The sequence below is a fragment of the Prevotella communis genome, assembly GCF_022024175.1.
Taxonomy (GTDB): domain Bacteria; phylum Bacteroidota; class Bacteroidia; order Bacteroidales; family Bacteroidaceae; genus Prevotella; species Prevotella communis.
The window spans coordinates 2,998,920-3,056,590 of sequence record NZ_CP091794.1; the positions used below are offsets into that span (position 1 = coordinate 2,998,920).

Consider the following 57,671-nt stretch of genomic DNA (forward strand, 5'->3'; position numbering starts at 1 on the left):
CTCATCCATTCCTCATCCCATCCACCTCTTGCCTTATCATGATGTAGGAAAAGACAAGCATCGCAGGATGGGAAGCATTTTTAATCCGAAAGGATATCCCATGGCAGCTCCTTCTGAAGAAACCTTAGAACGCTGTAAGCAGCAATTGGAGGCACAAGGGCTGCAGGTCATCATCGGAGGCTGAGGCCCCAGATTTCCGAGATAACGCAATAACAAGATAACGAAACAACAAGAAAAAAAATGACAATATCACAACGACTAGCAGCCCTTCGCGAAATCATGAGTCGTGAACATTTGGCTGCATTCATTTTTCCCAGTACCGATCCACACCAAGGCGAGTATATCCCTGATCACTGGAAAGGTCGTGAATTTATCAGTGGATTCAACGGTTCGGCAGGTACCGCAGTAGTCACCATGAAGAGTGCCGCCCTTTGGACTGACTCCCGCTATTTCATTGCAGCAGAGGAACAACTGAAAGGCTCAGAGTTTCAACTGATGAAGTTGAAGATTGAAGGGACACCGACTATTGCCGAATGGCTGGGCAAAGAATGTGAAGCAGGCGCAGAAGTAGGACTAGACGGCACGTGTTCTTCTGCCAATGCCGTAAAGGAACTGATTGCCGAGCTGCGTCATCAGGGAGGCATCACCCTTCGTACGAATCTGGATCCACTGAAACAGATATGGACAGACCGTCCTGTTATTCCTCAGAATCCCGTGGAGATATTCCCCATGGAATATGCAGGAGAGACCACGCACGACAAACTCGCCCGTATCCGAAGAGCCTTGCGCCAGCAACATGCTGACGGCATGCTGATGTCGGCCCTCGATGATATTGCCTGGACGCTCAACCTTCGTGGTACGGATGTTCATTGCAACCCCGTCTTTGTAAGTTACCTGCTCATCTCATCCAACACAACAACACTCTTTGTCAACAAGGAAAAACTGACAGCTGAGGTTTCGGCCTATCTGCAAGCTGAGGGCATCGGCGTTGATGATTACGAGAACGTGGGTAAAGGTCTAAAGGACTACTTTGAGTACAATATTCTGCTCGACCCCGATGAGGTGAATCACACGCTATACAAAATGGTAAGTCGGGAAATCATTGAAGCCGAGTCACCCGTCAAGCGGATGAAGACAGTGAAGAATGAGACGGAAATCGCAGGTTTCCGTCGGGCGATGCTGAAGGATGGTATTGCTCTGGTAAAATTCCTGAAATGGCTTAAACCTGCGGTTGAGGCTGGTGGACAGACTGAGATAAGTATCGACCAAAAGTTGACTGCCCTCAGAGCCGAACAGCCACTGTATCGTGACATATCCTTCGATACCATAGCCGGTTACCAGGCACATGGCGCCATTGTTCATTACGAGGCCACACCAGAGACTGATATCCCATTGAAACCGGAAGGACTGCTCCTGCTCGATAGTGGGGCACAATATCTGGACGGCACAACAGACATTACCCGTACCATCGCCCTTGGCCCTGTGACTGATGAGCAGAAGAAGATATATACGCTGGTGCTTAAAGGACATATCCAGATAGAGTTATGTAAATTTCCCAGTGGCAGCAGTGGCACACAGATAGATATCCTGGCCCGCAAGGATATGTGGCGCGAGGGATTGAACTACCTGCATGGCACAGGCCATGGTGTGGGCACTTACCTGAATGTACACGAAGGCCCTCATCAGTTCCGCATGGAATGGAAGCCTGCTCCACTTGTTGCGGGCATGACCATTACCGACGAGCCCGGCATCTACCTGCCTGGAAAGTTTGGCGCACGTACGGAGAATACACTTCTCATCGTGCCTTACATGGAAACTGAGTTCGGAAAATTCTTACAATTCGAGTCACTTACGCTCTGTCCTATTGACAAGGCTCCTATCAACATTGAGATGCTGACATCAGAAGAAATACAATGGCTAAACGACTATCACCAGATGGTTTTCGACCGTTTATCTCCTCATTTATCGGCCGAAGAAGTTGCATGGCTGAAAGAGGCTACGGAACCACTCAAAAAATAACGGAAAACTACGCAACGCTTTGCGTTTAGAATTTATTCTATACGTATTGGTTATCAATGCAAAAACCATATCTTTGCATTGTCAAAACCAACGCAAAAGACAACATAGCTTAGTTATTTTAAGTAAGAAGCCATCAGCCATTGAGGCAGGTGGCTTCTATTTTGGGGCATTACGCAATGCGTTGCGCAACATTTAATCAGTTTGTTGCGCATCAATTCTTCTGAAAAACTATAACTTTGTACGGCAATAGGAACTAACATGAAACGTATTTCACAGCGGGATATAGCACGGCAGTTGGGAATTAATGTCTCTACTGTGTCCCGGGCACTCAGAGGACTCGACGGCGTCAGTCCAGAGCTAAAGAAAAAGATTGAGCAAATGGCAGAAGACGGTGGCTACCGCCCAAATCCTTTTGCCGCGAGTCTCCGTTATGACACAACACATACAATAGGCATTGTTGTACCCGACATATCGTTCAATCACTATGCACAGATAGTGAAACGTATTGAAGCAGAGGCACGCAAATATGGATATATGAGCATCATTACCGATACAGAAGACTCTTACGAGAACGAATTAAACTGTATAGAGTTGCTGACCGATATGCATGTTGAAGGTATCATTATCTGTGCGTCGCAGGATACAACAGATTTCTCACATTTGCAACGACTGCGCCAGTCGAATATCCCTGTCGTACTTTTCGACCGTGTGGCAGATATAGACATTTCATCTGTCATGATTAACGATGTAACGTCTGCCTGCTACGCAACAAATTGCTTAATAGAAAGCGGCGCAAGAAACATTGCCTTCTTAGGTGGATTAAACCAGGTAAAACAGACTGCCGACCGTAAACACGGTTACCTAAAAGCACTACGTGAGCACAATATTCCCATACGTCCAGAACTGGTAAAGTGTCATCATATCAGTTTCAACTCAGGTCTTACAGACACCATGGAATTATTGAGTCTGCCAGAGCCACCTGATGCAATACTGGCCTCACACGGATTACTGGCTATCTCAGCACTACAAGCCATCACCAGTCGTGGCCTGAAGATTCCAAAAGAAATTGCCCTTATCGGCTATTTAAGCGACTGGGTGTCAGAGATGTCACACCCACGTATTTCTTTCGTTAAGCAAAACCTCCGGGAGATAGGCAATAAAGCATTTCGCCTACTCCTTGACCAGATTAATGGCGACGACAGTGTACAACATGTTGTTGTCACAGCCCGCCTAGAATTAAGAGACAGCACAAAACAACACAAGACTAAACAATGAGATACTATTTAATTTTACTGACACTTTGGGCTTTTTCCGCCCTCAACGCTTTTTCACAATCGCCAGAAGACAGAGGTCTGACTATCAGTGGTACTATTCAGGATGCCGAATTAAAAGAACCGATGATGCAAGCCACTGTGCAGCTTTTCCGCCAACGAGACTCTACCTTTGTTGGCGGCACCGTATCCGACATTCGAGGTCATTTCTCTATCCAGGCGCCGACAAACGGTATCTATAGACTGAAGATTTCATCGATAGGCTACCAGCCCATACAACGCGAGGTGACACTACGACGTAATCAAAGCATCGAGTTAGGCGACCTCCTTTTATCCTCAGATGCCGTATTACTGAAAGAGGCCGTTGTCACAGGTCGTGCAGCACAGGTCGTGGTAAGGAAAGACACACTGGTATATAACCCCGATGCCTACCGAACGCCGGAAGGTTCCCCCATTGAGGAGCTCATTAAGCGCATGCCCGGTGCAGAGGTTGATGAAGACGGAAACATCACCGTCAACGGCAAAAAGATTGAGAAAATCCTGGTCGACGGCAAAGAGTTCATGCTCGGCGATGTGGAGACAGCATTAAAAAACCTACCTGTCTCAATTATACAGAGTGTGAAGTTCTATGATCAGCAAAGCGACCAGGCACGCATCACTGGTATTGAGGATGGCAATAAAGAGACCGTGCTCGACTTCACTATCAAGAAAGGCATGAACCGTGGTTATATGACCAACCTCGACCTGGCAGGCGGAACGCACCATCGCTATGCCTCACGCGGTATGGGAAGCAGTTTTACGGATAAGACCCGAATCATGGTGATGGGCAATTTCAACAACAAGGAAGAGAATGCCGGATGGTGGAACCGTCGCGGACTGAATGCCCGTAAGACACTAGGTGCCAACTTCAATTATGACGACGGAGAGAAGCTGAAGATGGATGGCTCCGTACGCTGGAACCATCGTGACGGCGATAATATGAACGAGAATGCCAGTGAGAATTTCTATAGCGACTCCTATCGTACATTCAGCAACAGCTACTCGAAGCAATTGTCACGTAGCGACAACTGGAACGGAAATTTCCGCGTGGAGTGGAAGCCCGACTCGCTGACCAACCTGCTGCTGCGCGCCAACGGCAGCATGGGAACCAGTGATGGTACTTCAACCTCATCCAATGCCACTTTCAGCGACGATCCTTACCTATATGCTAACGATCCATTAGATGATATCCATGACCTTACCTCCCCACTCTATCCTTATCTTGTAAACCATAATCATGGTGCCAGCCTCAGCTATGGGGAGAACAAGAATGCCTGGGCAATGTTACAGTTTTACAGACGTCTTAACCCACGCGGCCGTAATATCACATTACGTGTAGAAGGCTCTATAGGCGATAACGAGAATCGCAACGCATCCAATAATGAGGTTTTCCTGCATCGTGTCAAGAATCAAGCCGGACAGGACTCGACATATTTCACAGCCCGCTATAACACCACACCCAGCGACAACAAAGGTTACGTGCTCAGCGCCCTCTATAGTGAGCCACTCTGGGAGGGCGCTCATCTGCAGGCCAACTATGAACTGCGCTATAGTCAGAATAAGAGCGATCGTCAAACATACGATTTCTCACGCCTTACCCAGAATCCCTTCACTGGTATCGTGCCGGAGTATCGCGACTGGAATCCATGGATTGGCAGTTTTGACCAAGAGATGATGGATGCTCAGCTCGACAAGAACCTCAGTCGCTACTCTGAATACAAGAACTACACGCATAATATCCGCCTGACCCTGCGTCACTGGCAGAAGGAGTACGACTACAACATCGGTTTCCTGATACAGCCTCAACACTCAAATTTCGTTCAGGACTACCGCGGCATTTATGTTGACACCATCCGTAACGTTATCAACTTCACGCCGACACTGGATTTCCACTATAACTTCAGCGACCAGGAGTCTATCCGTCTGACCTATCGCGGCGATACCCGACAGCCAGACATCACGCAATTGCTCGACATTACCGACGACTCCAACCCACTTTACATCACGCAAGGTAATCCTGGATTGAAACCACAATTCACGAACTCGCTGAATGCCTATTATAGCAATTATATCCAGAAATACAAACGCAGTTTCGTACTCTTCGGCAACTACCGCCATATCCGCAACTCTATCTCAAACCTTGTACGCTATAATGCAGAGACAGGTGGTAGCACCTCACGTCCAGAGAATATCAATGGTAACTGGAACGCTGACGGTGGTTTCAACTTCAGCACAGCTATCGACAGCGCTGCCCATTGGAATATGGGTAGTGACACGCGTCTGAGATATAACAACTACGTGAGCTATGTGGCACAGAACCAAGCCGACGCAGCAAAGAACACCACAAAGACCACCAATGTGAACCAACGTCTGAATGTCAGTTTCCGCAATGACTGGTTAGAGGTAACACTCGATGGTAACGTGAACTATCAGCACTCCCGCAACGAGCTGCAGCCCTCAGCCAATCTCGACACCTGGCGTTTCAGTTATGGAGGACAGATGATGGTTCGTCTGCCCAGCGGTTTTGAAATCTCCACCAATCTCCACGAGAATAGTCGCAGAGGTTTTAACGACCCGTCATCAAATACGAACGAACTGATCTGGAACGGTCAGGTATCAAAGTCCTTCCTCAAGACTAAGACACTTGTGGTAGCCCTCAACTTCTACGACCTGTTAGGACAGCAGTCCAACTATGAGCGCTGGGTTAATGCCAATGGACGTAGTGACACTCGCTATAACAGCATCAACTCGTATGCAATGCTCCACGTGCGCTACCGTCTGAACATGTTTGGAGGGAAGGTTGATACAGAAGGCCGCTATGACAAGAAATGGGGCAACAACGACCGTCGTGGCAGATAAACACCACTCACACAAAAATAAAACCAGATTATTAACGTTATTACATTGAAAGAAACCAAGAAACAATGAAAAGATTACTGACTCTACTCATCGCTACATCTGCCTGCACAATGATGTCGGCAGAAGTGGCAGACTCATTATCATTAAAAGAAGTTGTCGTCACTGGCACAAGGAGTGCCACAGATATCCGTCATCTGCCTATGACGGTGACTGTTATCGGGCGTGACCAACTGACGGCAGAGCACCAGCCGAGCATCCTGCCAACGGTGATGCGAGAAGTGCCAGGACTGTTCGTAACCAGTCGCAGTATGATGGGTTACGGCGTTTCGACGGGAGCTGCAGGCGGTATTAACTTGCGTGGCATCTCAGGTGGTGCAGGACAACTGTTGGTGCTCATTGACGGTCATCCGCAGTATCAGGGCATCTACGGCCATCCCATCTCCGACAGCTATCAGACGTTGATGGCCGAACGTGTGGAGGTGCTTCGCGGCCCGGCGAGTGTGCTCTATGGTAGCAATGCCATGGGGGGCGTGATGAACATCGTCACTCGTCAGGCCAGGCAGAATGGTGTGAACACCAATATCCAACTGGGCGCAGGCAGTTACGGCACCATTCAGGCTGAAGCCTCTAACCAAGTGCGCAGCGGGAAGTTCAGCAGCACCGTATCGGCACAATACAACCGCACGGACAATCACCGTCCTCGCATGGGTTTCGAACAGTACGGTGGCTACCTAAAACTGGGCTACGACCTCAGTGACCACTGGAATGCCTACGTTGATGGCAACGTGACACACTTCAATGCCAGTTATCCGGGTGCAACCGACAAGCCCATGTATGATGCCGACCAGTGGATTACACGTGGTGTTGTTTCGGCGGCTTTGGAAAACCATTACGGCAATACCAGTGGCGCCCTTTCTGTCTATTCGAATTTCGGACGTCATAAGATTGACGATGGTACCACAGACCCAGCCACTCGTACGCAGCGTTATTTCCGTTCGAAGGATGCGCTTACGGGGGTGTCGCTCTATCAGAGTATCCAGTTGTTTGAGGGCAACCGCGTGACAGCAGGAGTAGATTATATGCATATCTACGGCAATGCCTACTACACATCGAAAGCCACTGGCGAAACCCTCGACACGCCCAATAAGCAGAGTGGAAAATCGTATCGCAACGAGATTGCGGGTTATGTCGATTTCCGTCAGGATCTGCTCTCATGGCTCACCATCGACGCTGGTATCCGTCTTGACCATCACTCCATTACGGGTTCTGAATGGGTGCCACAGGCAGGTGTCGTTATTCGACCTGTTGAGGCTGGCGAGATCAAGGCGATGGCTAGTAAGGGCTTCCGCAATCCGACAATGCGCGAGATGTATCTCTATCCCCCTTCGAACACAGACTTGGAACCAGAGCGTTTATGGAACTATGAACTGTCGTGGAAACATCGTCTGAGTAGCCTTACATACGGTGCAAACCTCTATTATATTAAGGGCGACAACATGATTCAGACACAACCGGTCAACGGTAAACCCCGCAATGTGAATACGGGTGAGATAGAGAACTGGGGCTTCGAATTGGAGGCCGCCTATCATGTGAACAGCCACTGGAGTTTGAACGCCAACGGTGCCTATCTGCACATGAAGAGCAAGGTGCTTGCTGCGCCTGAACTGACAGCTTATGCTGGTACAAACTATCGCTGCGGCAAATGGCTTGCCACCCTCGGTCTGCAGTATATCAACAATCTCTATACCGCCGTGGGCAATAATGAGAAAAAAGAAAGTTTCGCCCTGCTCGATGCCAGCATCACCTACGCTGCCACGCGCAACATCAGCCTCTGGGCACGCGGAGAGAACCTGCTGGCACAGAAGTATGAAATCAACGCAGGCTATCCCATGCCTCGCGCCACTTTCATGGGAGGCGTCAGCGTGAACTTTTAATATTTAATGTTTAATCTTTAATGTTAGAAATATGGAAGCTACAACAGTAAGACTTTACACACTAAATTATGACGAGACAAAGACCTATATGTGGGCGGCCATCTTCGTAGTCTGCAACCTGGTTTTGCCTCAAGTATTCCATCTCATCCCCCAGGGCGGCATCATCTTCTCGCCCCTCTCGCTGGTAATTCTGGCAGGGGCGTATAAATTCGGATGGAAAACGGGGCTCCTGGCTGCTCTGCTTTCGCCGACAGTCAACCACCTCATCACCGGTATGCCCGCTATGGAGATCCTGCCTGTGATGACCATGAAACTTGCAGTCCTCGCTCTCGTAGCAGGATTGGCCGCACAGCGTTTTAAGACCGTCAACCTGCCTCTGCTCATTGGCGTAGTACTTGTAACGAAAGCCATCGAGTGCGTAGGTGAACTTGCTCTCACTGGTGGCATCACAGCCACCATTGCCGATTTCACTATCGGATGGCCAGGACTACTTCTTCAAGTTTTTGGCACCTTGCTTATCTTGAAGTATATCCGCAAATAGAACGAGTCCGAATGCGTCGGACTGCCAGTACGTCGGCGTCGGACTGTGAATACGACAACGTCGGACTGCATGAAACTCGTATCGTACACTTTTCAAAAAGTCTCATAAAAGAGTTTGCAAACACTTTGCAAACTCTTTTCTATTGCGTAATCACGTTTTTTTCTTTATCTTTGTACGCAAAATACTAAAACGTTTCAACCCTAAACATGAAGCAATTATTTTTGATGATGATAACAGTGCTGTTGATATCAGGTTGCAGTTCACGCTGTGACGAGCAACAGGCATTCTCTCTCCAAGGCGCTTGGATGCTGCAACAGGTTTGTACGCCCGAAGGACACATCATTCATTATATGCCAAACGACCAGACACGACTGCGAATATACCAAGGCGACAGCGCAATGTTTGAATGCAAGCTGATACAGACCGAACAGGCACTGGTAGTAGAACCACAAAACAAAAGCAGCGTGACACTTTTTGACAAAGGCAGCGACGAATATCTCTATATGGAAGGCGATGACCAGAGACCCATAACAGTGGTCAACGACTCCGTTATCACCATCCAACAAATAGGCAGGATATTCACCTGGCAACGTGCCGATAGCATTGGTGAGGAATGGGGCGAAGAGATACGTGCCATCATCGACCGGCATATGGAATACGAAAGACCCTTCGATGCTCCCCACAGTTATGTGCTATCCGCCAAAGAGCGAGAACAGGCAAATGTTATCCATCTATTAGAATACGCTACAATAGGTTGTCTCATCGTGCTATTATCTATAGCCCATATCGCACAAGTAAATCGTAAGGCAAAGAAACGGCTGCAACAGCAACTCCAACAGATTCAGGAGATACATGAAGAACTGCCTCAGCCCGTCAAGCAGGCTATCGAGAATATTGAATCTGCATATTTCTCTTCAGACGAATACTATACGCTGCAACATCGTATCACTTCTGGTCAGCGACTGAAAGAAGAGGAATGGTATGAGATAGAGGCTCAACTCAAGAAAATCTACCCAGGCTTCAGCAGTCAGCTGAGGAACCTCCACGTCATGTCTGAACTGGAGTATCAGACATGTCTGCTTATTAAACTGCGTATTGCTCCAACAGACATTGCAACGATATTAAGCCGTGACACAAGTACCATCAGTACCGTACGCAGCCGACTCTACAAAAAGGTGTTTGACAAGAAAGGCGGAGCCCGCGAATGGGATGAATTCATCATGAGTATTGGTGCATAAGGAGTTTGCAAACTGTTTGCATGTGAAATGCAAAATAGATGCAAACTCAAAAACTTGGAACGACAAGAAAAACGCCTTACCTTTGCAGCGTGGATTCACATAAGTCTAACCAATAGAACAAAACGTATGAAGAAAATTATCTTTTTGATGGCAGTAGTACTTATGAGTACGCTGCAAGCCAATGCCCAAAAACCTAAAATCGCCGACAAGGAACTCCATGGCACATGGACACTAGAATGGATGCAGTATGATGGAGAGAAGAAGATAACGTGCGGAAAAGGCACCAGCTACACCTCCTTTAAATACTATGGAGCCGACGGGGAATATGCCTGCGCAGAAATTGCGCTGTCAAATGACGGTAAGATCAAGGTCTTACCCCATGAGTACGGAACCTATTCCTATAAGGACGGCTGGTATATTGAAATGGGGCGTAAGCCTGCCCGCAATGATATTCTCGTGATGAAGGACAACACCCACTTTCACGGTCGTTGGATGAACCGTACAGAGGCTTGGAAGAAAACGCCCCTGTCACAAAAAGTAGTGAAGTATATCCTAGACTGCTGTAAAAGTCTGAACACTCCCACTGATGTCCAGCAGGAAATCAAGAAACAACTATTTTAATCATCATCATAAGTAAAGAGAGTTATTATTAACTCACAAACCAAGTAGTATTTTCATCTGGGTTCGCAGCGATGCGAGCCCAGATGTTTTTTCTGCTTATTTCCATGGAAACATGTTGGTGGTTTGCAAATAATATTGTATCTTTGCAAACGATTATTCTCAACCCGTTTACTAAAACAAAATCTATGAATAGGAAGCAACTACTTAGCACTCTGCTAACAATCTTTCTGACACTACCGCTATCGGCTCAGTCCCAGTCACTCCCCTATCAGAACCCACAACTGAAGGCAGAACAGCGTGCCGATGACCTGCTAAAACGACTCTCATTAGAAGAGAAAGTACAACTGATGATGGATGTATCACCAGCCATCGACCGTCTGCAGATTCCGCAGTTTCAATGGTGGAACGAGGCATTGCATGGCGTAGGACGCAATGGTTACGCCACCGTCTTTCCCATTACAATGGCGATGGCTGCTTCATGGGACGATGCCTTGCTTCATCGTGTCTTCACAGCCGTAAGCGACGAGGCTCGCGTCAAAGCGCGCCAGGCAAAAGAATCAGGGCATATCCGCCGCTATCAGAGTCTGTCTTTCTGGACGCCCAACATCAATATCTTCCGCGATCCACGCTGGGGCCGTGGCCAGGAGACCTATGGCGAAGATCCCTTCCTCACATCAAAGATGGGATTGGCCGTAGTACGTGGCCTGCAGGGCATGACCTATGATGGAAAATGGATTGGACAATATAAGAAGCTGCTGGCCTGCGCCAAGCACTTCGCCGTGCATAGCGGTCCGGAGTGGAACCGTCATACCTTCAATATAGAAGACCTACCAGAGCGTGACCTTTGGGAGACCTATCTGCCAGCCTTTAAGGCATTGGTTCAAGAAGGTGAGGTAGCAGAGGTGATGTGTGCCTACCAACGTATCGACGGCCAACCCTGTTGCAGTCAGACACGCTATGAGCAACAAATCCTGCGCGACGAATGGGGATTCAAAGGACTGATTACCAGCGATTGTGGGGCCATACGCGACTTCCTGCCCCGCTGGCATAATACAGCCAAGGATAGCGAGGAAGCCTCAGCCCAGGCCGTACTTGCCGGTACGGATGTTGAGTGCGGCTCAGAATACAAGAACCTGCCTGAAGCCGTACGTCGTGGTGACATCAAGGAGTCCGACCTTGACCGCTCATTGCGCCGTCTGCTCATCGCCCGTTTTGAGGTAGGCGATTTCGATGATGACAAACTGGTAGAGTGGACAAAGATACCATCTTCCTCGGTTGCATCTAAAGAGCACAAGCAACTCGCCCTTGACATGGCCAGGAAAAGTATCGTACTGCTGAAGAACAATGGCGTCTTACCATTATCCAAGACATCCGGCATTCTCGTCATGGGACCTAATGCCAACGACTCCGTGATGCAATGGGGCAACTATTCCGGATACCCCACCAAGACCATCACCGCCCTTGAAGGTATTCGTCAGCAGCTTGGCAGCATACCCTATATCCCAGGCTGCGACCTGACCCGCAACGAGAGCGTTGAAAGCCGCTTTGCAGAAATCAAAGCGCCCCTGGGCAATCAGGGCATGCAGGTGACATATTATAATAATACCGACATGAGTGGTAGGCCCGTCACCACCGTCACCCTGACAGAACCCATCAAACTAAGCAATGGTGGTAACACCGTCTTTGCGCCCGGTGTCAACCTGGAGAATTTCTCAGCCCGTCTTGACGGTACTTTTATTCCTACTCGCGACGAGACTCTTATCTTCAATATCAGCGGTGACGACAAGATTCGCCTGCTGGTCAACGGTGACACCATTGTCGATATATGGAAGGTTCGTCACCGAATTCAGAACGGCCAGAAAGAAATGGCCGTTAAAGCTGGTCAGCACTACCGCATACAAATAGACTATGTACAGGAATCAGGCTATGGTGCATTGAACTTCGACATTCAACACAAATCCACACCTACGCCGCAGGAGCTCCTGGCACAGGTGGGCGATGCCGAAACTATTATCTTCATTGGTGGCATTTCACCCCGTTTGGAAGGCGAGGAGATGCGTGTCAGCGAACCAGGTTTCCGTGGTGGCGACCGTACCAGTATCGAACTGCCACAGGCGCAACGCGACGTGCTTCGCTGGCTACACGAGGCAGGAAAGAAAGTTATCTTCGTGAACTGCTCTGGCGGTGCTGTCGCCATGGTCCCAGAATTGGAGACCTGCGATGCCATCCTGCAGTGGTGGTATGCCGGCGAACAAGGAGGAACGGCACTGGCTGATGTCCTGACTGGACGCTACAACCCAAGCGGCAAACTGCCCGTCACATTCTATAAGAGTACCGACGATTTGCCCGATTTCCTGGACTACACAATGAAGAATCGCACTTACCGTTACTTCACCGGCGAACCTTTGTTCCCCTTTGGTCATGGGCTGAGCTATACCACATTTGCTTTTTCAAAGCCCGGCGTCAAGGTGAACGACAAATCTGTAACTGTCACCACCAAAGTGAAGAACACAGGCAAACTGGATGGTACAGAGACAGTACAAATCTATTTCCGTCGTACTGCCGATACCGAAGGACCACAGAAGACTCTCTGCGGCTATCAGCAAGTAAACCTGAAGGCTGGTGAAACCCGTACTGTCACCATCACCCTACCCCGTAAAAACCTTGAATCATGGGATGCGAAGAGCAATACCATGCACTTCATACCCGGTCAGTATCAGCTGATGATAGGTTCATCAAGTGCCGACACCAACTTGTTAAAGATTAACACAAAACTATAAAAACAAAACATCTACAAGATGGCAAGAGGCTAACAAGGCATTAACTAAGGCACGAGAATAGACTCTGCGTGTTTTACTTGTTCAGCAGTAGGGGCAGAAACTTCGGTAAGCGTATATGGAATACCAAGTTTCTGCCATTTAAATATACCTAAAGTATGATACGGCAGCACCTCAACACGCTTAACATTTTGTAGTGTGTTAATAAACTGACGCAGGCGCACCAACTGCTCTTCGTCGGTAGTGATGCCAGGCACCAATACATGACGTATCCATACGGGTTTAGCAATGTCCGACAGATAGCGGGCACAATCCAGGATATTCTCGTTGTCGTGACCTGTGAGCCAACGGTGCTTCTCACCGTCAATGTGTTTGATGTCGAGCAGCACCAGGTCGGTACTTTGCATCAGTCGCTCGAACTTACCGAAGAAAGGTTCTTCGCGGGTAAAAGGTTGGGCTGCAGTATCCAGGCAGGTATTGATGCCACGACGATGAGCCTCCTCGAACAGTTCAATCAGGAAATCTATCTGCAGCAAAGCCTCACCACCGCTCACGGTAATACCGCCATCGGGGCCCCAGTAGCTGCGATAGCGCTCTGCCTTGTTCAGCAGCTCATCAACGGTAGCTGTTGTGCCGCAGGCATCTGAACCAAGTTTCCATGTGTCAGGGTTGTGACAGTAGCGACAGCGCATCCGACACCCCTGCAGGAAAATCAGAAACCGAATCCCTGGCCCATCAACAGAGCCAAAGGATTCGGTAGAGTGTATATAGCCTGTACTACTCATTACAGACTCTCGTGAGATTGACGTGCAATAACATCCTCCTGCTGCTCGCGAGTCAGGTCGATGAACTTCACAGCGTAACCAGATACACGGATGGTGAAGTTAGCGTACTCGGGCTTCTCAGGATGCTCCATGGCATCGCGCAGCTTATCTACACCAAACACGTTCACATTCAGGTGGTGAGCACCACGGCTGAAGTAACCGTCCATCACGCGAACCAGCGTGTTAGCGCGCTCCTCGTCGTTCTGGCCCAGGGTATTGGGGCTGATGGTCTGAGTATTAGAGATACCGTCGAGGGCATACTCGTAAGGCAGCTTTGCTACTGAGTTCAGCGAAGCCAGCAGACCGTTCTTCTCGGCACCATAGCTTGGGTTAGCACCAGGTGACAGAGGAGTACCGGCACGACGACCATCGGGCAGGTTACCTGTGTACTTACCATATACCACGTTAGAGGTGATGGTAAGGATAGAGCAGGTTGGAGTAGCGTTACGATAGGTAGCGTGCTTGCGGATCTTCTTCACGAAGGTCTTGAGCAGCCATACAGCAATCTCATCGGCGCGGTCGTCATCGTTACCATAGCGTGGGAAGTCACCCTCGGCTACATAGTCAACGTTGAAGCCCTCTTCGTCGCGGATCATCTTAACCTTTGCATATTTAACGGCAGAGATAGAGTCAACTACGTGTGAGAAACCTGCGATACCGGTAGCGAATGTACGACGTACGTTGGTGTCGATGAGGGCCATCTCGGCAGCCTCATAGAAGTACTTGTCGTGCATGTAGTGAATCAGGTTCAGGGTGTTCACATAGACACCTGCCAACCAGTCCATAGCCTGATCGAAGCGGGGCGCCAGTTCCTCCCATGTGAGATACTCATCCTTAATGGGACGGAAGCCGGGAGCTACCTGTTCGCGGGTCTTGGCGTCAACACCACCGTTACATGCATACAGGAAACACTTAGCCAGGTTGGCGCGTGCTCCGAAGAACTGCATCTCCTTACCGGTCTGTGTAGCACTTACACAGCAGCAGATGCTATAATCGTCGCCCCATACAGGACGCATCACCTCGTCGTTCTCGTACTGGATAGAACTGGTCTTAACCGAGATCATCGCAGCATACTTCTTGAAGTTCTCGGTCAAACGTGGAGAATAAAGTACGGTGAGGTTTGGCTCGGGTGAAGGACCCATGTTCTCCAGGGTGTGCAGGAAACGGTAGTCGTTCTTGGTCACCATGTGGCGTCCGTCCATACCCATACCACCTACCTCGAGAGTAGCCCATACAGGGTCGCCAGAGAAAAGTTCATTATATGAAGGGATACGTGCGAACTTCACCATGCGGAACTTCATCACCAGGTGGTCGATGAGCTCCTGTGCCTCGCTCTCGGTCAGTGTACCCTCTTCCATATCACGCTGGATATAGATGTCGAGGAAGGTTGACACACGTCCTACAGACATGGCAGCACCGTTCTGAGTCTTGATAGCAGCCAGGTAGCCGAAGTACAGCCACTGAACAGCCTCGCGTGCGTTATTAGCAGGCTGAGAGATATCGAAACCGTAAATCTGAGCCATAGCCTTCATCTCCTTCAGGGCTTTAATCTGCATAGAAATCTCCTCACGCTGACGGATGACATCATCACTCATCACACCGGCTCCGCAGTTACGCTTATCGGCCTCCTTCTCAGCGATGATGAAGTCGATACCATACAGAGCTACGCGACGGTAGTCACCGACGATACGGCCACGGCCATAAGTGTCGGGCAGACCAGTAAGAATATGGTTATGACGTACGTGCTTCATCTCCTCGGTGTAAGCATCAAACACGCCATCATTATGAGTCTTGCAATACTTGGTGAAAATCTCGTGCAGCTTTTCTGATGGTTTGTAGCCGTAGTTTGTACAAGCCTGCTCAGCCATCTTAATGCCACCAAAAGGCATGAAGGCACGCTTCAGGGGTTTATCGGTCTGCAGACCAACTACCTTCTCCAGGTCTTTCTTACTCTCATCAATGTAGCCAGGGCCATAGGCCGTCATGCTTGAGACGATCTCGGTCTCCATGTCGAGCACACCACCCTTGGCACGCTCTTCCTTCTGCAGTTCCTGCAAACGTCCCCACAACAAGTTGGTGGCATCTGTAGGCTCAGCCAGAAATGACTCATCGCCTTCGTAAGCTGTGTAGTTGTTCTGAATAAAATCTCTAAGATTAACTTCTTCTGTCCATTTGGTTCCTTTAAAACCACGCCATTCGTTACGCATATAAAAAGGGATATAAATATATAAAAATTAGAAATTGGGTGCAAAGGTAACACTTTTTATTGGATTATCATGGTAAAATATCAGAAAAAATGACACACGACCTATTTGATTGATTTATTTAAAGAGTACATAGGAATCTATACTGTTAAAAAACGCTATTCCTTATATAAATCATACAAACAAACAATAAGATATTACAGAATATTTGTAAATTTGCAAACTAAACTATAAAGATTGGCTTAACAACAATGAAAAAAATCGTTTTACTAACTGTCCTCGCGGTTCTCATAATACTACCGGCAAAGACACGGGGGCAGATACGTTATAACCAGGTGGGCTGCTATCCGCAGCAAGAAAAATTCATTGTTGTAGAGGATACAGCCTCCATACACAAATTAAAAATCAAAACACCTAAGGGGAAAACGCTGAAACCTGCAAGTATTCGGAAAGCTGTATCACCCCTTTCGGGGAAGACCCGCTATGTTGTCAATCTTGGTGAACTGACAGCCATTGGTAATTATCAGATTAGCATCGGCAAAGAAAGATGCAGCATCCGGGTATCGGACCATCCTTATCATGATATTGCCAAATCATCCTTACGCCTGTTCTATCTTATACGTTCTGGGATACCCATCGAACAGGGCGGCATTTACAAACGTCCCCTAGGACACCCCGACACATTGGTACTTATTCACCCATCAGCTGCCACCGACAAACGTCCTGCCGGCACCGTAATCAGTTCTCCCTATGGTTGGTATGATGCGGGTGATTACAACAAATATGTTGTCAACTCCGCTTTCAGCATCGGACTGATGTTTGCTGCATACGAACAACAGTCAACCTACTTCACCAATTTAAATACGGAGATTCCTGAGAGTCATAATCAAACACCCGACCTGCTTAACGAAATGATGTTCAACCTGCGTTGGTTGCAGACCATGCAGGACCCAGACGATGGCGGTGTATATCACAAGCTGACGACCCCCAATTTCGAAGGTTTCATTATGCCCACAGCATGTAGGCAACCACGCTACGTGGTGGCCAAGAGCATAACTGCCACCCTCGACTTTGCCGCAGTAATGGCGGACGCCGCGCGTCTTTTTGACCCTTACCAACAAGATTATCCGGGTTTCACAGAGCAAGCCACCATCATGGCAGAACGAGCCTATCAATGGGCGAAGCAACACCCTACAGCACTATATCGTCAGGACCAGTTACACCATCCGGAAATCACCACAGGGACTTATGCCGATTTCAATTCACGTGATGAGCTGTTCTGGGCAGCGTCTGCCCTCTATCGACTAACCCACAAGCAGATGTATTTTGAAGATGCACAGCAAAACCAGCCTCAACGGTTCAACACACCATCATGGGGAAATGTTTCCGCACTCGGTGCATTCGAATGGCTTTCAGCAAAAGCATCACCTCTATACGACGATATGCTTCATCAACTCATGGACTATTGCAAGAATGCCATCAGAGATGTTGAGAAATCTTCGTTTCAGTCGCCTTTTGGTAACAACGCCCGTGACTTTGGATGGGGCTGTCTGGCAGAACGCTGTTGCTGTCAGGCCATGGCATTGCTCTATGCCGACAAGATACAAGGTACTTCTAAATATCGCACCTTCGCACTTCAGAATGCCGACTACCTATTGGGACGCAACGCAACTGGTTACTGTTACGTCACCGGCTTTGGTGACAAAAGTCCGATGCACCCCCATCACCGTATCAGTTCGGCCGACGGCATAGAAATGCCCTTCCCAGGCATGCTGGTTGGTGGTCCGAACCCTGGACAACAGGACAAAAAAGACATGCACAATACCGTCTATCTGTCAAATATCCCTGATGAATCGTATATCGACAACGAGGAATCGTATGCCTCTAACGAGATTGCCATCAACTGGAACGCCTCCCTCGCAGCTTTCCTCTGTTGGCTTGATGCCTTATCGGAGATGTCTGCCACACCGCATGATAATGGCATACAACTGGATAAGAATCACTTGTTGCTCGACGCCTCGCTCAGTGATAGTGAGGTAGCCAACCGTCCATTCATGTTCAATAACTTCCATAAGATGTTAAAGAGTCTCTCGGATACCACTACACTATATATTAAGCATGGTGTCTATTGGATAGACAATCCCGATATTCCAGAAGTAGTGCATGGCGAGAATGGACGCGAACCATTTGGCTGTGTTATCAGGGGTAAGATACTGCATCTCATCGGGCTCGATACCGATGCACGAAATATTGTGCTAGCTTCTGCTCGCGGACAGACACAGGGAGCTGTAGGCAATTTCACCATGTTTGATATTCATTGCGACTCGCTTTGGGTAGAAAACCTCACAATGGGTAATTTCTGTAATGTTGACCTTGATTACCCTTTGAACCCCACGCTCGCACGTAAAAAACGCAGCGATGCCATCACACAGGCACATGTTGGCTATGTACATGGCAAGTGGCTCATGGCTCGCAACGTGCGCTTCATCAGTCGACTGAACCTGAACCCGCTGAACGGTGCTGAGCACTCTTACTACGAGAACTGTCATTTCGAATGTACCGACGACGCCATGAACGGTACCGCCGTGTATCGTCACTGCAGCATTGACCTCTACGGACAGAAGCCCTTCTGGAGCACTTTCAACAAGGGAGCAATGTTTGTAGATTGCGACTTCAACGTGAAAACAAACAATCGCGAGATGTATTTCTGCAAACAGGGCGGGCCTTTGACACTTATTGACTGCAGATACCATGCTCCTTCAGACAGCATCTATATCGGTTGGACAGCCTACCCACAACCCTGGCTTCGCTGCTACCAGCATCATTTCACGCTTAATGGGAAGCCTTACATCATCGGCAACCGTCAAAGAAAGAATACGCTATCACCTTCTTTTCTCAATAACACACTGAGAGAAGCCCCCTATTTAGCTATCAACAAACATGAAAGCACGCTTCAAACCGGTCACGACACGCTGCGGTTATCCTGCAACGAAATAGTTTCCTGGCGGATAGAGGAAGGTTTTGAAAAATACGTCGTAATGAAACACATTGATGCAGAAACAATCGAGTTAATCCCTATCAATAGCACTGACGAGACTATCAGTTGTTGCGTTATCGCCACCTCAACCGATGGACGGGAAGCCGCTTGTTATCTGACTATCAAACCCTCTCAACTGCCACCACCAACAGTACGAAACCCACGCCTCACTATGACTCAAGACAGAGCTGTGCTAACCTATTTTCTGAATACGAAAGAAGCGGCTGACGACTCCCGCATCATCTGGTATAGAGATAGCATTCCCGTGGCAACAACCAATACCGGTTCAAATGGCATCTACCTACTTCAAGAGGCCGATAAAGGACACACGTTGAGAGCTGTACTATTTCCAAAACAGAAACGAAGCGACTATGGCGCACCTATTGAGTGTCAAGTCAAAGTGCGACATACGTCCAGACAAGACAGCCTTGACACAGATTTCAGTCAGCTGTATTGCGACTGGCAACCAGTTATAGCCGAAGGACTATGGACCGTTGACGGCCACAAACCTATCGACACATCTGACTATGACTGGTCCTTTAATTCCATGAAACCGATGTGGGAATATGGCGAGGGATTCAACGGTGCCATAGGAAAAGGTCTTTTGCAAGCACAACGAGGTGCTCGCCTGATGTACACAGCAGCAAACAGACGCTATGATAACATGTCACTGACACTAACCGTTGACCCAACCAAGACTGCCGGTCAGGGGTTCGGTTCTGCCACTGGACAGTATATGGATGTCTGCCTGAAATTTGACACGAAGACATTGACTGGCTATGGTCTGCGCATCATCCGCACCGTGAAACACGCCAAGGCAGTGGACTTCCTCCTGGTTGAATACAAAGACGGACAGGTTACTCCTCTGACCGAGGCCATCAGCTCCACTTGTTACCGCACAGGATGTACCATTAGCCTCAACTACTCCTACGGGTTATTAAGAGCCCATGTAGAAACAAAGACACCCAAACCTGCCGACTCCTCCCTACCCCATCAGGTTGACCTGCAGTCACACGTGACAAGCAATCCCTTTGGGGGCATCCACATCCAGCATACCGGTTCCTGCGGTGAAAGTACCACTATGCTGCATCACCTCCACGCTACATGGAAACGTTTATAACCAAACAAAAACATATATGAAACGAACAACAGTATTAATCATCAGCTGTCTCATGATAATGAGCAGCATGGCACAACAACAATTAGGCCGTCGGCCTAACGTGAAATCGCCCGTCATCCACCAAGACGGCTCGGTGACTTTCAACTTCTTTGATCCTACTGCCACAAAGGTCAGCGTCACCGGTGATTTCGATGAACTCACCAGCAAGCGACTCGACATGACGAAACAAGAAAATGGTGTATGGACTGTGACAACGGATCCGCTGACACCCGAGCTATACTCCTACAGTTTCACCGTTGACGGTCAACGTATTGTAGATCCTGCCAACAGCTACGTGAACCGCGACATCAACACACTGAGCAATATCTTTATTGTATCCAAGAGCAACGAGGACAAAGGACATACCTATGCCGTAAATAACGTGCCTCACGGCACCCTGTCTCGCGTATGGTACGACAGTCCCACACTTGGTCAGCAGCGACGCATGACAGTCTACCTGCCAGCTGCCTACGACGGAAAGAAGCGTTTCCCCGTAATGTACCTGCTTCACGGATGGGGTGGCGACGAGACAGCATGGGGCGACCTGGGGCGTGCCTCGCAGATTATGGATAACCTCATTGCCGAAGGAAAATGTGTGCCGATGATTGTTGTGATGCCTAATGGCAACCCCACCTGTGATGCGGCTCCTGGCTGGTGGCACGAGGGAATGTACGTGCCCGATGGCAACGCCTTCCAAAATCGTCCTGCCAAAGCATCAATGGAAGAGAGTTTTATGGATATCGTCCGTGCTATTGACAGTCGTTATAAGACCATTGCCAAACGCTCTGGCCGTGCCGTTACAGGTTTGTCAATGGGGGGCGGCCACACCTTTGGAATCTCACGTCTTTATCCAGAAGAATTCGATTACTACGGTTTACAGTCAGCTGCTACAATGATGGCTCTTGGTGGATGGCTGAACAGTCAGGCTCCAAAACCCAATGCCGAATATGACGCACAGATGGCACGTCTTTTCAACTCAAAACCCAAGCTATACTGGATTGGCATTGGCAAAGACGACTTTCTGATGCAACAGAATACCGACCTGCGCAAATATCTCGACTCTAAGGGTTACCCTTATGAATACTACGAGAACGACGGTGGTCACATTTGGCGCAACTGGCGCATCTACCTAACGATATTCGCACAAAAGATTTTCAAATAAACAAGAAATATGAGAAAAGAAATATTATTGACAGCCTTTGCTGCATTGCTGATGCAACCACTCGTTGCACAAGAGAAGAAATCACCATCATTTGATGAAGTATTAACCACCCGTCGCAGCATTCGTAGTTATGATGCCACAAAGAAAATCTCCGAACAGGAGGTGCGCACGCTGATGGAGGCCGTACAAGAGGCTCCTTCGTGGGCCAATCAGCAGCCTTCTAAATACTACGTGGCGATGACACCCGAAAAACTCGCTGCTGTGCAGGAGCTCATCGGTGGCAACAAACGTAATGTGCAGGGAGCACCCGTACTCATCGTATCCACCTTCGAACGTGGCAAGAGTGGTTTTTTCCAGGGCAATCCTGCCAATGAGGTAGGCGACGGCTGGGGTGCCTACGACAACGGTCTCTCTAACTGTTATCTCATCATGCAGGCTCGCGCCATGGGTTTCGACACGCTCATCATGGGTATGCGCGATGCCAACAAGCTCCGCTCTCTTTTTAACATCCCGGAAAACGAGGCTATCATGGCCGTCATCGCCCTTGGTTATCGCAAGAATCAACCCGTACTGCCCCGTCATAAGCAGTTGGACGATGTCGTGAAATTCTATTAAATAAGCTATTATGAGAAGAACTCTCTTTATCAGCCTGTTTGCAACCATTTGTCTTCTGGCGGTATCTGCACAGCGCAACATTCGCATTCGAAAAAATATCCCACTGGATTCGATACGTCTGAGCGACCCGGCTATCTTGGCCGACCAGAAAACAAAGATGTACTATATGACGGGTACGGGTGGCATGATGTGGCGCTCCAGCGATCTGAAGCTATGGGAAGGACCATTCCGTGTGACGGAATTTGAGGCCAACTCATGGATGGGACCGCGCCCAATGATATGGGCAGCCGAGTTGCATCAGACGGGCGATGGCTGGTATTACTACTTTGCTACATTTACAAACCAAGAAGTAAAAATTGATACGGTGCGCGGTAATGTCATTGAACGACGTGCCTCGCAGGTACTCCGTGCAGATAATCCCATGGGACCCTATCGTACCTTTGGTGATGCTACCTATCTGCCAGCCAATCGTCCTACGCTCGACGGCACCTACTGGAAGGATAGCGACGGCAAGCCCTATATGATATTCTGTGGTGAGTGGCTGCAGAACTGGAACGGCACGATGGAAAAGATAGAACTGAAGTCCGACCTCAGTGGTACCATAGGCGAGCCGAAGGTGCTCTTCCGTGCCAGCGATTCCCCCTGGAGCAGGGAGAAGAACGACAAAGGCGAAATAACATGGAACAAAGTGACCGATGGACCTTATCTCTTCCGTACCGCCACAGGCCGACTCGGCATGGTTTGGACCTCATGGGTCTATGATGTCTATACACAGGGAGTAGCCTACAGCGAAAGCGGTACCCTCGACGGTCCTTGGATTCAGGAGCCCAATCCCATCACGCCTCCAGGCTTTGGGCATTCCATGCTCTTCCAGCGCTTCGACGGTCAGTGGATGATGTCAGTACACCACCATTCCAAGGACGACCGCGGTCGCACCGTGCGCATTCCCCATCTCTTCAATGTAGATCTAAGCGGTGACAAACTCATAATAAAACCATAAGACATAGAATATGAAACGAATTCTCTTTTTAGTATTTGCATCATTATTCCTTGCAGGACATACATCGGCTGCTAAGCCAAAGAAGGTGCTTACAGAAAAGGATATGGGCGCCTATCTCTTCACCTACTTTAGTGACCCCACCCATGGTCTGTTCATGGCTATCAGCTACGATGGCTATACGTTTACCGCAGTAAATAATGCCGAACCAATTATCTCTGGCGACTCGATTGCCCAGCAACATGGCATCCGCGATCCACATATCTATCGCGCACCAAACGGTAAATTCTATATCGCCATGACCGACTTGCATATCTTTGGCAAACAGAAAGGTATCCGCACCACACAATGGGAGCGTCCCGAGGCATACGGCTGGGGCAACAATCGTGGACTGGTACTGATGGCCAGCGATGATTTGATACATTGGACTCACCATGTAGCTCGTATAGATAAACTATTCCCTGAGAGATTCGGCGAGATAGCCTGTGCCTGGGCACCGCAGACTATTTGGGACGCTGCCGTGGGTAAACCGATGGTCTATTTCACCATCCGTCAGAAGGCTGGCGGTCGCACAAAACTCTATTACAGTTATGCTAACGAGGACTTTACGACCCTCGAGACCGAGCCTCAGTTGCTCTTTGAATACCCCGACACAACGATTCAGGTGCTCGATGCCGATATCTGTCCAATGCCCGACGGTCGCTACTTCATGACCTACGTATCACAGGAGAATCCTGGTGGCATCAAATATATGATATCCGACAAGATTAATCATTTCGACGACTACCATGCTGAGCAGATTGATACAGAGCGCACGGGTTGTGAGGCACCTAACGTATGGAAACGAATCGGTGAGAACAAATGGGTTGTGATGTATGATATCTATTCCATCCGTCCTAACAACTTTGGATTTGTAGAGACCTCCGACTTCAAGACATTTACGCCGTTGGGCCACTTTGGCGATGGAAAGATGAAGATGACCAACTTCGTGTCGCCCAAGCACGGCTCTGTCATTCATATCACCAAGGCCGAGGCCAAGCGTCTGGAACAGTATTGGAACAACCAACAGGTACGCAAGCAACAAAAGACGATCCGTCCTGGTGAGCTGTGGCGCGACGATACGGGACGCCACATCAACGCCCATGGCGGTGGTGTGATGAAGTATGGCGACACCTACTATTGGTTTGGCGAGCATAAGAGCGAACGTACCAGCGATGCACTGGTAGGTGTGATGTGCTATGCTTCGAAGGACCTGGTGAACTGGCGCAACTGCGGTGTGGCTCTCAGCGTGAGCGATGAACGTGGCCACGATATTGAGCGCGGTTGTATCCTGGAGCGTCCCAAGGTCATCTATAACTCTGTGACGAAGAAGTTCTGCATGTGGTTTCACCTCGAGCTGAAGGGTCGTGGCTATGATGCGGCCCGCTATGGTGTGGCCGTGGCCGACCGCCCCGAAGGTCCCTATAAGTTCCTGTATTCACAGCGTGCCGATGCCGGTACCTGGCCTGTGGAGTTCAAAGCACAGGATATCACTACTGCCGACACTCTGAACGAAGACAACTTCAAGGAATGGTGGACGCCCATCTGGCGCAAGGCCGTTAATCAGGGGCTCATCCTGAAGCGCGACTTCGCCACTGGCCAGATGTCACGCGACATGACTCTTTATATCGACGATGATGGTAAGGCATACCATATCTTCTCATCGGAGGAGAACCTCACACTCCATATAGCCGAGTTGACCGACGACTATCTGCACCACACCGGCCGCTATACCCGCGTAGCTCCTGGCGGACAGAACGAGGCACCTGCCATCTTTAAGCACAATGGCACCTACTGGATGATTACCTCAGGCTGTACCGGATGGGCACCTAACGAGGCTCGCATGTTCTCGGCTCCCAGCATCTGGGGCCCATGGACACAGCATCCAAACCCCTGTCGCGGTCCGAAGGCCGATAAGACTTTCGAAGGACAGAGTACCTATGTGCTCACGCTCGATAATGGCCGTCATATCTTCATGGCCGACATCTGGCGTCCTCGCCATCCCATTGATGCCCGTTACATCTGGCTGCCCATTGAGTTTGAGAACGGCAAGCCCGTTGTCCGCTGGCAGAATGAGTGGAAACTCTAAGCATTTACGATAAAAAAGAAATCCCGAAAAGCAGATTGCCTTTCGGGATTTTCTGATTTATCGTGCATCCAGCCATTTACCAAGAGTGGCTAGCATCTCGTCGTGATATTTGAACCAGTTGCCGAAACCGTAGCCATGGCCACCGTTGGGATAGATCATCATGGCGCACTCATTGCCAGCTTCCTTCATGGCCTTATAGTACTCAAGTCCGTTGGTCACCGGTGGCACCAGGTTGTCGTCGGTCGACATGATGATAATGGCGGGAGGTGTCTCACCCTTCTTCACAGCATTCTGTGTTGAGAAATCGCGCACCAGAGCAGAGTCTTTTTGTCCCTCTTCTCCTAAGAAATTCTTGCACGACCACTTATGACTCACATTCTCGTCCATCGAGATAACGGGATAAAACAGGATGGTGAAGTTAGGACGTACCTCCTTGGGGGAGTGTGTCGAGATGACCGATGACAAATGGCCGCCGGCAGAGAATCCCATGATGCCCACTTTCTCTGGATTGATACCCCAAACCTGTGCAGAGTCTCTCACAATGCGGAAACCTTTTTCCACATCTCCCACAGGAATGGTACGGTCGCCATTAGGCAATCGATAATTTACTACGAAATAGGCAATACCTTGCTCGTTGAGCCATTCATGAGCCAGGGTGCCCTCGTGTGTATTCGACAACATAGAATAACCGCCACCAGGAATACCTACGATAGCTTTTCCATTAGATTTCTCTGGCAGGAAACATACCATCTGTGCCTTCCCATCGTCCGTTAGGTTGAGTGTAAACTGGCGGGCTGTTTTGCCATGTGCTGTTGATACCGTCAGGAGTGTCAACGTCAAAAGTAAGAATGCTTTTTTCATCATAATATGCGTTAATTATTTAATAGTTAATGGTTCGCGACTGCAAAAATAAAAAATATTTTTCAATTATCAATTGTAAATTATCAATTATTTCATACCTTTGCGGCGTATAACTAAAAAAGACCATAAAAGATGAAACAAATTCTATTAACTATTTTATGCGTATGCACAGTCTTCACGGCATCGGCTCAGGAGAACAACGACAAAGTATTCACCCTTAAGAATGGTGATGTCACAATGACTGTCAACATCACAAAAGGCGGCAAGATTCTTTCTCTGAAGTATAAGGACCAGGAAGTTATCTCACAGTCGCGTTTTCCCGAATCCTTCGGCAGTACATTCTGGACTTCACCACAAAAGGAATGGAACTGGCCACCAGTACCCGAATTCGATAAACAGACCTATTCCGTCAACACAGAAGAAGAGAATCATCTCTTTATCACAAGTCCTGTGTCTCAGCGCCTGGGCCTCAGCGTGGGCAAAGACTTTCAGGTGGATAAAAAAGACGGCGCCATAGTTATCACATATTCCATTAAGAACGAAGGCACGGAGCCCCGTCGTGTAGCCCCTTGGGAGATTACACGCGTATCCAATGGCGACGGACAGATTGGCTTTGAAGCCCCCATTGACAGTATCTGGCCTGCAGGTCTCATGACCTTTGAGCAGAAAAACGGTGTAGCATGGTACAAAACTGATGAGGCACCTCAGAACAGGAAAGTAAATGCCAATGGCACTGGTTTGCTGTCATACACCGCTAACGGGCTGACACTGACCAAGAAATTCCAAGACCTGAAACCTGGCGAGGCAGCACCCGGTGAGGCTGAAATCCAGATCTACGTAAACCGCGGAAAGACCTATATCGAGTTGGAGAGTCAGGGTGCCTATACACTGCTTCAGCCTGGTGAACAACTCCACTGGCCTGTACGTTGGTATCTCACACAAGTGAAATAAAAAAAATAAGCAGATATAAAGAAAGAAGTCTGGATGCCTCCAGACTTCTTTCTTTATGATGTAAATGACTTATTTCGCATGGAAAGTCTTCCCCCAGACAAGAACAGCATTGGATGGAGCATCAAAGAGACCCACTTTACCAACAAGAACTGTTGCATCAACGGCCAACACATCTGACTCATGAGCTTGGGCAATACTGTCACAAATATGAGTAATAGCCCTTGTATTAGCCTGTGTATCAGGAAGGTGTCTCGTGATATACCCTCCAAGTGCCGTCTCAAACGGAGATTTAAGAGATTTGCTACCAATCAGCTTAGCAAGTGTTTGGAACCTTTCTTTATACACTTCATTGCCAAGAGAGTCCTTCATCGCTGCCAAAGCCGCAAAAGCCTCATCCTTGTTAGAAGTATAGTAATAGGTAACATATGCCGTTGTAAGCGCTTTTCCCAACTCATAGGTAGCAATCGTATCTTTTTCATCTACCTTTCCAGGTTCAGCAGTAGCTGTAGTACGGACGAGTCCAAGTTTCAGATAGGGGAACTGAACAGTATTCTCATACTGTTTTCTTACAGTCTCACATTCAGCTTTCATCTCTGCGTCTTTAGGATTCTTGAGCATTTCATAATAGGAAGCATCTGCACCGATAGCATGTTTGAATGCAGCCTCGACAGTTTTAACCTCACTGTATTGTTCTGAATTAAAAAACGCTTCAGCTACTACTACATCGTACTTGTAGGTAGCAGGATAACTGGTGTCATCATCACCACATGCGGTAAACACTGTTGCTGTCATTACGCAGCAGAGGACGGCTGCAAACGTCATCAGAATCTTTTTCATAAAAGGGAAAAAATTAAATGATTAATGGTTTTATGAACTATTATTTGTTATCGACTGCAAAGTTACAAAAAAATAGTGAAACGAAGTCTCACTTACAGAAAAAACAATCAAAAAAAAGAAAAAACATACTATAACGGGTCTACATCATAGTAAATCTGAAGGGAACCATAGCGTTTATCTTGCAACATCTGTTGTTGTGCCAACAGAAGGTATTGACGCACACGTGGCATATCAATACCGTTTTCGAGTTTTATCACCAATTTACGAATACTCAAGGTTTTTACGCGAGCCACGGCAGGCTTGTCAGGACCAAGTACACGGTCGCCAAACCATTGGCGCAAGCGGGAACCTAATTCAATGCCGGCAGTATTCACCACATCATCCTTACTATGCTTCAGATAAACATAGATAAGACGATAATACGGGGGATAATGAAACAGTTGTCGTTCTTCCAACAGCTCGCGCGAGAACTGCTCGAAATCATTACGTACGACCTGTTGGATGACAGGCAATTCGGGATTCTTTGTCTGCAGGATAACAAGTCCCTGCCGCCCCTTACGACCTGCACGTCCACTGACCTGAGCCATCATCATAAAAGCATGTTCAAAGGCACGGAAATCGGGCTGATTGAGCATTCTGTCGGCATCCAATATACCAACAACACTGACCTTATCAAAATCCAGTCCTTTACTAATCATCTGGGTGCCAATAAGCAAATTGGTACGACCTGCGGAGAAGTCTGTAATCAGACGTTCGTAGGCATTACGGGTACGAGTAGTGTCAAGGTCCATACGGGCCACACGCGCCTCAGGGAAGATGTCACGAATCTGATCCTCTATCTTCTCCGTACCATAACCCCGTCCCTGTAAGTCCTTACCGCCACAGGCGGGGCACTCCGTAGGCACCTGATAGGTAAAACCACAGTAGTGGCATGAGAGTTGGTTCATGTTACGGTGGAGCGTCAGACTAACATCACAATGCTGGCAGCGAGGCACCCAGCCGCACTGTTTACATTCAATCATCGGAGCCCAGCCACGACGGTTTTGAAAAAGGATGACCTGTTCACCACGTTCCAAAGCTTGTCGCACACTGCTCAGCAAGACTGGTGAGAATGGTCCACGCATCATTTTCCTTCGCTGCAAATCACGCGTATCCACCACCTGGATTTCCGGCAACTGAATACCCTGATAGCGTTCCGTCAACGACACATAACCATATTTTCCCGTCTGTGAGTTAAAATATGACTCCATTGATGGTGTAGCCGTACCAAGCAGAGTTTTTGCTCCCAACATAATCGCCGCACTGCGTGCATGATAACGAGGCATAGGATCCTGCTGTTTATAAGAGGTCTCATGTTCTTCATCTACAATGACAAGACCCAATCGTTGGAAAGGAAGGAATACGGCACTGCGGGCACCCAGGATTACATCATAAGGATTCTGCGAAAGTTGCTTCTGCCATATCTCCACACGTTCGGCATCACTGTACTTAGAATGATAGATACCCAAGCGATTACCGAACACACGCTGCAGGCGCTGCATCATCTGCACTGTGAGGGCAATCTCAGGCATAAGGAAAAGCACCTGACGATGTTGATCCAGCTCACGCTGTATAAGATGGATGTAAATCTCTGTCTTACCACTGGAGGTGACGCCATGCAACAAAGTGACCTGCTTTTTCATAAACGACAACAGAATCTGATTATAGGCATCCTGTTGGGCATGACTCAAAGGCTTAATATGTTCTGGATGAGGAGTTCCTCCCTGATTCAATCGTCCCACCTCAACCTCATAGGTCTCCAGCATACCACGCTTCACCAACTGGTTTATCGTAGGAAGCGTGGACTCTGAAGCATTCATCAGTTCCTCACGGGTAATCTCCACCACCGGCTCACGACACACATTACCCTCGATACTATCCCAATGCGACAAGGAAAGATAGGCAATAAAAGCATCACGTTGCTTAGCAGCACGTGCCAACATATTCAGTGCGGCATGCAACGTAGGTTCATTCTGATAGTTAGCGGTGAGTCGGATAAAAGTCTCCGTACGTGGTTTATAACCTTCTTCTGCCTTCAAGCCTGCTGGGAGAGCAGCCTTATAGACCTCACCTATAGGTGACATATAATAAGAGGATATCCACTGCCAGAAATCCAGCTGACCGGTCAGGAGAATAGGAAGAGTGTCAATGACAACAGAAATGGGCTTCACCTCATAGCCCTGCGGTTTATCATCATGCAGACGAGCTATGACGCCCACATAGTTCTTACTACGTCCAAAAGGCACGATAACGCGTATCCCCGTGGCTACGCGTCCTTGTGCCTCCTGCGGGACGGCATAAGTAAAATAGCCATCGAGCGGCACAGGCAATATGACATCCGCATACTGATTCATCAGAATATATAGGTGGCCGACAACATCCATGAGTTGGCGGTCGTATTCGTATTATTCAAAGCAGAGGAAGCCTCATTGGCAGCCTTACTGACCTTGTTCCATGTAAAATCTCCAGTCTTACCTATCGGGATACTATAATAGACAATAGCCTCCAGATGCTGCCCTATTGAAAGACCAACGCCAAAGTCTATTGCCAGTTTGGTGTCTTGCAAGAGGAACTGCTTTGCATTCTTATTCACATCCTCCCAATAGAACTTTGAAGGACCTACATTAAATGACAATTGAGGACCTGCCGTAAGGAACACACCGCCAAAATCCATAATACTGGCACCATAACGGACATGGGCAGGAATCAGTATAGACTTCTGTTGAACGGACTCTCCCTCAACCCTCAGCGTACGCTCATTATAAAGACCAGAGATATCAATTGCCAGTCCAGGCAAGGCAGTAGATATCACAAAGGTAGGCCCAACAAAGAAACCGGCACGATTGGATTTGTCAAACACATCATCATTAAACTCCATACTGACCACCTCAAGACCACCTTTCACGCCAAACGCTACGCCTTGAGCCGACAAAGGCATGACCATCAGCCATGCCATAACTATCGGGAGTGCTATCTGGAATAACCTCTTTATCATATAGACAGACCTTAATGACGCTGTCGCCGCACAGAGACGCGGGGAGCAGAAGAGCTACTACTCGAAGCGGATGACGTACTCTTGCTCTTCGCCGTTCTCGTACGCTCACGCTTTTGTTGCTTAGCCTTTTCCTTCAGCGCCTTAGGGTCGTTGACTGCTATACTATCCAAAGAATCGCGCTTGGCCTTGTCGCCAAAGATATTATTGCGGAAAGCCTCCAATTCGGCCTCAATGCGCTTCTGCTCAGCCGAATACTTAGTAGAGTCCTCACCGGCAATCTGGGCCAGCGTCTTACCCAACATATTTGTCGTCTTATAGATCTTTCCCTTGTAACGGTTCAAAGTAAAGTAATCGTCCAAGTTCATCGTGGCCGCATTATTCTTGTCACTAATCATCACTGACTGACGACTCAAATATGGCTCCACTTCTGAATACTTCACCCAGAACAAAGGCAACTTCATAGCGTCACCACCAAAGTCATCCTCACGCATCATGACAGGACATAGAGCAAGGGGTTTGATGTGGAAAGAAGAATTAGCCTGGTCGTAATAGGCACTCTCCTTCAAATAGTAAGCCTTTACTTCTGAAGAGGGGATATCACTGTTTTCCACCTGGAGCTTACCATTCTTCTCCTCATAGAAAATATGATAGTTGTCCAGGATAGTCTTGATGTCAACCTTGGCTGAAGCCTCCAATACCTCATTGCCATCCAGGTTGTACTCATAGACAGGGATATATCCGTTCAGCGCCAACTTGAAAATATAGGTGAAGAGATTCATCTGCTTCCCGACAGGCTCCACAGGATAGTAGAGACCCGAATTCATCTCATCCTCAAGATTAATCTCCCGATAGATGTCACGACGCCATACTACATCCTCTGGCATATCAAACGCCGTGGGATACTGAATCTGCATACGGCGGGTCATACCCTGCGTATTATTCTGCTGCTTTTGTTGGGTAGCATTAGCATTCTGCTGAGTGCGACTCTTTTTTGGCTGGGCAGTCACTGTACCTGCAGCCAGCATTATCATCAAAAAGAACAATAGTCTCTTCATAATTATCTGTTTTCAATTATTTCACAATGATTTCTATCGGGGTCTTCAGCGTACGCTGGATACCGTCAGGGCCAATCGCCACGACATTCGTGATGTAGAAACGGCGATTACGTGCCAACTTACGGAACGTATCTTTCTGACGAGCTGAGAATCTGTCACCATCACCTGCCATCAAGACAGACTCACCCATATTGCCTGAGAATACTGTCTCAAACGAGAGTACACGGAAACCTATATCCAAGATACCGTCATCGATAGCAGCACCAATACCTTCTACGCCTAACAAGCTACCCTTTGCTAATCCACCGCCTCTGAAACGCAAAGGATTACCCTTCTCATCCTTCATATCTATATAAGGTGTTGGATCCGGCAGACGACGAACACGGAACGAGAACTGTCCCATTTGCTGAGGATGTCCAGTATTTGTCGATATAACCGTTATCGTAGCATTCTCGCCTATCTTTGACGGACGGGCGATATACTTACCAGGCCCTGTAGGTGTCAGAGTACCGTTGGTCATCGTTGCAGAAATCTTATTCAGAGGCACACCTGGTACAGAGATGCTGATGGGATTAGAATAGCCGGCATACAACATATTCATCAGGTCTGCCGAAACCGTTGCACTGGGATCGACCACAGTATATTTCTGGGAGAAGTCCCGACGGATGGCATCACCATTACCATTTGTTGTCTGGATATAGCCCGACAGGGTAAAGTCGCCAGTACGTCCGCAAACGGTCTCATAAAGTCCGTCTTTCAAGTCTACTTTCTGGTTACCGATGAATATCTCCGGTACCTGCGTGGTATCCACGGCAGCCATGACGATGCGAGCAGAGAACCTATCACCACGAACGATGGTCTGGGAGTTGGGAATCACAAACGCATTCAGCGCATTCACACGGATATCTTTCACGTCAATGTTCTGAACCAGTTTATGTAACACTTCCTTCTCTGCATTGCGCACATCGCTCTGCAGTTTAGACAGCAGAGTAACAGCAGCTGCCGCTGGCATGGACTCAAACATATACTCCTGCCAGTTCTTACCCAATCCTGTGGACGGAACTTCCGTAGTCAGGTCACTGGCAATACGGCGCTGCTGGTCCTTATCATCCACCATTTTGAGGATACCTTCACGATAACGCTCAATCGCTTTCTTCAACTCATCGCCACGTCCGCGTCCTGGAGCCAGCATCACCTGGTTCGCGGCCTCAAGGTCCTCCTTGTTTACGATTTTAGCAGGATTACCATCAGCACCATCTGCCTCCTGCGCAATAGCCAATTTCAAATCAGCAGCCAAATTATAGAGAGAGTCGCTCGACAGTTTTACAAGCTGTGCCTTCTCATACCATTCCTTCACCTTCTGAGGGTTGGCTTTCATCTGCTGGTCAAAATCCTCGTATATAGCCAGGTTCTCCTTTGCTGCATTCTCAGTGGTACGCTTCAAACTCTCCTCCACGATAGAGAAACCGTTGAGCACCTCATTCGAGACATTCAGCGCAAGCATTGCCATCAAGACGACGTACATCAAGTTAATCATCTTCTGGCGCGGAGATACAGGTCTTTTCTTTATTGCCATAGTTTCTTATTGTTTCTGCCGCCATCTGGCAGTAGCAAATTCTTCACTTTTCACTCTTCACTTTTCACTACCTTCGGCATATTCACCGTCATAGCCTCAATCATGCGGGTATAGATCTGGTTAAGTTCCGCAATCTGTTCTGCCATACGTTTGCTCTGCTCGTTAATCTGATCGATAGTGCCAATCTGCTGAGAAGCACCCTTCAACTGCATCTCGTAAACCTTACAGATGCCTGTGAGGGTACGGTTGAGATTCTCCATCTCCTCACTGTCGCGTGTCAGACGCTCACTCTGCTCAGACACCTTCTGCAGGGTTTCTGTGAGTTTCTTCAACTGCTCCACATAACCAGCCGTAGCCTCTTCCATTTCCTCTGCATCAATCTCGGGCAACTCTGGCTGCTCAACAACGCCACCAATGACACCGCCACCAATGACACCGCCGCCGATGATACCACCGCCAACGACGCCACCAGCAGTCGCTACACCACCGGTTGCCACATTCTCTCCAGCAGTTCCGTCTGCGGCAATGGTACCACCACCAACATTTCCGCCACCGATAATCACGGTACCGCCACCTACGCCAGAGATACCTGATACACCAGAAACACCAGAGGCCATCTCAACATTCTCTCCATCAACATGCGTAGGCAGGTCCATACCATCTGCAGTCTTGTCAAATGGACGGTCAAAGGCTGCGATAAAGAACACAAACACCTCAGTACCCATACCGATAAACAGCATCAAGTTTGCTCCTGGCAGGTGGGTCAATTTGAAAAGTGTACCCAGAATAACGATTGATGCACCCCAACTATAGGCATAGTTCATGAATGTCTGCCCTGGTACACTATCCAACCACTTCTGTAAGCGGTAGATGATATTGAATTTACTATACTTTGTCATTGTGATATTTCGTTATGGCGTTATTCCGTTATTACGATATAACGACTTATTTTACTTTCTTGATTTCTTTGCAGACGCCTTAGCGGGCTTCACTTTCTCACTTGTCGTATTTGCCAACGAACGTACGCAACGGAAGCCGATGTACGAGCGAGGCTGGTTCTGATATTCACTGCTACGCCATGCAGAACGGATATAGTTCTCGGGATCTTTCCATGAACCACCACGTACACTCTTCTTCTTCAAACGATAAGGATCCTCAAGGGCCGCATTATACTTCAGTTGCGGGTTGATATCATTCATAGCATCCACACCAGCCTCTGTGTAAATGGTAGAAGTCCACTCAGCCACATTACCCGCCATATCAAAAAGGCCGTTGCTATTTGCACTATAAATTCCCACCTTCGACGTAATCAGGTTACCATCCTTGGTGTAGTTACCATTCTCAGGTTTGAAGTTAGCATAGAAACAACCCTTGCCACTTGCCACATCCTCGTTAGCCCAAGGGAACTCATTCTGTTCCTTGCCACGAGCGGCATATTCCCATTCTGCCTCCGTTGGCAGACGATAGCGCTGAACTTGACGGGCAGCAGGGCCAAGTCCCTTCAGCAGGAACTCCGTGCGCCATGCACAGAAAGCATTAGCCTGTTCCCAAGTAACGCCCACCACGGGATAGTCATTATAGGCCGCACTTGAGAAATAATTGCGCATATACACCTCGTTATCAGCATTGGGGAAGTCGTTCACCCAACAGGTAGTGTCAGGATAGATATTAATAATATAAGTATTAAGGAAGTCCCATGGACCACTCAACTGGCGATTGATGGTCTGACGAATAATCTTACCCTCCTCATCAATATAAGCAGTATCCTTGGAAATCCACACTTCTTCCTGAGGATTCACAACCACATCCGTATTCAGGTTGCGTTCCTGAGGATTCAGACGGTTATGACGTTTGGCTGCCTCAACATAGTCGTAAACCTCATAGCGATAGTTCATCTGACTGGCATCCAACATTTTCTCGCCCGTTACAGGGTTCGTCACATATACGCTCTCTATGGCACGACGTTCATCCTCATTAGGTTTACGGGGCAGAGCTTTCTTCCAGTTCAGGTGTGGCTTCACAAGATTTCCATCCTTGTCTTCCTCCTCCTCAATCTTATAACTTTCGTCACCACCATAGTTAGGATCAGCCAGACGCTCGCGAATGATTGAGTCGCGTACATAATTCACAAACTGACGATACTCAGAATTTGTAATCTCCGTATCATCCATCCAGAAGCCCTCTACTGAGATATCCTTTACAGGTGTTTGTTTTCCCCATAGCGAATCAGCGGTTTCCAGTCCCATACGCAGATGACCACGCTTCACAAGCACCATTCCATAAGGAGCGGGTTCTGTAAAAGCATGTCCGTTGGATCCTGTCAGTTCACCTCCTGCAGATGTTGTCTCCTTTCCACCGAAACAACTTGCGAGAACAAGTGCTACGACTAGAAGGCAAAAAACATTTTGTTTCATATTTCGACTTTTTTCTTTATTCATTATTTATAATAGTCTCACACTCTGATGACGGTTCCGGCCTTTCTTCGAGAAATTGATATCTGTCTGATAGCCCACAAACAGTTCGTGCCCGCCATTGCCGATGCTCAGGGCCGTTGTGTAGTATTCATAACTATAGCCCAACATCACACCGTGGAACTTGCCGCCAACATAAGCCGTAATCGATGTTCCCGGACTATAGCCCAGTCCTGCATACATCACTTTCTGCTCATGAACGTAGGTCAGACGTGTTGTAAAATCAGTGCGATATCCCACCCCGTCTGAACGTCCCATAACAGATGGCTGTATTGATAAGAACGGATTTCTAAGGCGAATATTGCATCCAGCCATAAAATAATATGACATAGCAATGTCCAATTGATTGGTTTCGCCTATTTCTACCTCGGGTGCAAGCAGATGTTGAACCGATGCACCTGCATACCACGACTTCTGCTGATAATAGACTCCTGCATTAAGATCAAAGGCCGTTCCGTCAACATTTGACGTGGGCAGTGCTTCATCACCAGAGTCAATGAAATCCAGTTCAGAGCCTTTCAAAGTCTCGCTGAGCATCGCCGGTTGTATACCCAGACTCAACACACCACCGAGAAGTTTTATTTTCGGTGCATACATCACCGAGAATTTCTTATGAGAGAACACACCGATATCATCGTTCACGATCTGCGCGCCTACGCCATGATAAGTACCCAGGAACTGAAAGGGCAGATCCGCAGAAAGAAACATCGTCTTTGGATTATGCTCAAAACCCACCAGCGACATATTATAATCCACCACCACGTTCACTTTATTCTGTTTACCAGCAGCGGCAGGATTATACGCCGTCTCCATCGCCCAGTAGTGACTGAACGACGGATCATACTGTGCCTGCACCCCCTGCAAGGCCATCAGTAGTAGGGCCAATATCAACAGATTTCGCCTTAACACGTTATCAATAACGCAGTTTTTACCTTATTTATTATAATTTTTAATCACAAAAACTTTGGCAATCCCGCAAAAACATTGTAAATTTGCAAACTCAAATAGTAACCTAAGCATGAAAGTAGCCATCGTACAGCACGATATTGTATGGGCACAGCCGACGGAAAATCTCCGCCACCTTAGCCAACTTCTCGACCGACAGTCGGAGGCTGACTTATACGTATTGGCAGAGACTTTCACCACGGGATTCATGGCTAAAGGTAATAAAACCACAGACATCTCCCACGGTCTGACGTGGCTACAACAGCAGGCAAAAGAAAAGGATGCCGCCTTTGCTGCAAGCATCGCCACAAAAGATGAGGACGGGAGTTTACGCAACCGTCTTTTCTTTGTACGTCCCGACGGCACCTACGACTATTACGACAAGCATCACCTCTTCAGCTATGCAGGTGAGACGGATGTCTATGTAGCCGGACAGGAGCGTGTTATCGTAGAATGGCGCGGAATCAGATTTCTCCTGCAGGTATGCTACGATTTGCGTTTCCCCGTATTCAGTCGCAACTGTTTGGATTATGACGCAGTCATCTATGTGGCCAACTGGCCAACACCACGCATTGACGTATGGCAGACGCTGCTCAAGGCCCGTGCATTAGAGAACCAATGCTTCGTCATTGGCGTCAATCGCATAGGAGAGGACCCTGCCTGTACCTATTCTGGAGCCTCTGCCATCATAGATGCCTACGGAAAGACGATAGCCCATTGCAACGATCACGAAGAAGGAATTGCTATTGGCGAACTCAACATAGCGCAACTACTGCGCTTCAGAGAGAAATTCCCTGTTTTACAGGATGCAGATGATTTTATATTAAAAAACCAGTAAATATGAAGAAACAACTATTACTTGGCGACGAAGCCATTGCGCTGGGAGCGCTACATGCCGGACTATCAGGTGTGTATGCTTATCCTGGCACCCCGTCGACAGAAATTACGGAGTTCATCCAGGGCAACGCCCTTGCTAAGGAACGCGGCGTACACAGCCGTTGGTCAACCAACGAAAAGACAGCCATGGAGGCCGCATTGGGTATGTCGTTCATGGGCAAGCGTGCACTGGTATGTATGAAGCACGTAGGCATGAACGTCTGTGCCGACCCGTTTGTCAACAGCGGCATGACTGGCGTGAACGGTGGTGTGGTAGTCCTCGTGGCTGACGACCCCTCGATGCACTCCTCTCAGGATGAACAGGACTCTCGTTTCTACGGCAAGTTTGCAATGGTGCCCATTTTCGAGCCCAGCAATCAGCAGGAGGCCTACGACATGATGGCTGCAGCCTTCGATTACTCAGAGAAGCAGTGCTTGCCAGTATTGATGCGCGTCACCACCCGTATGGCACATAGTCGCGCCGTCGTTGAGTGTGTTGACGTTCCGCGCCAACAGAACGAGCTTAACTACAACGCCGAGGCCAAGAACTGGGTGCTGCTGCCTGCCAATGCCCGTAAGCGCAATGATATCGTGACGGCTCAACAGGCTTCCTTGGAGGAAGATGCCGCCAATTCACCTTATAATATATATATAGAAGGTCAGGACAAGTCGCTGGGTATCATTGCCAGTGGTATCGGCTTCAACTACGTAAACGAGTGTTTCCCCAGTGGAAGTCCCTACCCCATCCTGAAGATTTCACAGTATCCGCTCCCCAAGAAACTGGTACGCCGCATGCTCAGCGAATGCAAGCAAGTGCTCATCGTTGAGGAGGGGCAGCCATTCATCGAGGATATGGTACGCGGTGTCAGCGAGAGTATGAACATCAAAGGCAAGCTCGACGGGACCCTGCCCCGTACAGGCGAACTGACCCCCGATATTGTAAAGAAAGCACTGGGCATGGAGATTGGCGAATGCTTCGACCCCTGCGCAGATGTTGCTCCACGTCCACCTGCACTCTGTCAGGGCTGTGGTCACCGTGATGTCTACGCTGCATTGAACGAAGTTCTGAAGGAATACGAGAATCCCCGTGTTTTCGGTGATATCGGTTGCTACACCCTTGGTTTCCTGCCCCCATTCCGCGCCATCCACTCTTGTGTTGATATGGGCGCTTCTATCACTATGGCCAAGGGTGCTGCCGATGCAGGCCAGTGGCCAGCTGTTGCCGTTATTGGGGACTCCACCTTCACCCATTCAGGTATGACCGGTCTATTGGATGCCATCAACGAGAATGCAAATATCACCGTGATTATCTCCGACAACCTTACCACAGGTATGACTGGCGGTCAGGATTCTGCAGGTACGAATAAGTTTGAAGCCATCTGCCGCGGACTCGGTTTGAGCGATGAGCACCTGAAGGTTGTTGTCCCTCTGCCCAAGAACATGCCGGAAATCACACAGATGATTCGCGATGAGATCAACTACAAGGGCACATCTGTCATCATTCCACGTCGTGAATGTATGCAGACCCTACAACGTCATTTGAAACAAAAGAAAGCAGCAAAATGAAGACAGACATTATATTGTGCGGTGTAGGAGGACAGGGTATCCTCTCTATCGCCACCATCATTGGCGAAGCAGCCATGAACGAGAACCTCTATATCAAGCAGGCCGAGGTACACGGTATGAGTCAGCGCGGCGGTGATGTGCAGTCAAACCTGCGCATTTCCAGCGATCCCATCCATAGCGACTTGATACCCAAGGGTGGAGCCGACGTAATCATCTCCATGGAGCCCATGGAGGCTCTGCGCTACTTGCCCTACCTGAAGAAAGACGGTTGGATTATCACCTCAGCCACTCCTTTCGTGAATATCCCCAATTATCCTGACATGGCTGTCATTGAGGCCGACCTCAAGAAACTGCCTCATGTCATCAGCATCAATATCGAGCAGATGGCCAAGGACAACGGGGTTCCCCGCTCTGCTAATGTAATTTTACTGGGGGCTGCCCAAAAGGCCCTCGGTATTGAATATGAAAAACTGGAAGATGCCATCCGTCGAGTTTTCGGTCGCAAGGGTGAAGCCATTGTAGAGGCCAACATCAAGGCTCTGGCACTAGGACGTGAGGCACAATAAAAGATAAAATTGCAAAAAGATAAAAAACATACAATGAACGAAAACGAGCAGAAGCAGCAAGGACTGCAATTAGAACTGACGCCCGACAAGGCGCAAGGTGAGTATGCCAACTTTGCCATCATCACCCATTCATCATCAGAATTTATCGTCGATTTCGCACGCATGCTCCCAGGCCTGCCAAAGGCCCAGGTACGTAGTCGTGTCATCCTGGCTCCCGAACACGCCAAACGTCTGTTGGGTGCACTCCAGGAGAATCTCATGCGCTACGAGCATCAATTCGGAAAGATAAAAATGCCAGAAGAAGAGCAAGGTCCACGCACTATCGCCCCCTTCGGATCAGGTAAGGGCGAGGCATAAGAAACACATCACAGATTTTTCTGGAAGAACTGGAGTACGCGTTCTTGGGCCCTCACAGGACAACTGTGGGGAATATCCCAAAGTTCCGTCTCCAGTTTTTCGTTGGCCCCCTGACTCTTCCAGGTATCGTGCATCACCTTGAAGGCTTTCTCGACACCAGGCACAGGGAAGAGTTTATCCTGCGAACCATTGATAAACAGCATCGCCTTAGGACAAGCCATACTGGCCACATGAGGATAGTCGAGCCAACGACGCAAGCCCGGGAAACAGTTGGCAAAACCGCCATTCTCCGTGCGACTATAGTTGAACGACATCTGTTCATCGGTAGTCACCATCCAACAAACGGCCGCACCAGCCTTGATACGATCACTCAAGGCCGACAACATCCAGGCACGATAGCCCCCCATGGAACAACCCATACAACCGATACGCTCAGCATCCACCTCTGGTAACGAGGCAAGAAACTCCGTACCGGCAATATCGTCATAGGTCATATAGGCTGATAAGTCAATGCCATACATCATCATGTTGCCGGCAATCATATCATAACGGTCGCGTTTAGGTCCTTCTTGTTGTCCACGCTCACCCCACATCGGCGCATCGGCAGAGAAAACAACATATCCATGACGAGCCAAATCATCACCAACGAACCGCCCCTCGTAAAGTTGATCAGCCCACTGTTGGGCATCAGCTCTGACAAGTGAGTCCTCGCAAGCCAACGGACGGATCATCTTCTCCTTTCCGATAAAGAGATGTGCCCCATGATCGTGCAAGGCATTAACTGCAGGAAAAGGTCCCTTACCGTCTGGTATCAACAGATAGGCAGGTACCGTATAATAGCGCGACAAGCGAATCTCTATCTTACGAGCTTTATAACCATCACGCTGTTCCTCAGCCAATACTTTCATCTGAAAGCCGTCTGCTGGAGCTGGCGGGGGCGTCAACATACAGTCGAACACCTTCTGGCGCGCCACTTTTCGCCACACATCAAAATCCTTGATATCACTATTTCCCCAAGCCAAGGGATAAGTCAGGGCCTTGATCAACGAGTCAGCATAAACAGGCAAGTTGCGCTTAAATTCATACTTTCCACGTTTCTGCGCAAGCGAAGGCATCACTACCAACAGGTCAACGACTATGATAAAAACAAGCAATAGATACTTCTTCATAAGCTCTTCGTTTATGATATTACAGGTTGCAAAGATACACAATAATATCAGAATCCTATACTTAAAAAATCTTAAAGACGGATTTTTGCGCCATTCATACTTCCCAAATATTGGAAATAATTCCTATCTTTGCGTATTCTTATAACTTAAAACTATATCCTATGAGTATTTTGATGATTGTAGAACTAATGGTCGTACTCCTTGCGTTGTACGTCGGCTCACGCTACGGAAGTTTGGCGTTGGGTGCTATTTCCGGTATTGGCTTAGCCATCCTCGTTTTCGGTTTTGGTATGAAACCAGGCAATCCTCCTACCGATGTTATCTACATCATCATTGCAGCCGTGACCTGTGCAGGTATGCTACAAGCGTCAGGCGGTATGGACTGGATGATACAAATAGCCGAGAAGTTACTGCGCAACCACCCCAAATGGATTACGTTCCTCGCACCTCTCTGTACCTTCTTCCTCACTGTTTTTGTGGGTACCGGTCACGTAGTCTATACCTTGATGCCCATCATCTGCGATATCGCCCTGAAGAAAGGAATCCGTCCAGAACGTCCCTGTGGCGTTGCATCCATAGCCTCACAGGTGGGTATTACGTGTTCCCCCATTGCCGCAGCCGTGGTGGCATTCTCTGCCATATCTGCAGAAAACGGTTTTGAGGTCAATAATATACAGATTGTGCTTATCTCCATTCCCGCCTGTCTATGCGGACTGATGGCAGCTGCAGCAGCCTCTTACAACCGCGGTCTGGATTTGGACAAGGATCCGCAATTCCAGGCAAAGCTAAAAGACCCAGAGCAGTACAATTACATTTATGGCAACAGTGCCACAACACTCGACAAAAGAATTGCTCCAGAAGCCAAGCGAGCCGTCTATGTATTCATGCTTGCTCTAGGTGCCATCGTGATGTTATCCGTGTTACAGATATTCGGCATCAACATCCTGCCATCTTGGGATGGTAAGCCCCTGAAGATGAATCTCGTCATTCAGATTGTGATGATTTCGGCAGCTGCCCTGATGATTATCTTCTGTAGAGCACAACCCAAGAAAGCCGTTGCAGGACCTGTATGGCAAAGTGGCATGGTGGCTGTGGTGGCTATCTACGGTATTGCCTGGATGGCCGACACATATTTTTCCAACTACATGCCAGAGATTCAGGCCATGCTCGAAGATATCGTAAAGTCACATCCATGGACCATTGCCATCGTCTTTTTCCTAGTATCGGTACTGATCAACTCACAAGGTGCTGTGGTGGTATCCATGTTGCCACTTGCCTATTCTCTTGGCATCGAAGGCCCTATCCTGTTGGGCGTATTGCCAAGCGTCTATGGTTATTTTTTCATCCCCAATTACCCATCAGATATTGCCACGGTAAACTTCGACCGAAGTGGTACCACAATTATCGGTAAGTACCTGCTCAACCACTCATTTATGATGCCTGGTCTTATCTGTGTGTTCGTATCAACTATCGTGGCTTACGCTCTATCCATGATATTCTTTTAACAACACATAACACCGATCCAAAACAAAGAAATGAAAAAGTTTTTAATCCTTGCTTCATTAGCACTGATTTCCTCTGCTGTCAAAGCACAGACGTATCTCAACCCACAGGCACCTATTGAGGAGCGCGTAAAGGATGCACTGAAACGTATGACCACTGAGGAGAAGATTAAAATTCTCCACGCACAGAGCAAGTTTACCAGCGCTGGCGTACCCCGCTTAGGCATCCGACAACTGAATATGGACGACGGCCCCCATGGGGTACGCGAAGAATTGGAATGGAACACCTGGAGTCCAGCGAAATGGACCAACGACTATATAGTGGCCTTCCCTTCTCTCACCTGCCTGGCAGCCACATGGAACCGTGACCTTTCCAACGCCTACGGCAATGCTGTCAGTGAGGAGTTTGCTTTCCGAGGCAAGGATATTATGCTGGGGCCCGGTGTCAACATCCAGCGCACGCCGATGAACGGACGCGCCTTTGAGTATATGGGTGAAGACCCCTACCTGGCTGGTGAGATAGTAGTACCCTACATCAAGGCTGCCCAGAAGAACGGCATCGCCTGCTGTCTGAAACATTTCGTACTGAACGACCAGGAGATTGACCGTTTCTCTGTCAACGTCAACGTGTCTGAGCGTGCCCTCCACGAGATCTACCTGTATCCGTTTAAACAGGCTGTAGAGAGAGCACATGTATGGACCATTATGGGCTCCTACAACCTGTGGGAAGGTGACCACTGCTGTCATAACGACAAACTGATTAACGGCATTCTGAAAAAAGACTGGAACTGGGACGGCGCACTGGTCAGCGACTGGGGCGGTACCACCAATACCATGCAGGCTATCTACGGTGGACTGGATATCGAGATGGGCACTTACACAGACGGCAAACTGCGTGAAAGCGCATTTGGCTATGACGACTACTACTTGGCAAAACCCTTTAGAGAGTTGGTCAACGATGGCAAGGTACCTATGTCTGTGCTCGACGAGAAAGCCGCCCGCGTGTTGCGCACCATCTTCCGCACAGCCATGAATCCCAACAAGGTGATTGGCAACCAGTGTAGTGAAGCACATTACGATGTGTGCCGACAGATTGCCGAAGAAGGTATTGTTTTGCTGAAGAATGAGTCGTCATTGCTACCCCTTGAGCTCAGCAAATACAAGAAGATACTTGTTGTTGGCGAGAATGCCACACGCTCTTTAACTCAAGGCGGTGGCTCATCGGAACTGAAAACACTCCGGGATATCTCGCCACTAGAAGCCCTACGCACCCAATTGTCAAATATCAATTCTCAATTGTCAATTGACTACGCCCCAGGCTACGCCTCCGGCCGTGCGATGTATGACCACGAGGACAAGGTTGACCCAGCCAAACAGGAGGCACTGAAGCAGGAAGCACTGGAGAAAGCCAAGAATGCCGACCTTATTATATATATAGGAGGACTCAACAAGAACCACAAACAGGATTGCGAGAATGGCGATCGCGAGTCATATGACCTTTCATTCGGTCAGAACGAACTCATCTCTGCTTTGGCCGAATTCGATGCTCCAATGATCGTGACGAACTTTGGCGGCAACCCCTATCATATGCCTTGGCTCAACAAGGTGGAGGGCCTCCTACATTGCTGGTACTTAGGCAGCGAGTCGGGCACAGCATTAGCCAACGTGCTTACCGGAAAGGTGAATCCCAGTGGCAAGCTTCCTGTTACTTTCGCAAAGAACTACGAGGATTACCCTTACGTAAAATATGGTCAGGAAGCCTACCCCGGCATTACAGGTGTTGAGACGCCAAAGAACAGTGCTGGTGAAATGGCTCGACGTCAGGTATATTACAAGGAAGACATCTTTGTAGGCTATCGCGGTTTTGAAAAGAATAAGACCAAGCCTCTCTTCCCCTTTGGTTTTGGACTGAGTTACACCACTTTCAAATACAGTAAACCCGCCATTACAAAAGATGCTGAGGGATGGAAGCTGACTATCGACGTGACCAATACGGGAACACGCGAAGGAAAAGAGACCGTACAACTCTACGTGGGTCAGGCCAAGGTCGCAGCAACCCGTCCAATCAAGGAACTGAAGAACTTTACCAAACTGTCGTTGAAGCCGGGCGAGACCAAGACAGCCACCTTCCGAATTACAGAAAAAGACCTCATGACATGGGACGAGCAAACCCACAACTGGAAATATGAGCCAACAAAGTTCATGGCCTACATCGGTGCGTCAAGTAATGAAATAAAAAGCAAAATCAGCTTTTAAAAAACGTTATTAACGTTATATTTTGTTAATTATACTCTTTTTCCGCAACCTCCTAGCCATATAGATTAGGTAGATTGCGGAAAATTGCGTACCTTTGCAGCCCGAAATGTCTCCGCAGAAGTGTGGAGATATGATAGTATGCGAAAATTTATACAATAATATATATAATAAACAACAAAATTAAAAAATTAAATTATGCCTACAATTTCACAATTGGTTCGCAAAGGCAGAAAGGTGATCGTAGACAAGTCTAAGTCACCCGCGCTGGACAACTGTCCTCAGCGTCGCGGTGTGTGTGTACGTGTCTACACGACCACTCCTAAGAAGCCTAATTCGGCTATGCGTAAGGTAGCCCGTGTTCGTTTGACTAACCAGAAGGAAGTCAACAGTTACATCCCCGGAGAGGGACACAACTTGCAGGAGCACAGCATCGTGCTGGTTCGTGGCGGTCGTGTAAAGGACCTTCCCGGTGTACGTTATCACATCGTTCGCGGTACTCTGGATACCGCCGGTGTAGCAAACCGCACACAGCGTCGTTCTAAGTACGGTGCTAAGCGTCCAAAGGCTAAGAAGTAATTAACCGGTGATGGTTAAGTAGCCGAATCAAAGAAAAGAAAAAGAAAACCGTTTTGCTGGTGAATCTTACACAAGGTTGAGTAAATGTCCGAGTGTGGACGTTGAAGAACAGACAAAGAACAGCCCTAGCAGACAAAATCATTCAAACAAAACAATGAGAAAAGCAAAACCAAAGAAGCGTGTGATCCTGCCGGATCCCGTCTTCAACGACACTAAGGTGTCTAAGTTCGTGAACCATCTGATGTTCGACGGTAAGAAGTCGAAGTCTTATGAGATTTTCTACAACTCTCTGGAGATTGTAAAGGACAAGATGAAGGATGCTGAGAAGGCTCCTCTGGAGATCTGGAAGCAGGCTCTGGACAATATCACTCCTCAGGTAGAGGTAAAGAGCCGCCGTATCGGTGGTGCTACTTTCCAGGTTCCTACCGAGATTCGTCCCGACCGTAAAGAGAGCATCTCTATGAAGAATATGATTGCCTTTGCTCGCAAGCGTAGTGGTAAATCTATGGCCGACAAGCTGGCTGCTGAGATTATGGACGCCTTCAACAACCAGGGTGGCGCATTCAAGCGTAAGGAGGATATGCACCGTATGGCCGAGGCTAACCGTGCATTCGCACACTTCCGCTTCTAATTTTAGGTAAAAAGATTAAAAGGAAAAGGAAAAGATGGCAAAACAAGATTTGCATTTGACCCGTAACATCGGTATCATGGCTCACATCGATGCTGGTAAGACCACCACTTCTGAGCGTATCCTGTTCTACACAGGTAAGACCCACAAGATTGGTGAGGTGCACGATGGTGCTGCTACCATGGACTGGATGGCACAGGAGCAGGAGCGCGGTATCACTATCACCTCTGCTGCTACCACCTGTAACTGGAAGTGGAACAACAACAATTACAAGATCAACCTGATCGATACTCCGGGACACGTGGACTTCACCGCTGAGGTAGAGCGTTCACTCCGTGTACTCGATGGTGCAGTTGCTACTTATTCTGCTGCTGATGGTGTACAGCCTCAGTCAGAGACCGTTTGGCGTCAGGCCGACAAGTACAACGTACCCCGTATCGGTTACGTAAATAAGATGGACCGTTCAGGTGCTGACTTCTTCGAGACTGTTCAGCAGATGAAGGACATCCTGGGTGCCAACCCCGTTGTTCTTCAGGTGCCCATCGGTGCAGAGGAGAACTTCAAGGGTCTGGTAGACCTCATCAAGATGAAGGCTATCCTGTGGCACGATGAGACCATGGGTGCTGAGTACGATGTTGAGGAGATTCCCGCTGACCTGAAGGACGAGTGCGACGAGTGGCGCATGAAGCTCCTCGAGGCTGCTGCCGAGTACGACGAGGCTTTGATGGAGAAGTTCTTCGACGATCCCGACTCAATCTCTGAAGCCGAGATTATCGCAGCTATCCGCAAGGGTACTATCGCTATGGAGTGTACTCCTATGCTCTGCGGTTCTTCATACAAGAACAAGGGTGTACAGCCCCTGCTCGACGCTGTCTGCTCATTCCTGCCCTCACCTCTGGATACAGAGGCTGTGGTTGGTACAAACCCCAACACTGACGAAGAGGAAAGTCGTAAGCCTAGCGAGGACGAAGCAACTTCAGCTCTTGCATTTAAGATTGCTACCGATCCATACATGGGTCGTTTGGTATTCTTCCGCGTTTACTCTGGTAGCGTGAAGGCCGGTTCTTACGTTTACAACCCCCGTTCAGGTAAGAAGGAGCGTATCAGCCGTCTGTTCCAGATGAACTCTAACAAGGAAATTCCTATGGACTCTATCGACGCAGGTGACATCGGCGCAGGTGTAGGTTTCAAGGATATCCGCACTGGTGACACCCTCTGCGACGAGGAGAAGCCCATCGTGCTGGAGTCAATGACCTTCCCTGACACTGTGATCTCTATCGCCGTTGAGCCTAAGTCACAGGCCGACATCGCTAAGCTGGACAACGGTCTTGCTAAGTTGGCTGAGGAAGACCCCACATTCACCGTACGTACCGACGAGCAGAGTGGTCAGACCATTATCTCTGGTATGGGTGAGCTCCACCTCGATATCATTATCGACCGTCTGAAGCGTGAGTTCAAGGTTGAGTGTAACCAGGGTAAGCCCCAGGTTAACTACAAGGAAGCTATCACCAAGGAGGTTGAAATCGAAGAGGTTTACAAGAAGCAGTCTGGTGGTCGCGGTAAGTACGCTAAGATGCTCGTTAAGGTTGGTCCCGTTGATGAGGATTACGACTTGAAGAACAATCCTGGCTTGCAGTTTGTCAACGAGGTTAAGGGTGGTAACATTCCTAAGGAGTTCATCCCCTCAATCCAAAAGGGCTTCGAGACAGCTATGAAGAATGGTATCCTCGGCGGCTATCCTGTTGACTCACTGAAGGTAGTTGTTGTCGATGGTGGTTTCCACCCCGTTGACTCTGACCAGCTCTCATTCGAAATCGCTGCCCAGATGGCTTACAAGGAGGCTTGCGCTAAGGCTAAGCCCGTTCTGATGGAGCCTATCATGAAGCTCGAGGTGGTAACACCTGAGGAGAACATGGGTGACGTTATCGGTGACCTCAACAAGCGTCGTGGTCAGGTAGAAGGTATGGAAGAGGCTCGTTCAGGTGCCCGTGTCGTTAAGGCAATGGTTCCCCTGTCAGAGATGTTCGGTTATGTAACCGCTCTGCGTACTATCACCTCAGGTCGTGCAACAAGCTCTATGGAGTACGATCACCACGCTCCTCTGTCAAGCGCTATCGCTAAGGCAGTACTCGAGGAGGTTAAGGGCCGTGCAGACCTCGTATAAAGAAAGGAAAAGTGAAGAGTGAAAAGTGAATAATTTGCTTCCGCTCTTCACTTACAATAAATGCTGTCGCTGAGCAAATGACTCTTTAGTGGCAGTTCAAAAATTTAATTTTTAATATTTAATTTTTAATTTAAGACATGAGTCAGAAAATTCGTATCAAGCTGAAGAGCTACGACCACAAGCTCGTAGACAAATCAGCCGAGAAGATTGTGAAGGCAGTAAAGGCTACAGGTGCCGTTATCAGCGGTCCTATCCCCCTCCCCACTCACAAGCGTATCTTCACCGTTAACCGCTCTACCTTCGTAAACAAGAAGAGCCGTGAGCAGTTCCAGTTGTCAGACTACAAGCGTCTGATTGACATCTACAGCTCAACAGCAAAGACTGTTGACGCCCTGATGAAGCTTGAGCTCCCCAGCGGTGTTGAGGTTGAGATTAAGGTCTAATACCCTTGGTTTTATCTACCATACAAACGGTATATTCGTAAGGATATACCGTTTTTTTGTGCAAAAAAAGTAAGTTTTATTTCATTTTATTACTTTTTTTACTACCTTTGCAGCAGAATTGTAAGGATTAACAGTATATTTATTGAAAAAATGAAGAAATTTTTGCTATTTTTTTTGTTTTCGGGTATTTTTTCGATAGGAGTAGCATCTGCTCAACTACCCAATGTAACTTTGAAAACTATAGATGGTAAAACAGTAAACACTGACACCTTAAAGAATGACGGTAAGCCATTCATCATTGATTTCTTTGCCACTTGGTGTAAGCCCTGCAATCGTGAGTTGGATGCCATCGCCGAAGTCTACGACGAATGGAAAGAAGAGACGGGTGTAAAGATCTTTGCCGTTAGTATAGACCAGGCTCAGAATATGAACAAAGTTAAACCCCTAGTCAATAACCATAGTTGGGAATACGATGTATTACTTGACCCCAACAGCGACTTCAAGCGTGCATTAGGCATTCAGACAATCCCCTTTGTACTAATCTGCGATGGGAAAGGGAATATAGTCTACAAGCATAACGGCTATACCGATGGTGCCGAAGAAGAACTCATTGAAAAAGTACGCGAACTCATAAAATAAGCGTAACATGAAGAGAACACTATTGATAGTTTTCAGTTTAACAATATCTATTCTACATATTGGTGCGCAAGAGGAGCAAAAAGGCATCACACTTTCTGGTAGCATACAAAGTGACGTACTTCTGCCACAGGACGACGAAAAGATTGGTGCAAAGAAAACAGGTGACCTCCTTACCAACACCTATGTTGACCTGCAGATGCAGAGTAAGCATGTAGATGCCGGGGCCCGTCTGGAATATCTTGAGCACCCACTGCCAGGCTTTGAGAACGATTTCAAAGGCTGGGGAATCCCAAACCTGTGGGTGAAAGGCAAGTTGGGGAATAACGAGTTCACCTTAGGCACCTTCTATGAGCAGTTCGGATCAGGCTTTATCCTCCGCACTTACGAAGAGCGGTCACTAGGCATCGACAATTCACTGTTGGGTGCCCGTCTACAGGCAAAACCCCTCAAGGGTGTTGTTCTGAAATTCCTCTCAGGCAAGCAACGTCACTATTGGAAGTGGGATGGCGGACTGGTATCAGGTGCTGACGCAGAGGTAGCCCTTGACGAATGGATATCAAAGTTACAGCAACACGACACCCGTCTGAGTCTCGGTGCCTCATGGGTAAACAAATATGAAAAGGACGAGGATATTTTCGTAGACCCCACCCATCGTCTGAACCTCCCCAAGTATGTCAACGCATGGGACGTTCGCACCACCCTGAACCGCGGCCCCTGGGGTATCCTTGCAGAATATGCCCAAAAGACACAAGACCCCTCATTCGATAATGACTACACCTATGACCCGGGACACGTAGCCATGCTCTCAGGCTCCTATTCCGAGAACGGTCTCAGCATTCTGGTACAGGCCAAGCGCTCAGAAAACATGTCGTTCCGCAGCAAGCGAAGCATGTTGGGCACATCATCATTTATCAACCACCTACCCGCCTTCACACTCGATCACACCTATGCCCTTGCCGCTCTCTACCCCTATGCCACCCAGTTGGCCGATGGTGAGTGGGCCTATCAGGCAGAAGTGGGCTATAACTTCAAACGTAAGACTACCCTCGGTGGTAAATATGGAATGAATGTGAAACTGAACTACTCTTACGTCCGCGCTATACAGCATGCCTGGCTGAAATGGGGTGAAGACACCTACTACCAGGATTTGAACGTACAAGTCACCCGTCGACTGACACGTGACGTGAAGCTCAACATGATGTACATGAACCAGCGCTACAACAAAACCGTTATTGAAGGAGAGGGAGGCATGATACATTCTGACATCTTTGTGGCCGATGCCATGTTCCAGATAGCCCACAGCACCAAGCTACGCACCGAACTGCAGTACCTCACCACCAAACAGGATGAGCGTGACTGGGCATTTGCTCTGGCAGAGCTATCACTCGCACCCCACTGGATGATTACGGTCAGCGACATGTGGAACTGTGGCGTCACCGATACCCACTACTATCAGGGCCTTGTGACCTATAATATCGGAAGCCATCGCATTCAGGCAGGTTACGGTCGAACCCGTGCTGGCTACAACTGTTCTGGAGGTGTGTGCCGCTACGTGCCTGCCACCAAGGGTTTCACACTGTCATACAACTATAATTTCTAAGGCATCATGAAGAAATATATACTTCCATTATATCTGATTGCATCACTGATAATGTTCGTAGCGTGCGACCATATCGCCGATGACGAGCGACTGATACACGTACCCATGCAACCCGCTAAACGCGTGGTGCTGCTGGAAGACTTTACAGGTCAGCAATGCGTCAACTGCCCCAAAGGCTCAGAGGTCATCGAACAATTACAAGAAGCTTATCCCGATAACGTCATAGCCGTAGGCATACACGGAGGTCCATTGGGCTTCAAGGGCAACAGTGTAAACATCGGGCTTGCGACCGACCTTGGAGACACATATTACAATCACTGGGAGCTAGAGTATCAGCCAGTAGGCCTTATCAACCGCCACGGAGCAGTGAACTATACCGACTGGACCAAAGGAGTCAAGGAAGAGTTGGAGAAAGAGTCACCCCTTGAAATGGAACTCACCGCCACACTTCAAGAGCATCAAGTGCATGTGACCGTCAAAGAGACAGCCCTTAGGGCCGGTATCAGCGGCAATGTGCAGGTATGGCTCCTGGAAGATGACATTACGGCCCTGCAGAAGATGCCCGATGGATCAGTCAATAAGACATACGTTCACAACCATGTGCTGCGTGCAGCCATCAATGGCACATGGGGTGAAGAATGCGCCCCCAGCGAAGGCGAGACCCTGACACAGGATTACCAGCAGACTATTGATGATACATGGAATACATCCAACCTCAGTGTTGTAGCCTTTGTCTATAACGACAGTGGTGTTCTGCAAGCTATCAAGACGACAATAGAGAAACAATAGGTATTAAAACAAACACTTATGAAAAAATTATTTACGTTATGCTTTGGGCTATTCGCTGCCCTCGCCCTTCAGGCACAAAACGAATTTCCACTTCAGTTTGCCGACAAAGACGGTAACGTCATTACTAACGGAACAACCCTGAACATTACTGAAGCAGAAGATGACGGCTTTGGAGACGTGCTGATGCCCTCTGGCATCTTTGTCAAGAACAACAGCAATGCCGAGGTGCAGTGTGCCGGTACATTCACCATACAGGCAATGAGCAACGGTTCCTTCCAGTCGTGTTTCCCCCTGAATTGCATGCAGGCACCCTCTGCAGGCAATTACACCACACAAAACGGCGCGTTGGCTGCTGGCGCCCTACAAAGCATGGCTACAGAATGGTTGCCCAAAGGAGAAGGTTCCTGCACAGTAGCCTACACCCTGGTTACCTATAAACAGAATGCGATTACCAAGAAATGGATGAAAGACCAGGAAGGTCCTACTATCACCCTTAAGTTCACATATGGCACCACGGGAATCAAGTCAGGCAAGACCAGCAAGACCATCAGTTCGGTAGTTTATTACGACCTGACAGGCAAAAAAATCAAGCAGCCAGTCTCTGGTGTTTACCTCACAAAGACCATCTATGCCGATGACACTATTACATGCGTTAAGATCAAAAAATAAACTAGCTAAAGAGATCTATCTCTAATCATTTATTATTAACAAAAACTAAAAAATTATGAGGCAAAAAGTATTACTCCTCATGCTGGCAACAGTATTCGCATTTGTCAGTAGTTTCGCGCAGACGAAAAAAGACGTCCGTCTGCCTAAGAAAGTTCAGGAAACACTTACCGAGATGCAGAAATCATCTCGTAAAAATCAGTCAGCAAAGACTCTGCAGCGCCAGACCGACCTATCCCGCCAGGAAGGCATGCGCACTATGTCATCCATCCATCAGAAGCTGAATGGCAAACAGACCGTTTCACGTCGTGCAAGCCGTCGTGCTGACATCATCACAGAACAGCCCGCAGGCGAATTGAAAATTTATGCCCGCAACTGCACCTCGTACTATGCCACGATGTTTGGCCTCGGAATGGCCGACGTAACTGGCGCTGTCGCCAGCGTAGTATTTGCAGATAACAACAAGGTATATTTTAAGGACTTGGTATCACAAGCCGGATTAGGCACATGGACAGAGGGCACCATCAATGGTTCTACCATTACCATCCAGTTGCCCCAGCAGGCAGGCTTCTCAGATTATGGCTATGGATTCTGTGTAGCCAAAATGACCTTGGATGCCGAACAGGGCACCTATGTTCCCGCAGCCAACCAGACGCTGACACTTAAGTACGATGCTTCAACAGGCAAGATCTCTACAAGTGGCAGTCTGAATAGTGGTGCAGAAGTCATCGGTATGATCTATGACGATGACTATTCATGGACTGGCTATGCCGACTTCAACATCAGCATCGCGCCTATCTCAGATCCCCTGGTTGAAGCTCCAGCCGGTCTCACAACCGAGACCTACGCACTGCAGGCCGAAGGTTATGCCGGTTCTCTCGTGCAGGTAGGTTTCAATGGCGACGATGTTTACGTGCAGGGCATAGACCAGAACCTGCCAGACACCTGGATCAAGGGCACTATTCAGGGCGATAAGGTCATCTTCAAGAATGCACAGTATGTAGGTGCCGACGAAAAAGCAGGATACCACCAATACCTGGTTTCTGCCGTAGGCAAGCTGGAATATGACGACTGGTATGAAGATTATGTCACGACCTACTCTCTTGCAAAAACCGACATTGAGTTCACCTATGATGCCAATGCAAAGACACTGACCAACAGCACCACCTTCCTGCTTAATTCTGGAAAGGCTGCCGTCAATTACCAGTACGTCTTCGACAAGGCTCAGTTAATTCCCTTCACCGAGGTTGCCGCTACCCCTGTAAAACCCGTTATCAACGAGCTCAACGAGGACGGATGGGAATACTTCGCCTTGGGCTATGGCTGGGGATCTATTGACTTCAATATTAATTGTGAGGATGTTAACGGCAACTATATCCGCGCCGACAAATTATCATACGCTCTATGGATTAAGGTGAATGGCGAAGAGAAGCAGTTGACAACCTCTTATCTGGACTACTCTAATCAGGTAGAAGAAACCATGACCGAGTTCCCCTATGGCTATTCTGACGGATGGGATGTTTACTGCACAGGTGCCAATAGTAGTTTCTACTATCACGTGATTGGTCCTGAGGCCTTTGGTGTACAGGCTATCTATCGTGGTGGCAACGAGGAGCACAAGTCAGAGATCGCATGGGTCGACGCCTATGGTTTTGGTTCAGAGGTTCAGCCTGCCGCAGCAACACCCGCTTATCCTGAGCCAACTATCAACGCCACCGATAAGACCATCACTTTCGGTTATTTCAAAGATAGCGGCGAGAATATCGCTACCGTAACGAACAATTCCAAGCCTGAGACCTACGATGTAGCCGTCAAGATTGAGAGTGCTGCCATGGTGGGCAACTATATCAAGAGCATCACTTTCCCCTTGCAGGAGACTGAGGGTGTTTCAGACATCAATGTATTCCTCACCTCACAACTGCGTGTTGAGAACGGCAAGAACGCCGCCGATATCGTTGTAAAGAACGTAACGCCTACTCAGGCCGGATACATTACCGTTGAACTCGAAAAGCCTTACCTCATCCCCGAGGGTGGTGTTTATGCCGGTTACTCCCTGACTATCAACAACGCGGAGTCTGAAGCCAACGCACAGCCTGTCGCTATCTGCGACAAACCTGCACAGGGTGGTTTCTATATGCATACCTCCGACGGATTCCTGAAGTGGCTCGATGTCTCTGAAGGTCTGGGCGGCAGCTCTCTGCTCACAGTCGACATCGTCGGCAGCACCGTCAAGAGCGACGCTGTGGTTATTGCCGACAGCGAGAGTCAGTATGTTAAGGCTGGTGAAGCATTCACACTGCCTGTCACCATTGTGAACTATGGTGGTAACGGTGCCACATCTGTTAATGTAGCCTACGAGGTGGCTGGTCTTTCTGACGACAAGCAGTTCAATGTAAGTCTGAATAACCGTTTCGGCGCTTCAACTACTGTAAAGCTCGAGATTCCCGCTATTGCGGACGCTGGCAACTACAGTCTAAAGGTTAAGGCTACCAAGGTGAACGGGAATGACAATGAAGAGGTCAACGTCACAGAGATTCCTCTCGCTGTCATGAAAACCCTGCCTAAGAAGCGTACCCTGCTCGAAGAATACACTGGTACATGGTGTGGCTGGTGCCCACGTGGCTACGTAGGTCTTGAGAAACTGGCAGAGCTCTATCCCGATGAGTATGTACTGGTAAGCTATCACAATAGCGATGACATGGAGATTATGCCCTCTTCCTACTTCCCCTCAAAGGTTGCCGGATTCCCCGATTCTTGGATGGACCGCAACGTTGAGCTCGATGCTTATTATGGTCTCTCAAATACTGATTTTGGCATTGCTGCTGACCTTGCCGAGAACAATAAACAGTTTGGACAGGCCGACATCACACTTGCTGCCGCACTCGATGCCAATGGTACCATCAATGTCACGACTGATGTCACATTCCCCTACGACCTGATTACAGATGAAAGCTATACCGTAGAATATATCCTCACCGCTGATGGTCTCACAGATCCTGCATGGGGCCAGTCAAACTACTTCGCTGGTGGTTCACAGGGCAATCCCCTCTATATGGATCAGTTTGCCAATGGCGAAAGCACCGTCTATGGTCTGGTATATAATGATGTTGCCGTGCTTACCTCAGAGTTGAAGGGTGGCGCCAACACTACCATCGACAACGCTACTGCCGACACGCCAGTCAAGGTGAACTACGCCTTCAGCATAAAGGACATTGTCAACACCAATGGCGCATCCTTCGTAAAGGATGTCACCAAACTGAAGGTTGTGGTTCTGTTGATTGACAACATGACGGGCACTGTGGCCAACGCCAACAAGACTGCTGTTGATACCTCTACTGGTATCAGTATCGTAGAACGCAACAACAACGAGCGCACTTCTATCTACGACCTCATGGGTCGTCGCATCAGTCAGCCTACCAAAGGCCTCTACATCACCAACGGTCGCAAGACGGTGATCAAGTAGCCCAAGCAGAGCTTATTATTAAACAATAAATATATGCATAGATTCATTATCAGCCTTTTGGCTGTTATCCTCTCTACAAGTGTACGGGCCCAGATGATGGAGCCTGTACACTTCACCTCACAACTGAAGACCCTTCAGGGCAATGAGGCAGAGATTCTTTTCACCGCCATCATCGATGAGGGATGGCATGTGTATTCCACCAACCTTGGCGACGGCGGACCTGTATCGGCTACATTCAACATCGTGAAGATGGACGGTGCAGAACCCGTGGGCAAGTTGCAGACGCGCGGCAAGGAAACCAAGCAGTTCGACAAGATGTTTGATATGGAGCTGCGCTTCTTCGAGCACAAGGCCACCTTTGTGCAGAAGGTACGCTTCACCAAGCCCACCTACACCATCGACTGCTATCTGGAGTATGGCGCCTGCAATGACGAGATGTGCATGCCCCCCACCCAGGTAGAATTCAAGCAGCAGGGTAAAAGTCCTGCCGCAGCCCCGGAGAAGGGCAAGGCCGAAGTGGAGAAAAAGGCTGAAGATGAAGTGAAAGCCGAAGAAGCTATCGTTGCCGATACCGTAGCGGTAGCCGACACAGTGGCAGCAGATTCTTCAATGGTTACTGTGCCATCTTCCCCTGAGGATGCCCTCTGGGCACCCGTCATCGACGAGATGAAGGCGATGGGAGCCGGTGACAGTCTGACCGACCACTCCCTGCTCTATATTCTCCTGATGGGTTTCGTAGGCGGTCTGTTGGCCGTACTGATGCCCTGCATCTGGCCTATCATCCCCATGACGGTAAGTTTTTTCCTGAAGCGCGCCAAAAGCGACAAGAAAAAAGGTATCCGCGATGCTATCACCTATGGACTCAGCATCATCGTGATCTACCTCGGTCTGGGACTGCTCGTCACCGCCTTCTTTGGCAGCGACACCCTCAACGCCATGTCCACCAATGCCGTGTTTAACATCTTCCTATTCCTCTTACTGGTAGTCTTCGCCCTGTCGTTCTTCGGCTGGTTCGAAATCAAACTGCCAGGCTCATGGACCGATAAAGTGGATACAAAAGCCTCGGAGACCAGCGGTCTGCTGTCTATCTTCCTCATGGCCTTCACCCTGGTGCTCGTGTCATTCTCTTGCACAGCCCCCATCATCGGTCTGCTGCTCGTCGAGACAACCACCAGTGGCAACTGGCTGGCCCCTGCCCTTGGCATGTTTGGCTTCGCCTTCGCCCTGGCACTGCCCTTCACCCTCTTCGCCCTCTT

General features: G+C 48.6%; 43 protein-coding genes and 1 pseudogene (2 of these 44 cut by a window edge). 32 read left to right on the plus strand and 12 right to left on the minus strand.

The window, feature by feature from the left end:
- From L6466_RS12005 to xyl3A, 9 genes are all read left to right on the plus strand, one after another.
- On the plus strand, positions 1-184 hold the 3' portion of the coding sequence (locus L6466_RS12005) for a glycyl-radical enzyme activating protein (protein ID WP_237802729.1). The gene continues 653 nt to the left of window position 1, outside the view; the window shows 184 of its 837 coding nt (coding positions 654-837); its start codon lies beyond the left edge, outside the window; its stop codon occupies positions 182-184.
- A 56-nt stretch (positions 185-240) separates the two neighbouring features.
- Positions 241-2,019, plus strand: a complete 1,779-nt coding sequence (locus tag L6466_RS12010) for an aminopeptidase P family protein (RefSeq protein ID WP_237802728.1) — start codon at positions 241-243, stop codon at positions 2,017-2,019.
- A 258-nt stretch (positions 2,020-2,277) separates the two neighbouring features.
- The gene (locus L6466_RS12015) at positions 2,278-3,294 is read left to right on the plus strand and encodes a LacI family DNA-binding transcriptional regulator (protein WP_237835135.1); all 1,017 of its coding nucleotides are present in this window, start codon (positions 2,278-2,280) and stop codon (positions 3,292-3,294) included.
- The gene (locus L6466_RS12020; protein ID WP_237802726.1) at positions 3,291-6,188 is read left to right on the plus strand and encodes a TonB-dependent receptor; all 2,898 of its coding nucleotides are present in this window, start codon (positions 3,291-3,293) and stop codon (positions 6,186-6,188) included. Before L6466_RS12015 ends, L6466_RS12020 begins: the two co-directional genes overlap by 4 nt.
- 65 nt (positions 6,189-6,253) lie before the next feature.
- The gene (locus tag L6466_RS12025; protein WP_237802725.1) at positions 6,254-8,122 is read left to right on the plus strand and encodes a TonB-dependent receptor plug domain-containing protein; all 1,869 of its coding nucleotides are present in this window, start codon (positions 6,254-6,256) and stop codon (positions 8,120-8,122) included.
- Positions 8,123-8,153: 31 nt separating this feature from the next.
- Positions 8,154-8,663 (plus strand): ECF transporter S component, encoded by a 510-nt coding sequence (locus L6466_RS12030; RefSeq protein WP_237802724.1) that lies wholly within the window; start codon positions 8,154-8,156, stop codon positions 8,661-8,663.
- A 206-nt stretch (positions 8,664-8,869) separates the two neighbouring features.
- Positions 8,870-9,901 carry a hypothetical protein gene (locus L6466_RS12035; protein ID WP_237794675.1) on the plus strand — a complete coding sequence of 344 codons (1,032 nt, stop codon included), beginning with the start codon at positions 8,870-8,872 and terminating at the stop codon, positions 9,899-9,901.
- 126 nt (positions 9,902-10,027) lie between these two features.
- The gene (locus L6466_RS12040) at positions 10,028-10,522 is read left to right on the plus strand and encodes a hypothetical protein (RefSeq protein ID WP_237802722.1); all 495 of its coding nucleotides are present in this window, start codon (positions 10,028-10,030) and stop codon (positions 10,520-10,522) included.
- Between the two features lie 185 nt (positions 10,523-10,707).
- Entirely contained in the window at positions 10,708-13,302 is a 2,595-nt protein-coding gene (xyl3A, locus tag L6466_RS12045; RefSeq protein ID WP_237802721.1) for a xylan 1,4-beta-xylosidase, read from the plus strand.
- A 44-nt stretch (positions 13,303-13,346) separates the two neighbouring features.
- Here the strand turns inward: xyl3A and pflA are convergent, their stop codons facing one another.
- Positions 13,347-14,084: a pyruvate formate-lyase-activating protein gene (pflA, locus tag L6466_RS12050; protein ID WP_237802720.1), complete on the minus strand. Its 738-nt coding sequence runs from the start codon at positions 14,082-14,084 to the stop codon at positions 13,347-13,349.
- Positions 14,084-16,330, minus strand: coding sequence for a formate C-acetyltransferase (gene pflB, locus L6466_RS12055; RefSeq protein WP_237802719.1), 2,247 nt, complete (start codon positions 16,328-16,330; stop codon positions 14,084-14,086). Before pflB ends, pflA begins: the two co-directional genes overlap by 1 nt.
- 248 nt (positions 16,331-16,578) lie before the next feature.
- On the opposite strand from pflB, the gene L6466_RS12060 reads away from it, so the two are divergent.
- From L6466_RS12060 to L6466_RS12080, 6 genes and pseudogenes are all read left to right on the plus strand, one after another.
- Positions 16,579-20,484: a glycoside hydrolase family 9 protein gene (locus L6466_RS12060; RefSeq protein WP_237802718.1), complete on the plus strand. Its 3,906-nt coding sequence runs from the start codon at positions 16,579-16,581 to the stop codon at positions 20,482-20,484.
- 16 nt (positions 20,485-20,500) lie between these two features.
- Positions 20,501-21,685 carry an esterase gene (locus tag L6466_RS12065; protein WP_237802717.1) on the plus strand — a complete coding sequence of 395 codons (1,185 nt, stop codon included), beginning with the start codon at positions 20,501-20,503 and terminating at the stop codon, positions 21,683-21,685.
- Between the two features lie 9 nt (positions 21,686-21,694).
- A complete protein-coding gene (locus L6466_RS12070; RefSeq protein ID WP_091814629.1) occupies positions 21,695-22,300 on the plus strand; it encodes a nitroreductase family protein in 606 nt (201 codons plus the stop codon).
- Positions 22,301-22,310: 10 nt separating this feature from the next.
- Positions 22,311-23,300 carry a glycoside hydrolase family 43 protein gene (locus L6466_RS12075; protein ID WP_373277367.1) on the plus strand — a complete coding sequence of 330 codons (990 nt, stop codon included), beginning with the start codon at positions 22,311-22,313 and terminating at the stop codon, positions 23,298-23,300.
- A gap of 154 nt (positions 23,301-23,454) precedes the next feature.
- Positions 23,455-24,273: pseudogene (locus L6466_RS14365) on the plus strand (glycoside hydrolase family 43 protein); the annotation flags it as partial.
- A gap of 66 nt (positions 24,274-24,339) precedes the next feature.
- Entirely contained in the window at positions 24,340-25,425 is a 1,086-nt protein-coding gene (locus tag L6466_RS12080) for a glycoside hydrolase family 43 protein (RefSeq protein ID WP_237803582.1), read from the plus strand.
- 57 nt (positions 25,426-25,482) lie between these two features.
- Here the strand turns inward: L6466_RS12080 and L6466_RS12085 are convergent, their stop codons facing one another.
- A complete protein-coding gene (locus L6466_RS12085) occupies positions 25,483-26,289 on the minus strand; it encodes an alpha/beta hydrolase (RefSeq protein ID WP_237802716.1) in 807 nt (268 codons plus the stop codon).
- Between the two features lie 129 nt (positions 26,290-26,418).
- On the opposite strand from L6466_RS12085, the gene L6466_RS12090 reads away from it, so the two are divergent.
- Positions 26,419-27,237, plus strand: coding sequence for a DUF4380 domain-containing protein (locus L6466_RS12090; RefSeq protein ID WP_237802715.1), 819 nt, complete (start codon positions 26,419-26,421; stop codon positions 27,235-27,237).
- 69 nt (positions 27,238-27,306) lie between these two features.
- On the opposite strand, the gene L6466_RS12095 is transcribed toward L6466_RS12090, so the two are convergent.
- From L6466_RS12095 to L6466_RS12130, 8 genes are all read right to left on the minus strand, one after another.
- Entirely contained in the window at positions 27,307-28,074 is a 768-nt protein-coding gene (locus L6466_RS12095) for a hypothetical protein (protein ID WP_237802714.1), read from the minus strand.
- 128 nt (positions 28,075-28,202) lie between these two features.
- The gene (gene priA / locus L6466_RS12100) at positions 28,203-30,497 is read right to left on the minus strand and encodes a replication restart helicase PriA (RefSeq protein WP_371836481.1); all 2,295 of its coding nucleotides are present in this window, start codon (positions 30,495-30,497) and stop codon (positions 28,203-28,205) included.
- Positions 30,467-31,108: an outer membrane beta-barrel protein gene (locus tag L6466_RS12105; protein ID WP_091814644.1), complete on the minus strand. Its 642-nt coding sequence runs from the start codon at positions 31,106-31,108 to the stop codon at positions 30,467-30,469. Before L6466_RS12105 ends, priA begins: the two co-directional genes overlap by 31 nt.
- An 11-nt stretch (positions 31,109-31,119) precedes the next feature.
- Entirely contained in the window at positions 31,120-32,163 is a 1,044-nt protein-coding gene (gene porN, locus L6466_RS12110) for a type IX secretion system ring subunit PorN/GldN (RefSeq protein ID WP_237802713.1), read from the minus strand.
- Positions 32,164-32,179: 16 nt separating this feature from the next.
- Positions 32,180-33,739, minus strand: coding sequence for a type IX secretion system motor protein PorM/GldM (gene porM / locus L6466_RS12115; protein WP_237794658.1), 1,560 nt, complete (start codon positions 33,737-33,739; stop codon positions 32,180-32,182).
- A 50-nt stretch (positions 33,740-33,789) separates the two neighbouring features.
- Positions 33,790-34,638: a type IX secretion system motor protein PorL/GldL gene (porL, locus tag L6466_RS12120; RefSeq protein WP_237802712.1), complete on the minus strand. Its 849-nt coding sequence runs from the start codon at positions 34,636-34,638 to the stop codon at positions 33,790-33,792.
- Positions 34,639-34,689: 51 nt separating this feature from the next.
- The gene (porK, locus tag L6466_RS12125) at positions 34,690-36,153 is read right to left on the minus strand and encodes a T9SS ring complex lipoprotein PorK/GldK (protein WP_091814656.1); all 1,464 of its coding nucleotides are present in this window, start codon (positions 36,151-36,153) and stop codon (positions 34,690-34,692) included.
- 27 nt (positions 36,154-36,180) lie between these two features.
- Entirely contained in the window at positions 36,181-37,119 is a 939-nt protein-coding gene (locus tag L6466_RS12130; protein WP_091850973.1) for a PorP/SprF family type IX secretion system membrane protein, read from the minus strand.
- Positions 37,120-37,228: 109 nt separating this feature from the next.
- Between L6466_RS12130 and L6466_RS12135 the strand changes: the two genes are divergently transcribed.
- Genes L6466_RS12135 through L6466_RS12150 form a run of 4 tightly spaced genes read left to right on the plus strand, consistent with a single transcriptional unit; the run spans position 37,229 to position 40,520 of the window.
- A complete protein-coding gene (locus L6466_RS12135; protein ID WP_237802711.1) occupies positions 37,229-37,993 on the plus strand; it encodes an amidohydrolase in 765 nt (254 codons plus the stop codon).
- A gap of 2 nt (positions 37,994-37,995) precedes the next feature.
- Positions 37,996-39,597: a thiamine pyrophosphate-dependent enzyme gene (locus L6466_RS12140; protein WP_091814664.1), complete on the plus strand. Its 1,602-nt coding sequence runs from the start codon at positions 37,996-37,998 to the stop codon at positions 39,595-39,597.
- The gene (locus L6466_RS12145; protein WP_091814667.1) at positions 39,594-40,163 is read left to right on the plus strand and encodes an indolepyruvate oxidoreductase subunit beta; all 570 of its coding nucleotides are present in this window, start codon (positions 39,594-39,596) and stop codon (positions 40,161-40,163) included. Before L6466_RS12140 ends, L6466_RS12145 begins: the two co-directional genes overlap by 4 nt.
- Before the next feature lie 33 nt (positions 40,164-40,196).
- Positions 40,197-40,520 (plus strand): DUF3467 domain-containing protein, encoded by a 324-nt coding sequence (locus L6466_RS12150; protein ID WP_091814670.1) that lies wholly within the window; start codon positions 40,197-40,199, stop codon positions 40,518-40,520.
- An 8-nt stretch (positions 40,521-40,528) separates the two neighbouring features.
- Here L6466_RS12150 and L6466_RS12155 read toward each other — a convergent pair whose 3' ends face one another.
- Complete coding sequence (locus L6466_RS12155; protein WP_237802710.1) at positions 40,529-41,689, minus strand: dienelactone hydrolase family protein; 1,161 nt, start codon at positions 41,687-41,689, stop codon at positions 40,529-40,531.
- Positions 41,690-41,850: 161 nt separating this feature from the next.
- Here L6466_RS12155 and L6466_RS12160 point away from each other — a divergent pair, with 161 nt between their 5' ends.
- The 12 genes from L6466_RS12160 to L6466_RS12215 all read left to right on the plus strand — a co-directional run.
- The gene (locus tag L6466_RS12160) at positions 41,851-43,194 is read left to right on the plus strand and encodes an anaerobic C4-dicarboxylate transporter (RefSeq protein ID WP_431356498.1); all 1,344 of its coding nucleotides are present in this window, start codon (positions 41,851-41,853) and stop codon (positions 43,192-43,194) included.
- Positions 43,195-43,224: 30 nt separating this feature from the next.
- Positions 43,225-45,447, plus strand: coding sequence for a beta-glucosidase (locus L6466_RS12165; RefSeq protein WP_091814675.1), 2,223 nt, complete (start codon positions 43,225-43,227; stop codon positions 45,445-45,447).
- 195 nt (positions 45,448-45,642) lie between these two features.
- Positions 45,643-46,023 (plus strand): 30S ribosomal protein S12, encoded by a 381-nt coding sequence (rpsL, locus tag L6466_RS12170; protein WP_013063973.1) that lies wholly within the window; start codon positions 45,643-45,645, stop codon positions 46,021-46,023.
- Positions 46,024-46,177: 154 nt separating this feature from the next.
- Positions 46,178-46,654, plus strand: coding sequence for a 30S ribosomal protein S7 (gene rpsG, locus L6466_RS12175; protein WP_091814789.1), 477 nt, complete (start codon positions 46,178-46,180; stop codon positions 46,652-46,654).
- 34 nt (positions 46,655-46,688) lie between these two features.
- Complete coding sequence (fusA, locus tag L6466_RS12180) at positions 46,689-48,815, plus strand: elongation factor G (protein ID WP_237794643.1); 2,127 nt, start codon at positions 46,689-46,691, stop codon at positions 48,813-48,815.
- Positions 48,816-48,952: 137 nt separating this feature from the next.
- On the plus strand, positions 48,953-49,258 hold the full coding sequence (rpsJ, locus tag L6466_RS12185) for a 30S ribosomal protein S10 (protein WP_091814681.1): 306 nt from the start codon (positions 48,953-48,955) through the stop codon (positions 49,256-49,258).
- A 150-nt stretch (positions 49,259-49,408) separates the two neighbouring features.
- Positions 49,409-49,897: a TlpA family protein disulfide reductase gene (locus L6466_RS12190; protein WP_237802708.1), complete on the plus strand. Its 489-nt coding sequence runs from the start codon at positions 49,409-49,411 to the stop codon at positions 49,895-49,897.
- Between the two features lie 7 nt (positions 49,898-49,904).
- Complete coding sequence (locus tag L6466_RS12195; RefSeq protein ID WP_091850994.1) at positions 49,905-51,497, plus strand: DUF6029 family protein; 1,593 nt, start codon at positions 49,905-49,907, stop codon at positions 51,495-51,497.
- A 6-nt stretch (positions 51,498-51,503) separates the two neighbouring features.
- Entirely contained in the window at positions 51,504-52,286 is a 783-nt protein-coding gene (locus L6466_RS12200) for an Omp28 family outer membrane lipoprotein (protein ID WP_237794633.1), read from the plus strand.
- A gap of 18 nt (positions 52,287-52,304) precedes the next feature.
- Positions 52,305-52,955, plus strand: a complete 651-nt coding sequence (locus L6466_RS12205) for a hypothetical protein (protein WP_237802707.1) — start codon at positions 52,305-52,307, stop codon at positions 52,953-52,955.
- A gap of 55 nt (positions 52,956-53,010) precedes the next feature.
- Entirely contained in the window at positions 53,011-56,415 is a 3,405-nt protein-coding gene (locus tag L6466_RS12210) for a COG1361 family protein (RefSeq protein WP_237802706.1), read from the plus strand.
- A 33-nt stretch (positions 56,416-56,448) separates the two neighbouring features.
- Positions 56,449-57,671: the 5' portion of a protein-disulfide reductase DsbD family protein gene (locus L6466_RS12215; RefSeq protein WP_237802705.1), read on the plus strand. Its footprint extends 841 nt past the window's final position; the window shows 1,223 of its 2,064 coding nt (coding positions 1-1,223); its start codon is at positions 56,449-56,451; the stop codon falls past the right edge of the window.

Excerpts from the sequence above, each read along its gene's own strand:
- L6466_RS12070 (WP_091814629.1), top strand. The coding sequence starts at position 21,695 with ATGAGAAAAGAAATATTATTGACAGCCTTTGCTGCATTGCTGATGCAA.
- L6466_RS12095 (WP_237802714.1), bottom strand. The coding sequence starts at position 28,074 with ATGAAAAAGATTCTGATGACGTTTGCAGCCGTCCTCTGCTGCGTAATG.
- L6466_RS12010 (WP_237802728.1), top strand. The coding sequence starts at position 241 with ATGACAATATCACAACGACTAGCAGCCCTTCGCGAAATCATGAGTCGT.
- porK (WP_091814656.1), bottom strand. The coding sequence starts at position 36,153 with ATGAAACAAAATGTTTTTTGCCTTCTAGTCGTAGCACTTGTTCTCGCA.
- pflA (WP_237802720.1), bottom strand. The coding sequence starts at position 14,084 with ATGAGTAGTACAGGCTATATACACTCTACCGAATCCTTTGGCTCTGTT.
- L6466_RS12090 (WP_237802715.1), top strand. The coding sequence starts at position 26,419 with ATGAAACAAATTCTATTAACTATTTTATGCGTATGCACAGTCTTCACG.
- L6466_RS12190 (WP_237802708.1), top strand. The coding sequence starts at position 49,409 with ATGAAGAAATTTTTGCTATTTTTTTTGTTTTCGGGTATTTTTTCGATA.
- rpsL (WP_013063973.1), top strand. The coding sequence starts at position 45,643 with ATGCCTACAATTTCACAATTGGTTCGCAAAGGCAGAAAGGTGATCGTA.
- L6466_RS12135 (WP_237802711.1), top strand. The coding sequence starts at position 37,229 with ATGAAAGTAGCCATCGTACAGCACGATATTGTATGGGCACAGCCGACG.
- L6466_RS12155 (WP_237802710.1), bottom strand. The coding sequence starts at position 41,689 with ATGAAGAAGTATCTATTGCTTGTTTTTATCATAGTCGTTGACCTGTTG.
- L6466_RS12195 (WP_091850994.1), top strand. The coding sequence starts at position 49,905 with ATGAAGAGAACACTATTGATAGTTTTCAGTTTAACAATATCTATTCTA.
- L6466_RS12020 (WP_237802726.1), top strand. The coding sequence starts at position 3,291 with ATGAGATACTATTTAATTTTACTGACACTTTGGGCTTTTTCCGCCCTC.
- L6466_RS12160 (WP_431356498.1), top strand. The coding sequence starts at position 41,851 with ATGAGTATTTTGATGATTGTAGAACTAATGGTCGTACTCCTTGCGTTG.
- porM (WP_237794658.1), bottom strand. The coding sequence starts at position 33,739 with ATGGCAATAAAGAAAAGACCTGTATCTCCGCGCCAGAAGATGATTAAC.
- L6466_RS12035 (WP_237794675.1), top strand. The coding sequence starts at position 8,870 with ATGAAGCAATTATTTTTGATGATGATAACAGTGCTGTTGATATCAGGT.
- L6466_RS12075 (WP_373277367.1), top strand. The coding sequence starts at position 22,311 with ATGAGAAGAACTCTCTTTATCAGCCTGTTTGCAACCATTTGTCTTCTG.
- L6466_RS12065 (WP_237802717.1), top strand. The coding sequence starts at position 20,501 with ATGAAACGAACAACAGTATTAATCATCAGCTGTCTCATGATAATGAGC.
- L6466_RS12140 (WP_091814664.1), top strand. The coding sequence starts at position 37,996 with ATGAAGAAACAACTATTACTTGGCGACGAAGCCATTGCGCTGGGAGCG.
- L6466_RS12165 (WP_091814675.1), top strand. The coding sequence starts at position 43,225 with ATGAAAAAGTTTTTAATCCTTGCTTCATTAGCACTGATTTCCTCTGCT.
- porN (WP_237802713.1), bottom strand. The coding sequence starts at position 32,163 with ATGAAGAGACTATTGTTCTTTTTGATGATAATGCTGGCTGCAGGTACA.
- L6466_RS12040 (WP_237802722.1), top strand. The coding sequence starts at position 10,028 with ATGAAGAAAATTATCTTTTTGATGGCAGTAGTACTTATGAGTACGCTG.
- priA (WP_371836481.1), bottom strand. The coding sequence starts at position 30,497 with ATGGATGTTGTCGGCCACCTATATATTCTGATGAATCAGTATGCGGAT.
- L6466_RS12015 (WP_237835135.1), top strand. The coding sequence starts at position 2,278 with ATGAAACGTATTTCACAGCGGGATATAGCACGGCAGTTGGGAATTAAT.
- L6466_RS12060 (WP_237802718.1), top strand. The coding sequence starts at position 16,579 with ATGAAAAAAATCGTTTTACTAACTGTCCTCGCGGTTCTCATAATACTA.
- L6466_RS12025 (WP_237802725.1), top strand. The coding sequence starts at position 6,254 with ATGAAAAGATTACTGACTCTACTCATCGCTACATCTGCCTGCACAATG.
- L6466_RS12030 (WP_237802724.1), top strand. The coding sequence starts at position 8,154 with ATGGAAGCTACAACAGTAAGACTTTACACACTAAATTATGACGAGACA.
- L6466_RS12150 (WP_091814670.1), top strand. The coding sequence starts at position 40,197 with ATGAACGAAAACGAGCAGAAGCAGCAAGGACTGCAATTAGAACTGACG.
- L6466_RS12105 (WP_091814644.1), bottom strand. The coding sequence starts at position 31,108 with ATGATAAAGAGGTTATTCCAGATAGCACTCCCGATAGTTATGGCATGG.
- L6466_RS12085 (WP_237802716.1), bottom strand. The coding sequence starts at position 26,289 with ATGATGAAAAAAGCATTCTTACTTTTGACGTTGACACTCCTGACGGTA.
- L6466_RS12210 (WP_237802706.1), top strand. The coding sequence starts at position 53,011 with ATGAGGCAAAAAGTATTACTCCTCATGCTGGCAACAGTATTCGCATTT.
- L6466_RS12205 (WP_237802707.1), top strand. The coding sequence starts at position 52,305 with ATGAAAAAATTATTTACGTTATGCTTTGGGCTATTCGCTGCCCTCGCC.
- pflB (WP_237802719.1), bottom strand. The coding sequence starts at position 16,330 with ATGCGTAACGAATGGCGTGGTTTTAAAGGAACCAAATGGACAGAAGAA.
- rpsG (WP_091814789.1), top strand. The coding sequence starts at position 46,178 with ATGAGAAAAGCAAAACCAAAGAAGCGTGTGATCCTGCCGGATCCCGTC.
- L6466_RS12145 (WP_091814667.1), top strand. The coding sequence starts at position 39,594 with ATGAAGACAGACATTATATTGTGCGGTGTAGGAGGACAGGGTATCCTC.
- L6466_RS12200 (WP_237794633.1), top strand. The coding sequence starts at position 51,504 with ATGAAGAAATATATACTTCCATTATATCTGATTGCATCACTGATAATG.
- fusA (WP_237794643.1), top strand. The coding sequence starts at position 46,689 with ATGGCAAAACAAGATTTGCATTTGACCCGTAACATCGGTATCATGGCT.
- porL (WP_237802712.1), bottom strand. The coding sequence starts at position 34,638 with ATGACAAAGTATAGTAAATTCAATATCATCTACCGCTTACAGAAGTGG.
- rpsJ (WP_091814681.1), top strand. The coding sequence starts at position 48,953 with ATGAGTCAGAAAATTCGTATCAAGCTGAAGAGCTACGACCACAAGCTC.
- xyl3A (WP_237802721.1), top strand. The coding sequence starts at position 10,708 with ATGAATAGGAAGCAACTACTTAGCACTCTGCTAACAATCTTTCTGACA.